The organism is Blastococcus aggregatus (assembly GCF_900221005.1).
Taxonomy (GTDB): Bacteria; Actinomycetota; Actinomycetes; order Mycobacteriales; family Geodermatophilaceae; genus Blastococcus; species Blastococcus aggregatus.
Genome location: NZ_OBQI01000008.1, coordinates 56,250 through 113,470, shown reverse-complemented (window position 1 = coordinate 113,470; position 57,221 = coordinate 56,250). Strand labels below are relative to the sequence as shown.

The following is a 57,221-nucleotide window of genomic DNA, read 5'->3' as shown; positions in this document are numbered from 1 at the left end:
CCTCGGCGGGCTCGTCGCCGGTGCGCTGGCCGCGGGCGTGCTCCTGCTGGTCCGGCGCCGCCCGCAGTTCCAGGTGGCCGGCGTGGGGCTGCTCGCGGTGGTCCTGCTCGTCGTCGCCCTGACCGTGCCGACGCTGACGGTGCTGAACCTCTAGCCCGTCGGGTCCAGCTCGTGCAGCCGGCGCGCCACCTCCCGTGGATCGGCGCCGAGATCCCGCCGGCCGAGGACGACGAGCACGCCGTCGTCGTCCCGGTCCGAGGCGGTGTCGAGCTCCAGCGTGACCGTCCGCATCCCGAGCCGCCGGGTCTCGCGGACGCTCACCTGCAGCTGCGGCCACGGCAGGTGCAGCCGCCCCGGGAGCCGGCGCACGTCGACGCCGTCGGGCCCGGCCGTGAGGCGCGGGCGCAGCAGCAGGTCGCGCGCGGCCTGGCCCAGGGACAGCGCGGCGCCCACGCCCAGCAGCAGCCGGCCGGGGGCGTCGTCGACGAGCAGTGCCCCCGCTGCGAGCAGCGCTCCGAGCACCGCCACGGCCGCGGTTTCGTTCATCCGGGTGGTCCAGGTCACGGGGGGACCTTGTCAGGTGTCGGCCAGGTCATACGATGGCAGTCAGGGCGGACCGTTCGGGCGCGCCCGGAAACGTCGACGAGGAGTAACTCCATGCGGGATGCCGTCATCTGTGCCGCCGTACGCACGCCGGTCGGCAAGCGAGGCGGAGGGCTGTCGGGCGTGCACGCCGTCGACCTCTCCGCGCACGTGCTCGAGTCCCTCGTCGAGCGTTCGGGCATCGACCCGGCCGTCGTCGAGGACGTCATCTGGGGCTGCGTGAGCCAGGTCGGCGAGCAGACCTTCAACATCGCGCGCAGCGCCGCGCTGGCCGCCGGCTGGCCCGAGGCCGTCCCCGGCACCACCGTCGACCGCCAGTGCGGCTCGTCGCAGCAGGCCGTCGCGTTCGCGGCCGCCACCGTCATCAGCGGCCAGGCCGACGTCGTCGTCGCCGGTGGCGTCGAGATGATGAGCCGGGTGCCCATGGGCTCGGCCAGCAACCCGGCCTCCGGCGCCGGCCGCCCGATGGGCCCGAAGTTCATGGAGCGCTACGCCGGCCAGACGATCAACCAGGGCGTCGGCGCCGAGATGATCGCCGAGCGCTGGGGCTTCTCCCGCACCCAGCTCGACGAGTTCGCCCTCTCCTCGCACGAGAAGGCCGCGAAGGCCCAGGCCGACGGCGCCTTCGAGGAGGAGATCGCCCCCGTCACCACCGCGGAGGGCGTGATCAGCCTGGACGAGGGCATCCGCCCCGGCGGCACGCTTGAGAAGCTCGGCTCCCTGAAGACCCCCTTCAAGGAGAACGGCGTCATCAGCGCCGGCAACGCCAGCCAGATCTCCGACGGCTCGGCCGCCCTGCTGATCACCACCAGCGAGAAGGCCCGCGAGCTCGGCCTCACCCCGCTGGTGCGCATCCACACCACCGTCATGGCGGGCGACGACCCGATCATCATGCTGACCGCGCCGATCCCGGCCACCAAGAAGGTCCTGGACCGCTCGGGTCTGTCGATCGACGACATCGGCGTGTTCGAGGTCAACGAGGCGTTCGCGCCCGTGCCGATGGCCTGGGCCGTCGAGACCGGCGCCGACACCAGCCGGCTCAACCCGATGGGCGGGGCGATCGCCCTGGGTCACCCGCTGGGTGGCTCCGGTGCCCGCCTGATGACGACGCTCATCCACCGGATGCGCAACACCGGCAGCCGCTACGGCCTGCAGACGATGTGCGAGGGCGGCGGCATGGCCAACGCCACCATCCTGGAGCTCATCGACGCCTGATCCACACGCCGCGGTCCCCAGGGCCGCCGACGACAGCCCCCGACACCGAACCGGTGCCGGGGGCTGTCGTCGTCCGGGGGTCCGAGAGGGCGCCGTTCGAGGTGTCGCCGCAGGTCAGAGCGGGTATGCCCGGCGTGCGACGACCGTCCCGCACCGGCGGACAAGTCGACTCGTCCACAGCTGCATGCACAGCTGGGGACAGACTCACAGTCGTGTAGTTACGCGCATGGACGATCCGTCACACCCGTCCCAGCCCGCCCATCTGCGCAGGTCAGCGCGGTACGGGCCGGTCCCGTCCCTCCACATCCGGTGGACAACCCTGGGGGTGGGGCGCCATGTCGACCTGTGGACGACGGTGATCGGCTGTGCACAGACCCCGGGAACGACGCAGGCCCCCGTCCCGGTGGGGACGAGGGCCTGCGCGCGGCGTGGGGGAAGGTCAGCGCCAGCGCATCGACATGACCAGACCGGCCACCATCGCGCCGAAGCCGATCGCGAAGTTCCACGAGTTCAGCGACACCATGAACGGGATCTCGTCGCCGGCGACGTAGTACACGACGATCCAGAGCAGGCCGACCAGCAGCAGCCCGATCATGAGCGCCACGTACCAGCGGGGGCTGGGCTGCGCCAGGCGTGCCTGCGCCGCCGAGCGGGACTGGAGCACACCCTCGGGTGGGGTGTAGACGGACTTCTTGCGCACCTTCGACTTGGGCACGTACCTGCTCCCTCCGGGTGGCCGGGTGCGTCCTCACCGGCCGTGACGGAACCCAGCCTAAGCTGTGGACGGAGCACGACGACGCCGCCACGGTGGCGGAACCCCCACGGATGACCGTCGTCGTCCGCCGGAGCGACGCAGGAGGTGCCCGTGGCCCGTCTGTCGGCCTGGGGGGCGCTGGTGCCCGTCGTCGCCCTCGCGGCGGGCCTGCTGTTCGCCACCTCGGGCAGCACCGCCCAGGGGACCGACCTGCGGGCCGGTGAGGTCACCGAGCTCTCCGCGCTGATCCGTGAGCGCGAGGACGCCATCGCGGGCCAGGAGCGGCGCCTGGCGGAGCTGGAGGGCCGCTCCGAGCAGCTCACCGAGCAGGCAGCGGCCCGGGACGGCGCCGTCGCCGACGCACGGGCCGCGGGCGAGGCCGGCGTCCCGGCCGCCGGGCTGGCGGCCGTCAGCGGCGCCGGGATGGTGGTCACGCTCGACGACGCCCCCAGGCGCCCCGACGGCAGCCTGCCGGTGGGTGCCCGGCCGGACGACCTCGTCATCCACCAGTCCGACGTCCAGGCCGTCGTGAACGCCATGTGGGCCGCGGGCGCCACCGGGGTCGCGGTGATGGACCAGCGGCTGATCGCCACCAGCGCCGTCCGGTGCGTGGGCAACACCCTGCTGCTGCAGGGGCGCACCTACTCGCCGCCGTTCGTCATCTCCGCCGTCGTGGACACCGCGGCGGTGCGCGAGCAGCTGGCCGCCTCTCCGCAGATCGCCGTCTTCCGGCAGGTCGTGGACGCCTTCGGGCTGACCTACGAGGTGCGCGACCGGACCCAGGTCGAGGTGCCCGCCTACGATGGCCCCCTGGCGCTGCAGTACGCCGCCGCGGGCTGAACGTCAGCGCCCGACCGACCACACCGGGGGAGCCGTGCCCGCCGAGAGCCGCACCACCGGGACCGCCGACCGGCCGGTCCTCGTCGTCGACAACTTCGACAGCTTCGTCTACAACCTGGTCCAGTACCTGGGCCAGCTGGGCGTGCGCTGCATCGTGCGGCGCAACGACGCCGTCACCGTCGACGAGCTCGCCGACCTCGACGTCGCCGGTGTCCTGCTCTCCCCCGGCCCCGGCACCCCGGCGGACGCCGGCGTCACGGTGCCGATGGTGCACGCCGCGGCCGCGCAGGGGGTGCCCGTGCTCGGGGTCTGCCTCGGCCACCAGGCGATCGCGGAGGCGTTCGGCGGGCACGTGGTGCGCGCTCCCGAGCTGCTGCACGGCAAGACGAGCCAGGTGGTGCACGACGGCGTCGGCGTGCTGGCCGGCCTGCCCTCGCCCTTCACCGCCACCCGGTACCACTCGCTCGCCGTCGACGCCGCCACGGTGCCCGGCGAGCTGGAGGTCACCGGGCACACGCCGTCGGGCATCGTCATGGCGCTGCGGCACCGCGAGCTGCCGATCGAGGGCGTCCAGTTCCACCCGGAGTCGGTCCTCACCGAGGGCGGGCACCGGATGCTGGCCACCTGGCTGACCACCTGCGGCCTGGCCCCCGACCCGGCGGCCCTGGAGGCGGCCTCGGCGGCCGCCGAGCGGCTGAACGTCGCCACCGCCTGACCGCTCCGGTCCACCCCGCGACGATCAGGTGACCTGATCATCGAGCGTCCTCCCTCACCGTGGGACGTGAGGGAGGAAGCAGCACGATCAGGGTCCCTGATCCCAGCGGGGTCCACGAACGACGAAGGGCTCCTCCCGGATCGGGAGGAGCCCTTCGTCATGCGGTGCTCAGTTGCCGGTGCCCGTCCCGGTGCCGGTCGCAGGTGCGGTGGGCGGGGCCTCGGCGCCGGCGATCAGCAGGATGATCGTCGTGTCCGAAGGCACCGTGGTGCCCGGCGGCGGCTCGGTCGTCAGGACCTGCCCGGCGCCGACCGAGCCGTCGTTCTCGACCGTCTCCCGCACGAAGCTGGTGAACCCGACGGCCCGCAGGTTGGCCTCGGCCGCCGACGGCGACTGACCCGCGACGTTGAGGACGACGATGTCGCCGCGGCCACCGGAGACCTGCAGGACGATCCGGGTGTCGGCGGTCGCCGCGCTGCCCCCGCCGGGGTTGGTGGCGACGACGGTTCCGGGCGGCTGCGGGGAAGCGACCTGCTCGGTGCTGATCTGGGCCTCGCTGAACCCGGCGTCGGTCAGCGCCTTGCGGGCGTCGACCTCGCTCCGGTTGAGCACGTCGGGCAGCCGCACGCTCCCGGTGGAGATGCCGAGGGTGAGCGTGCCGTCGGGAGAGATCGGCTGGCCCTCCGCGGGGCTCACCGCCGCCACCAGGCCCGCCTTCTCCAGCGACTCCTCGTCCTCGAGCTCGATCGTGCCGTCGAAGCCGGCCCGCTCGAGGGCGGCGCGGGCACGCTGCTCGTCCAGACCGACGATGTTGGGCACCAGCACGGTGTCGGGCGCGGTGCCGACGATCAGGTCGACCTCGCTGCCCTCGTCGACCTGCGCGCCGCTGGCCGGGGTGCTGTCCAGCACCAGGCCGACCTGGGCCTCATCGGTGACCACGCGGGGGGTGCGGGTCCCGGCCTCGAGGCCGACCGCGGTGAGCGCGGCGACCGCGTCGGCCTCGGGCAGGTTCTGCAGCGGGGGCACCTGCACCTGGGCGACGGTGGGCTCGGTCGGCTCGTCGCCGCCCATCGAGAGCGCGGCGGCGATGGCGCCGCCGAGGAGCAGCACGGCCAGCACGGAGACGACGGCGATGATGATCCGACGCTTCTTGCGCCTGGCCTGCTCGTCCTCGTCGTCCCACTCGTCGTAGCCGCCGTAGGCGGGCGCGGCGCCGATGATCGCGGTCTTCTCGGCGTCGCCCATGACCGGCGTCGCCTCGACCCGCTGCCCGGCGAGCGCCCGGAGCAGGTCGTTGCGCATGTCCGCGGCCGACTGGTACCGGTTGGCCGGGTTCTTGCTCATGGCCTTGAGGACGATGGCGTCCAGCTCGGCCGGGATCTCCGGGTTGATCGACGACGGCAGCCGCGGGTCCTCGCGCACGTGCTGGTAGGCCACGGCCACGGGGGAGTCGCCGGTGAACGGCGGCGCGCCGGTGACCAGCTCGTAGAGCATGCAGCCGAGGGAGTAGACGTCGGAGCGGGCGTCGACGCTCTCGCCTCGGGCCTGCTCGGGGGAGAGGTACTGGGCGGTCCCTATGACGGCGGCGGTGGAGGTCATCGTCGCCGCGGAGTCCGACACCGCCCGGGCGATGCCGAAGTCCATCACCTTGACGGTGCCCTGCGGCGTGATCATCACGTTCCCGGGCTTCACGTCCCGGTGCACGATGCCGTTGCGGTGGCTGAAGTCCAGGGCGCCGCAGATGTCGGCGGCCAGCGTCATCGCGCGCTCGGCGGGCAGGTGGCCCTCGCGTCGGATGACGTCGCGCAGCGTCTCGCCCTCGACGTACTCCATGACGATGTACGGGGTCGCCCCGAGCGCGGTGCGGTCCTCGCCGGTGTCGTACACCGCGACGATGGCCGGGTGGTTGAGCGAGGCCGAGGCCTGCGCCTCGCGGCGGAAGCGCACCTGGAAGGACGGGTCGCGGGCCAGGTCGTTGCGCAGCACCTTGACCGCCACCTCGCGGCCCAGCCGGAGATCGCGGCCGTGGTGGACCTCGGCCATCCCGCCGCGGCCGAGCACCTCGCCGATCTCGTAGCGCTCGCCGAGCACCTGCGGCGTGGTCATCGGAGGTCCTCTCGAACGGGAGCGTGCGTCGTCCGGGCACGGACCGCGGCACGCGGGCAGCGGCCGGGGCGCACTGCGGGCAGGATGCCGACGGCGAGCCTAGCGGCGCCGCGGCGCGTTGCCGGGGAACCGGGAGGGGTCAGCCGGGTCACCTGACCACTTCCGCAGCAGCGGCCTCAGGAGGGTTCGCAGCCCCGCCCGGGGCAGGCGCACCCGTCCCGCCGCCGTCACCCGGGGGGACCGTGTCGCTGGGCTCGGCCGGCTGGCCCGACAGCGTCGGCGTCGACGGGGCCGAGCTCGTGTTCGGCGCAGACGTGCTGGAGGCGGGCGGCGACGTCGTCGGAGGCCGGCTCGTCGTCGGGGCCACGGTCGGCTCCGGTTCGGGCTCGGGCTCCGGCTCGGGGGCCGGCGCCTCGGTCTCGGGCTCGTCCTCGACCGTCCAGCCGTCCTCGGCGACGGTGAGGCGGACGACGGTGGTCGCCGGGTCCACGGTGGTGCCGGACGGGACGATCGCCGCGACGGCGTTCTCGTCGAAGTTCCGGCCCAGGTCGGCGAGCAGCGCGTCGCTGGCCGGCTCCTGCACCACCTCGAGGCCCAGGTCCTCGAGCTCTTCGGCCACCTCGTCGGCGTCCCGGCCGACGTAGGCGTTGGCCGCCTTCAGCGCGATGCCCGACGCGGGCGCGCTGGAGCCGGTCGCGGTGCCGGTCGGGCCGGCGGTGCGGTCGCCGTCGTCCCCGTCGCCGCGGGTCAGCAGCAGCGCGGCACCCCCACCGGCCAGGAGCAGCACGAGCAGCGCGGCGACCAGCCACGCCCAGCGGAAACGCCCGCGGGCGGGGGCCGGCTCGTCGTCGACGCCCCAGTCGTCGTCGTCCGGCCCGTGCAGGGGCGGCATGGGCGGCACGGGGCCGGTCGAGGGGGTCAGCGCGCGGGTGCCGGTCAGCGCCCCGGGCTGCGCGGCGAGGACGGTGGTGCGGCCGTCGGCGAGGCCGGGGTCGACGATCTGGGTCGGCGTCGTCGGCGGGCCGACCGGGACGGGCGTCCCGCCGGCGGCCACGCGCCGGATCGCGGCGGCGAACGCGCCGCCGTCGGGGAAGCGGTCGGCCGGGTCCTTGGCCAGGGCGCGCTCCACGAGCAGCCGCACCGCGGGCGGGACCGAGGCGGGCAGCGGCGGCGGCGGCCGGTTGATGTGCGCGAGCGCGATCGCCACCTGCGAGGTGCCGTCGAAGGGCCGGCCGCCGGTCAGGCACTCGTAGGCGACGACGCCGAGCGAGTAGACGTCGGAGGCGGCGTTGACCTCCAGCCCCTGGGCCTGCTCGGGGGAGAGGTACTGCGCGGTGCCCACCACCATGCCGGTGCGGGTGAGCGGGGTGGCGTCGCGCGCCTGGGCGATGCCGAAGTCGGTGAGCTTCACGACGCCGTCGGGCCGCACCATGAGGTTGCCCGGCTTGATGTCGCGGTGGACCACGCCGGCGCGGTGCGCGGCCGACAGGCCCTCGGCGGACTGCTCGAGCACGTGCAGCGTCCAGTCGACCGGCAGTTTGCCCTCGTCGTGCAGGATCTGCACCAGCGGCTGCCCCTCGACGAACTCCATGACGAGGAACGCCAGCTTCTTGGTGCCCGAGTCGTCCTGGATCTCGCCGTAGTCGTAGACCGAGGCGATGTTGGGGTGCGACAGCGCCGCGGTGTGCCGGGCCTCGTTGCGGAAGCGGGCCAGGAAGCTCGGGTCGTCGGTGTACTCGCTCTTGAGCACCTTCGCCGCGACGACGCGGTCGAGCACCCGGTCGCGGGCCTTCCAGACCTCGCCCATGCCGCCGACGGCGATCGGGGCGGTGATCTCGTAGCGGCCGGCGAGCAAGCTCCCGGTGGCCAGGGTCATCGGCCCTCCTGCGCGTCGAGGTAGGCCTGGATCACCTGGCGGGCGATCGGCGCGGACGTGTCCCCACCCGTTCCCCCACCGTTGCGCACGAACACCGCGACGGCGATCTGAGGGTCGTCGGCGGGGGCGAACCCGATGAACCAGTTGTGGTCGGGGCCCTCGTTCTCCGCCGTGCCGGTCTTGCCGGCCACCTGGATCCCGCGGATGCCGGCGGCGCGCCCCGAGCCGTTGGTCACGACGCTGGTCATCATCTCGGTGAGCTGCTCGGCCGTCCGCGCCGAGATCGGCTGGGAGAGCTCCTCGGGGTCGGTCTCGTCGATGACCGTGAGGTCCGGGGCGAGGAGCTGGTCGACCAGGTAGGGCTTCATCAGGACGCCGTCGTTGGCGACGGCGGCGGCGATCATGGCGGCCTGCATCGGGGTCACCTGCACGTCCTGCTGACCGATCGAGGTCCTGGCCAGCTGGTCGCCGTTCTCGATCTCGCCGAGCGTGCTCGTCGCCACGTCCAGCGGGATCGCCAGGTCCTCCCGGCCGAAGCCGAAGCCCTCGGCCATGTCGCGGATCGCGTCCTCGCCGAGGTCGATGCCCAGCTGGGCGAAGGCGGTGTTGCAGGAGATGGTGAGCGCCTGGATGAGGGGCTGCTGACCGCTGGGGTCGCACGCCGAGCCGTTGAAGTTCTTGAGCGTCCCGTCGGACTGCGGCAGGTCGAACACCTGGGGCGCCGGTACGACGGTCTCCGGGGTGTAACCGTTCTCCAGCGCCGCCGCCGAGACGATGACCTTGAAGATCGAGCCCGGCGCGTAGCGCTGGCTGATCGCCTGGTTGCTGCGCGGGTCCGGGTCGGCCGCCTCGAGCTGCGCCGCCGCTTCCCGGACCGCGTCCAGGTCGTGGCTCGCCAGCAGGTTCGGGTCGTAGGTCGGCGTGCTGGCCAGGCCCAGGATCGCGCCGGTGGAGGGATCCAGTGCCACCACGGCGCCGACCTGGCCCTCGAGGCCGGCCATCGCGGCCTGCTGCACGGCCGGGTCGAGGGTGAGGACGACGTCGCCCCCGGAAGGGTCCCGGCCGGTGAACAGGTCGGAGATCCGCCGCACGAAGAGCCGGTCGTCGGTGCCGGCGAGCAGCGGGTTCTCCGCGCGCTCGATGCCCGTGGCGCCGTAGATGACGGAGTAGAAGCCGGTGACCGCCGCGTACAGCCCGCCCTGCGGGTACTGGCGCAGGTACTTCAGCCGGTCGTCCGTCGGGGTGGACAGCGCGATCGGCTCGCCGGCCACCACGATCGCGCCGCGCTCCCGCGAGTACTCGTCGGCGAGGACACGGGTGTTGCGGCCGTCCTCGCGCAGCTCCTCGGAGCGCACCACCTGGATGTAGTTGATGTTGACGATCAGCAGCGTGAACAGCACCAGCACGCTGATCGCCACGCGGCGCAGCGGGGCGTTCACGGCTGCACCACCTCGGTGGGCGCATCGGTGAGCCGCTGCGGCGCCACGTGCGGCGTGGCCGGGCGGCGGGCGGCGTCGCTGATCCGCACCAGGAGCGCCACCAGGCCGAAGTTGGCCACCAGCGAGGAGCCACCGTAGGCGAGGAACGGCGTCGTCAGTCCGGTCAGCGGCAGCAGGCCGGTGACCCCGCCGAGGACGACGAACAGCTGCCAGGCGACGGCGAACGAGAGGCCGGCGGCGAGCAGCTTGCCGAAGGGGTCCCGCACGATGAGCGAGGTGCGCAGGCCGCGCTCGACCAGGACCAGGTAGACCATGATCACCGCGGCCAGGCCGAACAGGCCCAGCTCCTCGCCGATCGCTGCGGCGATGAAGTCGCTCTTGGCGATCGGCACCTCGTCGGGGCGGCCACCGCCCAGGCCGGCGCCGAACAGCCCGCCGGTGCCCAGGCCGAACAGCGACTGCGCCACCTGGTAGCCGGAGCCGTCGTAGTAGGCGAAGGGGTCCAGCCAGGTGTCCACGCGGGCCTGGACGTGACCGAAGGCCTGGTAGGCGATGGTCGCGCCGCCGGCGAACAGCAGCAGGCCGATGACCAGCCAGCTGGACCGCTCGGTCGCGACGTAGAGCATCACCACGAAGATGCCGAACAGCAGCAGCGAGCTGCCCAGGTCCCGCTCGAAGACGAGGACCAGGATCGAGACGAGCCACACCACGAGGACCGGGCCGAGGTCGCGGCCGCGGGGCAGCTCCAGCCCCATCACCTTGCGGCTGGCCAGGGCCAGCACGTCGCGCTTGTCCACCAGGTAGGCGGCGAAGAAGACGACCAGGCAGATCTTGGCGAACTCGCCGGGCTGGATGGAGAACCCGGCCACGCGGATCCAGATCTTGGCGCCGTTCACCTCGGAGATCGAGGCGGGCAGGATCGCCGGGAGGGTCAGCAGCACCAGGCCCAAGAGCATCAGGATGTAGGCGTAGCGCGAGAGCAGCCGGTGGTCGCGCACGACCAGCAGCACCGCCACGAACAGGAGCAGCCCGATCGTGGCCCACAGCAGCTGCACAGGGGCGTCGGCGCCCGAGTCGGGGTCGGCGATGTCCAGCCGGTGGATCATCACCAGCCCCAGGCCGGTGAGGACGGCGACGCAGGGCAGCAGCAGCGGGTCGGCGTAGGGCGCGAACTTCCGGACGACGAGGTGCGCGCCGGTCCACAGCGCGGTGAACCAGATGCCGAACGTGGCCAGCTCGGGGCGCAGCGAGCCGGTGACGGTCAGGTCGACGATGCACTGCGCGGCCAGCGTGATCGCCACGGCGAAGGCCAGCAGCAGGGCCTCGGTGCCGCGGCGGGTGGGCACGGCGGTGCCGGGGGCGGCGGCGCGGGGGTCGGTCGTCGGGCCGGCCATCACTCGGCCTCCCGGCAGTCCACCCCCGGCCGGGACGACGGCGTCGTCGCGGCCGACGAGCCGGCGTCGGGGGAGCTCTCCGGGGTGGTGGACCCGGCGCCCGGCACGGCCGGGGCGGGCACGGTCTCGGGGGCGGCGGGGGGCACGGTGGGGACCGAGCCGTCCGTCGGGACGGCGCCCTCGGGCTGGGGGGCCGGGGTGGCCTCCGCCGGCTCGGCGGCCTCGGCCTCCTCCTCGGCGGTGCGGCAGGGCGGCAGCCGCTGGTCGCGGAGTGCCGCCACGATGCGGTCGGCGTCGGCCGCGTCGTCGGCGGTGATGCCGCCCTGCACCCGGTTCCGGGCGGCCGGCGTCAGGTGGGTGACCGGCAGCTCGGCGTCCTGGTCCACGCGGTACAGGTCCAGGCCGAGCAGCGAGACGTCCAGCCCGCGGAAGACCGCCACCTGCTCGGTGCCCTGCTGCTCGTCGACCCCGACGAACCAGTGCTGCAGCGCCCACACGTAGGTACCGATCGCCCCGGCCACGAGCACGACCAGGAGGATCCCCGCCCCGAGGAGAAGTCGCAGCGGGCGGCGGCGGGCGGAGGGGCCACCGCCCGTCGGCGGTGCGGGCGGAGGCGAGGGCGGCGGCGCGGGATCGGCCAGGGCGGCCCGGCCGGCCGCGGAGGTGCCGTCGACCTGGCGCTGCCCGATGTAGTCGCCCGCGGCGCCGTCGACCACCGGCTCCATGAGCACGCCGCGGCCGTCGTCCTCGACGACGTCGGCGACGATCACCGTGATGTTGTCGGGGCCGCCGCTGCGCAGCGCCAGCTCGATCAGCCGGTCCGCGGTGGTCTGCGGGTCGGGGTCGGTCATCGCGTCGGCGAGGGTCTCCTCGCTGACGACGCCGGACAGCCCGTCGGAGCACAGCAGGTAGCGGTCGCCGGCGCGGGCCTCGCGCATGGAGAGGTCGGGCTCGACCTCCTGGCCGTTGAGCGCCCGCAGCAGCAGCGAGCGCTGGGGGTGGCTGTTGGCCTCCTCGGCGGTGATCCGGCCGTCGTCGATCAGCGTCTGCACGAACGTGTCGTCGTGCGTGATCTGGGTGAACTCGCCGTCGCGGAGCAGGTAGGCGCGGGAGTCGCCGACGTGGCACAGCGCGAGCCGGCCACCGGCGAACAGGATCGCCGTCAGCGTCGTCCCCATGCCCTCGAGCTGCGGGGAGTCGCGGATGACCTCGCGCAGGTGCTCGCTGCCGTCGAACACGCCCTGGCGGAGGGCCTGCAGCATGTCGCCCGAGGGGGTGTCGTCGTCCAGGTGCTGCAGGGCGGCGATGACCACCTTGCTGGCGACGTCGCCGGCCGCGTGACCGCCCATGCCGTCGGCGACCGCGAGCAGTCGCGGACCGGCGTAGACCGAGTCCTGGTTGTTGCCGCGGATCAGTCCGCGGTCCGAACGCGCCGCATAGCGCAGGACGAGACTCATGAGCGCAGCTCCAGGGCCGTCTGGCCGATACGGATCGGCTGACCGGGGTTGATCAGCAGCGGACCCTGGACGCGCTGCTGATCGAGGTACGTGCCGTTGGTGGAGCCTAGGTCCTCGACGTACCACTGGCCGCCGCGGTTGGTCAGCCGGGCGTGACGGGAGCTGGCGAAGTCGTCGGTCAGGACGAGCGTCGAGTCGTCCGCCCGGCCGACGAGGATCGGCTGCTCCCCGAGGGTGATCTTGGTGCCGGTCAGCGGGCCGGCGGTGACGACCAGGGTCCGGGGGCCCTTGCTGCCGCGCTTCTTGCTGGGTGCGGCGGCCCGGGGCGGGACCGACGCGACGCGACCGACGCGGCCGCCGAACAGGTCGGCCCGCACGACGCGGAACGCGGCGAAGATGAACAGCCACAGCAGCAGGAGGAAGCCGAAGCGGAATCCCTGCAGCACGATCTCTGCCATCAGCCGGTCACCTCGCTCACCATCAGCGAGGTCGTGCCCGGTACCGCCCGGCTCATGCGTGCTCCCGGCGTCCCCGTCACGCGCCGTCCCGCCGGTACACCAGCACCGAGTGGCCGATCCGGATGACGTCGCCGTCGGAGAGCGGCTGGCGGCTGACCCGCCGGCCGTTCACCAGGGTTCCGTTGGTCGAGCCGAGGTCCTCGACGGTGGCGACGCCGCCGTCCAGGACGACGTCGACGTGCTTGCGGCTGACGCCGGTGTCGGGGAGCCGGATGTCGGCCTCGGTGCCGCGCCCGATCACGTTGCGCCCGGTGGACAGCTCGTGGCGGGTGCCCGGGCCGTCGACGACCAGGGCGTGCGTGACGGTCGCGCGGCTGCCCGGGCGGGCGGAGGACGGCGAGACCCGGCCGGTGTCGCCGACGTGCCCGCGCAGCGGGGGCAGGGGCGGCAGCGGGGGATGGCCGGGGAGCGGGGGGACGCCGGCGGGGGCGAGATCGCCGCGGGCGCTCGGCGCGTCCGGGTCGGCGACCTCCGAGGAGACCTCGAAGACGCCGGTCGGGAGGTCGCTGTCCAGCTCGAGGTGCACGCGGACGGCGTCGAAGATCGAGTAGCCCTCGTCGTCGATGTGCTCGGAGACCATGTCGGCGAGCTCGCCGGCGAGCTGGTCGGACCACTGGCCCAGGTGCTCGTAGTCGGTGTCGCCCAGGCGCACCACGTACACGTTGGGCGCGAGGATGCGGCCCTCGCCGACGACCGAGCGCTGCTCGTCGGCCTCGCGCTGCAGGGCCTTGGCGATCTCGGCCGGGTGCACCTTGCCCTTGAACAGGCGGGCGAACGCGAGACCGACCATGCCCTCGAGTCGTCGCTCGAAGCGCTGCAGCACACCCACAGTCGCTCCCTCGCGCTCGGCCGGACGTTCTCGTGGACGCCGTGATCGTAGCCGGGCGGCGCAGCCCGGACCGGCCAACGCGCGTCGCCCGACACGTTTGTGACGGCAGGGTGGGAACGACGGCCCCCCTGCCGGGGTTGCGCGCGGCAGGGCTGCTAATGTCGTCGCTCGCCAGGGCAAGTGGCGGAATGGCAGACGCGCACGGTTCAGGTCCGTGTGTCCGAAAGGACGTGGGGGTTCAACTCCCCCCTTGCCCACCAGCGACGAAGGCCGGATCCCGACGGGGTCCGGCCTTCGTCGTTCCGGCGCCTACCGGCGCTTACCGGCGAGCTCGGCGAACCAGGTGACGGCGGTGGGGTCGTCGACCGCGCCCAGGTTGCAGGCCTTCTCCACGGGGATGCCCTGGAAGATCCGCTTGATCGGCACCTCGAGCTTCTTGCCGGTCGTGGTGTGCGGGATCGCCGGCACCTCGATCACCTCGTCGGGCACGTGCCGGGGCGAGGCCTGGGTCCGCACGGCCGAGCGGATGCGGTCGACCAGCGCCTCGTCCAGGACGGCGCCCTCGGCGAGCCGCACGAACAGCGGCAGCCAGTAGCCGCCGTCGGGCTGCTCGATGCCGAGCACCAGCGCCTCGGCGACCTCCGGTAGCGCCTCGACGGCCTGGTAGATGTCGGAGCTGCCCATGCGCACCCCGTGCCGGTTGAGCGTGGAGTCCGACCGGCCGGAGATGACGCAGGTGCCGCGGCTGGTGACGGTCAGCCAGTCGCCGTGCCGCCACACGCCGGGATAGGTGTCGAAGTAGGCGTCGTGGTACCGCGAGCCGTCCTCGTCGCCCCAGATCCGCAGCGGCATCGACGGCATCGGCGCGAGGATGACCAGCTCGCCGACCTCGTCGACCACGGGGCGGCCCGCGTCGTCCCAGGATTCGACGTGGCAGCCGAGCGCGCGTCCGGACATCTCGCCGAGGTGGACCGGCAGCCAGGGGGATCCGCCCACCAGCGTCGCGGCGAAGTCGGTGCCCCCGCTGAACACCCGCAGCACGAAGTCGGGCCCCAGCTCGTCGTAGACCCAGCGGAACGAGCTCGCGGGCAGCGGGGAGCCGGTGACCCCCAGGCTGCGCAGCGCGGTGAGGTCGTGGTCGCGCCCGGGGTGCAGGCCGGCCTTCTCGCACGCCTGCAGGTAGCCGGGACTGACGCCGAGGCTGGTGAGCCGGTGCTCCTCGGCCAGCTGCCACAGCCGGTCGACCGAGGGGTACATCGGGTTGCCGTCGTACAGCACGGCGGTGCTGCCGGTGAGCAGGCCGCTGACCATGCTGTTCCACATGATCCAGGTGGTCGAGGTGTAGGACATGCCGCGGTCGCCGGGCTGCGGGTCGTTCTGCAGCCCGCTCTGCGCCAGCGCCATGACCAGGATCCCGCCGTGGCCGTGCACCAGGCCCTTGGGCAACCCGGTCGTCCCGGAGGAGTAGACGACCCACAGCGGGTGGTCGAAGGGCAGCTGGACCGGTGCGGCCTCGCCGGGCTCGGCGAGCAGCTCCGACCACGGGGTCTGTCCGTCGGCGGGCTCGGTGCCGAGCACCGGCACCTGGACGACGGCGCGCAGCGACGGCAGCGCGGAGGCGAGGTCGGCGACGAGTTCGCGGCGGTCGTGCTCCCGTCCGCCGAAGCGGTAGCCGTCGACGGCGATCAGCAGCACCGGCTCGAGCTGGGCGAACCGGTCGACCGCGCTCTGCAGGCCGATCTCCGGGCCGCACGCCGACCACACCGCGCCGACGCTGGCCGCGGCGAGGAAGGCCACGACCGCCTGCGGGATGTTGGGGAGGTAGCCGACGACCCGCTCGCCCGGCTGGACGCCCATCCGGCGCAGGGCGGTCGCCACGGCGCCGACCTGCTCGGTCAGCTCCGCCCAGGTGACCTCGGAGACCGTGCCGTCCTCGGACACCGAGACCAGCGCGGTCTCCGCACCGCGGCCCTCGCCGCGCCGCAGGACGTGCTCGGCGTAGTTCAGCCGTGCGCCGGGGAACCAGACCGCCCCCGGCATGCTGCGGTCGGCCAGCACCGCGTCGTACGCCGTCCCGGGCGCGATGTCGAAGAAGTCCCACACCTCGGCCCAGTACTCCTCGAGGTGCTCGACCGACCAGCGCCACAGCGACTCGTAGTCCGCGAACCGCACGCCGTGCTTCGCCTCGATCCGGCGCGCGAAGGCGGTGAGCTTGGAGCTCTCCTGCCGCTCCGCGGACGGGGCCCACAGCACCTGGCCGGGCTCGCCGAACTCGTTGTCACCGGTCACGCGTGCCTCCTGCGATGGCGGGGAGCGGGGGTGGGCCGGCCGCGCCGGTCCGCTCCTCGCAGCATGGCACGGGCGGTTCCTGCGCCCCGGGGGACGTCAGCGCCCGGGCAGCGCCTGCGGCCCGGGGCCGTCGTCGTCCTCGTCGTCGTCGCCGAACGACTGGATGAACAGGACGACGCCCCACGGGCCGAGCACCCAGATCGGCCAGAAGTAGAGGAACTCCCAGCTGGCCAGCGAGGTGATCGCCCAGATGCTGATCACGATCGCCGCGGTGGTCGCCCACGAGCGCCACGCCCAGGCGTCGGCCTTGCCCCAGTCGCCGCCCCACCGGGCGGGCCGGTCCTCGCGTCGGGCGGGTGCGCCGCTGCTGCGCACGGCGGGCGTCACGCCGCCGGGCAGGTCGGTGGTCAGCTCGGCGAGCTCGCCGTACGTCTTGGCGGCGTAGGCGCGGGTCAGCCGCTCCTCGTACTCGGCGACGGTGAGGCGGCCCGCGGCCATGTGCTCGCCGAGCACGGAGGCGACGGCGGAGCGGTCCGCGTCGGCGGCGCGCAGGTGCGGTTCGGGCATCGAGCACTCCCAGGTGGCGGTGGGCTCCAGTATCGGCCCGCGGCCGCGCGTCGTCGTCCACCCATCGGTGGGTTCCACGTGGAACCGGCGGCTCAGCCGGCCGGAGGCACGACCGCGTTCGTGAGGTGCCGGCCGATGACCATCCGCTGGATCTGGTTGGTGCCCTCGAAGATCTGCATGACCTTCGCCTCGCGCATGTAGCGCTCGGCCGGGTGGTCGCGGGTGTAGCCGGCCCCGCCCAGCACCTGGACGGCGTCGGTCGTCACCTTCATCGCGGCGTCCGTGGCGATCAGCTTCGCGATGCTGGCCTGGCGCGAGTAGGGCTTGCCGGCGTCCTTGCGGCGGGCGGCGACCAGGTAGGTGGCCCGCGCGGACTCCACGGCGGCGGCCATGTCGGCCAGCAGGAAGGACACGCCCTGGTGCTGGGCGATCGGCCGGCCGAAGGCCTCCCGCTCGACCGCGTAGCCGACGGCGAGATCGAGCGCGGACTGCGCCAGCCCGACGGCGACGGCGCTGATGCCCAGCCGGCCGGAGTCCAGCGCCGCGAGCGCGATGCCCATGCCGCGGCCGCGCTCGCCCACGAGCCGGTCGGCGGTCACGGGGACGTCGTCGAGGCGGATGGCCGCGGTCGTGGAGCCGGTCAGCCCCATCTTCTGCTCCGGAGGGGCGGCGCTGAAGCCGGGCAGGTCCGGGGTCAGGTGGAAGCAGGAGATGCCCTTCTCGCCGTCGTCCGGCGTGCGCAGGAACGTCGAGTAGAAGTCGGCCTGCCCGCCGTGGGTGACCCAGGCCTTCTCGCCCGTGGCCAGCCAGCCGTCCCCGTCGGCACGGGCGCTGGCCCGCAGCGCCGCGGCGTCGGAGCCGGCGTGCGCCTCCGACAGGCAGTAGGCGCCCAGCAGGTGCCCGCCCACCATGACCGGCAGCAGGTCGCGGCGCTGCGCCTCGGTGCCGAACCGGTCGATCGGGAAGCAGGAGAGCGTGTGCACGCTGACGCCCAGCGCCACGCTGGCCCACCGGGCGGCGAGCTCTTCGACGACCTGCAGGTAGACCTCGTAGGGCTGGCCCCCGCCGCCGACGTCCTCGCCGAACGGCAGGCCCATGAGGCCGGCGTCGCCCAGCAGCCGGAACACCTCGCGGGGGAACCGCTCCTCGCGCTCGAACGCGGCCGCCTTCGGGGCCAGTTCGGCGTCGGCGATGTCGCGGGTGAGGGCGAGCAGGTCCTCGGCCTCGCGGGTGGGCAGCTCGCGGTCGACGGGCACGGTTCTCCTCCAGGACGGCGTGCCCGGACGGTACCCGCGGGACCGGCCCGGGCTGCTGGGAAGGATGGGCGGGTGCGCATCGAGGAGCGGGCCTGGGACGACGCCGTCGTCCAGCGCCTCGCCGACGACCAGCAGGAAGAGATCCGCGACCTCTACGGCGCGGAGACCGAGCCCGGACGTCCACCGTCGGCAGCCGACATCTCGGTCGTGCTGGTCGCCCTGGCGGACGACGGCACGCCGCTGGGCTGCGGCGCCCTGCGCGCCCTGGGCGACGGCGTGGCCGAGGTCAAGCGGATGTACGTCGTCCCGGCCGCGCGCCGGCGTGGAATCAGCCGCCTGGTGCTGACCGGCCTGGAGGATGCCGCGCGCAGCCGTGGCTGGACGACACTCCGCCTGGAGACCGGGCCGCTGCAGACCGCGGCGGTGGCGCTGTACGAGTCCGGCGGGTACCGCCCGATCACGGCCTTCGGCGGCTACGCCGGCGATCCGCGGGCCACCCACTCGCTGTTCTTCGAGCGCACCCTCCCCTGACGAGTCAGGGGAGCAGGACCTCGATGCGGGCCGGGCCGCGCAGGATGCGGTTGGGCTTGTAGGTCAGCTCGCCCAGCCGGGCGCCGGCGAGCCGCCGGGCCAGCGCCTGGAGCGCCACCCGGCCCTCGAGCCGGGCCAGCGGCGCCCCGAGGCAGTAGTGGTGGCCGATGCCGAACGCGAGGTGAGCGCTGGTCCGCGTCGGGTCCATCCGCAGCGGGTCGGGGTGCTGCTCCGGATCCCGCCCGGCAGCGGCGACCAGGAGCACGACCCGGCCGCCGGCGCGGACGACGCCGCCGGGCACCGGCAGGTCCTCGCGGGCGATGCGGGCGGTCATCTGCACCGGCGGGTCGAGCCGGAGCACCTCCTCGACGAACCCGGTGGCGCAGGCGTCGTCCGCGGCGACCTGCGCGCGCAGCTCGTCGTCCCGGAGCAGCGCGAGCGTGCCGTTCGCGATCAGGTTCACCGTCGTCTCGTGCCCGGCGACCAGCAGCAGCTGGGCGGTGTTGAGCAGCTCGTCGGTGGTGAGCCGGTCGCCCTCGTGCTCGATCTGCACCAGCGCGCTGAGCAGGTCGTCCCGCGGGTCGGCCCGGCGCTCGGCGCACAGCGCGGTGAAGTACGCGCGGAACTCGTCGCTGGCGTGCCGCCGCTGCCGCGCGACCTCGGGGTCCTCGGTCAGCGGCCCGTCGTCGAGGCTCTTGGCCAGCACGTCCGACCAGCCGGAGAACCGCACGTGGTCGGCCTCGGGGACGCCGAGCATCCGGCTGATCACGGTGACCGGCAGCGGATAGGCCAGCGCGCTGACCACCTCCAGCCGGCCATCGGCGGTCGCGGCGGCGAGCAGGTCCTCGGCGAGCTGCTCCACGAACGGCGTCAGCTCGGCGACGGTCCGCGGCGTGAACGCCTTGCTGACCAGCCGGCGCAGCCGGGTGTGGTCCGGCGGGTCGAGGAAGAGGAAGCTGCGCTGCCGTTCCTGGCGGGCGAGCTCCTCGGGCGGCAGCGTGGCGGCGATCTCCCGCCACGAGGTGGAGTTGTTCCGGTCCACGCTGACCAGGGGTGAGCGCAGGACGGCGTCGCAGTGGTCGTGCGCGGTCAGCAGCGCGAAGGAGCCGTCGGGAGCGATCAGCGGCCCGCGGTCGAGCAGCGACTGCCACACCGGATAGGGGTCGGCGACGTCGATGCTGCGGACCAGGTCCTCGAGGTCGGTCACCGGAACATCAATCCCTCGAACTCTCCGGACGAGCGCCAGCCGTCCAGGTAGGTGAAGTAGGCGGCCGCGCCGGCCGGGTAGCCGACGTTGAGCTTCGCCCGCGGGCCGGCGTCCTGGCCCTCGTTGTTGTAGTAGCCCGGGGTGCAGTCCGGCCCGCCCATGCGCGTGCCCGGGTGGGTGAGCAGCAGGTCGACCCAGGCCTGCTCGGCCTCGGCGCCGACCTCGACCTCGCACGAGCCCGTGTCCAGCGCGTGCCGGATCACCGCGGCGATCGTGCGCCCCGACTCGGTGAGGTTGTGCGGCACGTTGCTGATCAGGTTGGCGCCCTGGGTGGGCTGGACCAGGAACATGTTCGGGAAGCCGTGCACGTACGTGCCGTGCAGCGTGCGCATGCCGTCGGCCCAGCGCTCGGACAGCCGGACGCCGTCCCGCCCGGTCACGTCGTAGCCGGCCCGCCGGGTGTAGTCGGTGCCGACCTCGAAGCCCGAGGCGTAGATGATGCAGTCGACGTCGAAGGCCTGCCCGTTGGCGACGACGGCGGTCTCGGTGATCCGCTCGACGCCCTTGCCGTCGGTGTGCACGAGGTGCGTGCGCGGCCGGTTGTAGGCGTCCAGGTACTCGTCGTGGAAGCAGGGCCGCTTGCACAGCTGCCGGTACCAGGCCTTGAGCCCCTCGGCGGTCGCCGGATCGGCCACCACGGCGTCGACCCGCGCGCGGATCTCCTCCATCTTCTCGACGTCGGCGTCGTCGAAGGCCGCCTGGATCCGCTCCGGCGTCAGCTCGTCGGCGGGCAGCGCCCTGATGCTGGCCTGCATCCGGCGGGCCAGGTCGGTCCAGCCGTCCATGACGAGGTCCTCGCCGGTGCCGGCGCCGGTCTGCGTGGCGGTGAAGTTCTCCAGCCAGCGCTGCTGCCAGCCGGGGGTGGCGATGGAGGCGAACCACTCCGGGTCCAGCGGCCCGTTGCCGCGGACGTCCACCGACGACGGCGTGCGCTGGAAGACGTAGAGCTCCGCGCACGCGCCGGCGAGGTGCGGTACGGCCTGGACGGAGGTGGCGCCGGTGCCGATCAGGGCCACCTTCTTGTCGGCCAGCCCGTCCAGCGGCGCGCCGTAGGGGTCGCCGCCGGTGTAGTCGTAGTCCCACCGGCTGGTGTGGAAGCTGTGCCCGCGGAACGAGGTGATCCCCGGGATGCCGGGCAGCTTGGGCACGTGCAGCGGACCGGTGCCCATGGCGAGGAACTGTGCGGTGAACTCGTCGCCCCGGTCGGTGCGGACGATCCAGCGGGACGCCGCGGCGTCCCACTCGAGGTCGGTCACCTCGGTGTGGAACAGCGCGTCGTCGTAGAGGCCGAAGTGCTTCCCGATGCGCTGGCAGTGCTCGAGGATCTCCGGCGCGTGCGCGTACTTCTCGGTCGGCATGTGGCCGGTCTCCTCGAGGAGCGGCATGTAGATCAGCGAGGCCGTGTCGCACTGGGCGCCGGGGTAGCGGTTCCAGTACCAGGTGCCGCCGAAGTCGCCGCCCTTCTCCACGATGCGGACTCCCGTGACGCCGGCCTCGGTGAGCCGCGCGCCGGTGACCAGGCCGGCGAAGCCGCCGCCGATGAAGGCGACGGTGACGTGGTCGGTCTTCGGCGCGCGCTCGACCCGCGGGGTGTACGGGTCGGCGAGGTAGCCGGCCAGTTCGCCGGTGAGGCGCAGGTACTGGTCGTTGCCGTCGGCGCGCAGGCGCTTGTCGCGCTCCTCGAGGTACTTGCGGCGGACCGCATCGGTGTCGATCGGCGTTCCGTCCGGGCGCACCGGCCCGCGTGTGGAGGTCATCCCGCGTTCCCCTCGTCCGACTGTGCCGCGCGCCACAGTCCCGATGACACTCTCATGGCGCAGGGTTGCCGTCACCAACCACTCGTGGCGCACGCCGTGGATGTGGTGAGCTGGCCGCATGCCCGACATCTGGCCGACCGGACCGCGCGAGGTGCAGCTGACGGCGGGGGAGGCCTCCCTCGCCGTCGACCTGCGGGGCGGCGCGCTGCGCCGGCTCGCCGTGGGCGGCTGGGAGGTGCTCGACGGCTACCCCGCCGGCGGCACCCTCCCCGGCCGCCGTGGCGGGGTGCTGCTGCCCTGGCCCAACCGGATCCGCGACGGCCGGTGGACCTGGGAGGGCGAGGAGCTCCAGCTCGACGTGGTCTCGCCCGCCGCGCCCGTCGCCCAGCACGGCCTGGTCACCTGGCAGCCGTGGACGGCGCTGGCGGTCACGGACGACACCGCCACCGTGGGGACGACGGTCCTGCCACGACCGGGCTACCCCTTCCGGCTGGCCGCCGCCGCCGATCTCGTGCTGACGCCCGAGCGCCTCACCGTCACCCTGCGGGTCCGCAACGACGGCGACCGCCGCGCGCCCTTCGGCGCCGGCTTCCACCCCTACTTCTCGGTCGGTGCGACCGAGGACGGCGGCATCGCCGACGCCGAGCTCGACCTCCCCGGGCGCACCGAGCTGCTGATCGACGGCGGGCTGCCGACGGGCGAGCGGCGCCCCTTCGACGGCGCCGTCGGCCGGATCGGGAACCGCGCGTTCGACACCCCGCTCACCGACCTCGACCGGGACGCCGACGGCTGGGCCCGGGCCCGGCTGCGCGGCGCGGCAGGGGAGCTGGAGCTCGCGGTCGACGAGGCCTGGCCGTGGCTGCTGGTCTACAGCGGCGACACCCTCCCGGTGGGGCAGCGGCGGCGCAGCCTCGCGCTGGAGCCGATGAGCTGCCCGGCGAACGCGCTGGCCGACGGCGTCGACGTCGTCGTCCTGGAGCCGGGGGAGAGCTGGTCCGGCACCTGGGCGCTCACCTGGACCCCGGCGGGCTGAGATGCGCGTGCTGGAGCTGTGGCGCTACCCGGTCAAGTCGCTGCAGGGCGAGCTGCTGACCGAGGCCCACGTCGGGCCGCTGGGCATCCCGCGCGACCGCGGCTGGGCGCTGTTCGACCGGGACACCGGGCTGGGGCTCACCGCCCGGCGGGCGCCGGAGCTGCTCTTCGGGGCCGCACGGGTGACGCCGGACGGCGGGGTGGAGGTCGTGCTGCCCGACGGCACCGTCACCGCGGACGACGCCGTGCTCTCGGACTGGCTCGGCCAGCGGGTCGAGCTGCGCGCCGCGACCGAGAACGACGGCAGCGCGCCGACCTACGAGGACCCCGGCGACGAGCAGCCGGACGGCCCGATCGAGTGGCAGCAGTGGCAGGGCGCGACCGGTCCCTTCCACGACAGCCCGCGGATCCGGCTGTCGCTGGTCTCCACCGGCACCCTGGGGAACTGGGACCGGCGCCGGTTCCGCGCCAACGTGCTGCTGGACGGCGCGGGGGAGGACGACCTGCGCGGGCAGGAGCTGGCGCTCGGGGAGGTGGAGCTGCGCGTCGGCGCCCCGATCGCCCGGTGCGTGATGACCACGCGCCCGCAGCCCGGCGGCATCGACCGCGACACCTCCGTGCTCAAGACGATCCACCGCGAGCGGGACGGGATGCTCGCCGTCCGCGCCGCCGTCACCCGGCCGGGACGGGTCCGGGTCGGCGACGTGCTGGAGCCGGCGGCAGACTGAGCGGCATGCGCACCGTCGACCTGCGGCCCGGAGAGGACACCATCCGGCTGGGCCAGCTGCTCAAGCTGGTCGACGCCGTGCCCACCGGCGCCCAGGTGAAGGACGTCCTGGCCACCACCGACATCCGGGTCAACGGCGAGGCCGAGGACCGCCGGGGCCGGCAGCTGCACTCCGGTGACGTCGTCTCCATCGAGGGCTTCGGGGACGTCCGCGTCCGCTGAGGTTCCACGTGGAACGCCTGGTTCTGCCAGGCTGACCGCATGGTCCGCGCCCCGCTCCGCGTCCCCCGCTGGCCGGCCGCGGCTCCGGCGGGCCCGGACTTCGCGGCGATCCGCGCCGAGTTCGACGTCCCGGAGGAGTTCCCCGCCGCGGTGCTCGCGGCGGCGGAGCAGCGGGCGGCGCAGCCGCGGCTGCCCGAGCTGGACGCGACCGACCTCCCGCTGGTCACGCTCGACCCGGTCGGCAGCCGGGATCTGGACCAGGCCGTCCACCTCGCCCGGCTGGGTGGCGGCTACCGGGTCACGTACGCCATCGCCGACGTCGGCGCGGTGGTCGCTCTCGGCGGGCCGCTGGACGGCGAGGCCGGCCGTCGCGGCCAGACCCTCTACAGCCCCGACCGCCGGACGCCGCTGCACCCGCCGGTGCTCAGCGAGGGCGCGGCCAGCCTGCTGCCCGGCGAGCTCCGCGCGGCCGCGCTCTGGACCATCGACCTGGACGCCGACGGTGAGCCGCTGCGCGTGGACCTGCGCCGGGCCCGGGTCCGCAGCCGTGCGCAGCTGGACTACCCCGCGGTGCAGGTCCAGGCCGATGCCGGCACCCTGCCCGAACCGCTCGCCCTCCTCCCGGTGATCGGCCGGCTGCTCCAGCGCCGGGCCGCCGAGCGCGGAGCCATCGAGCTCGGCACACCGGACCAGTCGGTCGAGGCGACACCCGACGGCGGCTGGACGCTCGTGCTCCGCGGCGACCTGCCGGTCGAGGGCTGGAACGCCCAGATCTCGCTGCTCACCGGACGGTGCGCCGCCACGCTGATGCTGGACGGAGGCCGCGGCCTGCTCCGCACCCTCCCGCCGCCCCGCCCCTCGGACGTCGACAGCCTGCGGGTGCTCGCGCCCGCGCTCGGCGTCGACTGGCCGGAGGGGGCCGCCCCCGGAGCCGTGATCTCCGGGCTGGACCCCGCCCGCCCCGGGCACGCCGCCTTCCTCGAGGAGGCGGTCACCCTGTTGCGGGGTGCTGCGTACACCGCCTTCGACGGCGTGCCGCCCGAGCAGCCCGGGCACGGCGGGGTGGGCGCCCCGTACGCGCACGTGACCGCCCCGCTGCGGCGGCTGGTCGACCGGTTCGGCACCGAGGTCTGCCTGGCGCTCGCGGCCGGGACCGAACCTGATCCCGTGCTGCGCGCCGCGCTGCCCGAGCTCCCGGCGCTCATGGCGGCCTCGGACCGGCGCACCCGCGACGTCGAGCGGGCCGTGGTCGACGCGACCGAGGCGTGGCTGCTGCACGGCCGGGAGGGCCAGACGTTCTCCGCCGTCGTCGTGGAAGCCGAGGACGGCCGCGGCACGGTGGTGCTGGACGACCTGGCGATCCGTGGCCGTTGCACCGGCGAGGGCCTGCGCCCCGGCACCCGCATCCGGGCCCGGCTGGAGCAGGCCGACGTCGTCGGCCGGACCGTGCGCTTCACCCTGGCCGGTCCGGCATGAGCCGGACGCCGTACCTCGCCGACCGCCTGCAGGGCTTCGGGACGACGGTCTTCGCCGAGATGAGCGCCCTCGCGGTGGCCACCGGCTCGATCAACCTGGGTCAGGGCTTCCCGGACTACCCCGGCCCCCCGGAGGTGCTCGAGGTGGCCCGGCAGGCCATCGGCACCGCCGCGGACCAGTACCCGCCGGGCCCTGGCATCCCGGAGCTGCGGGCGGCGATCGCCGAGCACCAGGTGCGCTTCTCCGGCCTGACCTACGACCCCGACACCGAGGTGCTGGTCACCGCCGGGGCCACCGAGGCGCTCGCGGCCGCCATGCTCGCGCTGGTCGAGCCCGGCGACGAGGTGGTGCTGCTCGAGCCGATCTACGACAGCTACTCCGCGGCGGTCGCGATGGCCGGCGGCGTGGTCCGCCCGGTGCCGCTCACCCCGCCCGGGCCCGAGGGCGGCCGCTGGACCTTCGACCCGGCCGACGTGCGGGCGGCGATCACCCCGCGCACCCGGTTGCTGCTGCTCAACACACCGCACAACCCCACCGGCACCGTGCTGTCCGCCGAGGAACTGGCGTTCCTGGCCGGGGTGGCGGTCGAGCACGACCTGCTGGTCCTCACCGACGAGGTCTACGAGCACCTGGTCTTCGACGGCGCGCGGCACGTCTCGCCGGCCACGCTCCCGGGCATGCGCGAACGCACCCTCGTGGTGAGCAGCGCCGGCAAGACGTTCAACGTGACCGGCTGGAAGGTCGGCTGGATCTGCGGGCCCGCGCCGCTGGTCTCCGCCGTCCGCACCGCGAAGCAGTTCCTCACCTACGTCAACGCCGGGCCGTTCCAGCCCGCCGTCGCGGCCGGCCTCCGGCTGCCGGACGCGTACGTCGCGGGGGTGGCGCGCGACCTGCAGTACCGGCGCGACGTGCTGGTGCAGGGCCTCCGGGACGCCGGCCTGCCGGTGGTCGGCCCCGAGGCGACGTACTTCGCGACCGTCGACGTCCGGCCGGTGCAGCCCGACGGCGACGGCCTGGCCTTCTGCCGGGCGCTGCCCGCGCGCGCCGGGGTCGTCGCCGTCCCGAGCGGGGTGTTCTACACGCCGGAGCACGCGCACCTGGGCCGGCACCTGGTCCGGTTCGCGTTCTGCAAGGGCGACGACGTGCTCGGCGAGGCCGTCCGGCGGCTGGCCGCCATGGACGGGGAACCGGCATGAAGGGCAGAAATGGCCATTTCTGCCCCGGGTGGAAGGGGACGGCGTGAGGATCGCGGCGGTGCAGCACGACATCGTGTGGGAGGACCGGGCGGCGAACTTCGCCCGGCTGGCCCCGCAGGTGGCACGGGCGGCCGACGCCGGCGCGGAGCTGGTGCTGCTCTCCGAGACCTTCTCCACGGGCTTCTCGATGACGCCGGGCATCGGCGAGCCCGAGGGCGGGCCGTCCGCGCAGTTCCTGGCCGAGCAGGCCGCGGCGCACGGCGTCTGGGTCGGCGGCAGCTGCCCGGAGATCGCCGCCGACGGCCCGCTCCCCTACAACTCCTTCGTCCTGGCCGGCCCCGACGGCACGGTGCACCGCTACCGCAAGCTGCACCCGTTCACCCACGGCGGCGAGCACGAGCGCTTCCGGGCCGGCGACGGGCCGGTGACCGTGACCATCGGGGACCTGAGGATCACGCCGTTCGTCTGCTACGACCTGCGCTTCGCCGACGTGTTCTGGCAGGCCGCGAGGGACACCGACGTCTACCTGGTCACCGCCAACTGGCCGGCGGCCCGGCGGCTGCACTGGACGGCGCTGCTCCAGGCCCGCGCCATCGAGAACCAGGCCTACGTCGTCGGCTGCAACCGGGTGGGCGTGGCCGGCGACGGCACCGAGCACGCCGGCGACAGCCGGATCGTGCACCCGACGGGGGAGCTGCTCGCCACCGCGGCCGGCGTGGAGACCCTCGTGCTCGCCGACGTGGACGCCGCCGAGGTGGCGGCCACCCGCGACCGGTTCCGGTTCCTGGCCGACCGGCGGGAACACACCGCCACACCCCCGGCGCTGCCCCGGTCGTGAGCACGAGCGTCGACGGCGCCAGCCGGTCCCGGACCGGTCACCTGGGCGGCCAGCTGTCCGGTTCGGTGCGGCGGCTGATCTCCTCCGGCCTGGCCGGCGCCGCGCTCCTGGTCGGCGCCACGGTCCTGGCCCTGGTCTGGGCGAACTCCCCGTGGGGCGGGTCCTACGACCGGCTGTGGGACACCGGGTTCGCCGTCCGCCTGGGCGACCGCGGGATCGAGCAGGACCTGCGGCACTGGGTGAACGACGGCCTGATGGTGTTCTTCTTCTTCCTCATCGGCATGGAGGTGCGCCGGGAGCTGTCGATGGGGGAGCTGGCCCAGCGCAGCCGGGTGACCGTGCCGGCGCTGGCGGCCCTCGGCGGGCTCGCCCTGCCGGCGCTGGTCTATTACGCCATCAACGCCGGTGGTCCGGGCGCGCACGGCTGGGGCATCCCGATCGCCACGGACACGGCGTTCGTGCTGGGCGCGCTCGCCGTCTTCGGCCGGCACTTCCCGATCCAGCTGCGGGTCTTCCTGCTGTCGCTGTCGGTCGTCGACGACATCGGCGCGCTGACGGTGATCGCGGTCTTCTACACCGACGACCTGGACCTGGGCGCGCTCGGCGTGGCCGGGCTGTGCGTCCTGGTGTTCGTCGGGCTGTCGAAGCTCCAGGTCTGGCGCGGTCCGGCCTACTTCGCCGTGGGCGTCGTCATGTGGGTGGCGATGTACGAGTCCGGGGTGCACGCCACCATCGGCGGCGTCGTCCTCGGCCTGCTGGTCAGCGCCTATCCGCCGCGACGGGACGAGGTGGAGCGGGCCGGCGTGCTCACCCGCGCCTTCCGGCAGTCCCCCGACCCGGGCATCGCGCGGCAGGCCAAGTTGTCGGTCGAGCGTGCGGTCTCGCCCAACGAGCGGATCGGCGCGGTCCTGGTCCCGTGGAGCACCTACCTCGTCGTGCCGGTCTTCGCGCTGGCCAACGCCGGGGTCCGGGTCGACGGCGAGCTGCTGGAGCGCGCGCTGGGCTCGCCGGTGACCCTCGGCGTGTTCGCCGGACTGGTCGTCGGCAAGCTGTTCGGCGTCGGGCTCGCCGCCACGATCGCGGTGAAGCTGCGGCTGGGCCCGCTGCCGCGCGGGGTGACGCTGGGCGCCGTCTGGGGCGGCGCCGCCCTGACCGGCCTGGGGTTCACCGTCTCGCTCTTCGTCACCGACCTCGCTTTCGACGACGAGGCGCTGCGCGAGGAGGCGACCATCGGCATCCTCGCCGCCGCGGTGGTCTCCACGCTGCTCGGCGCCCTGGTCTTCCGGATGCTGGGCCGCCGGTCGGCATCCGACGGGCCCGCGCGCCCGGTGCTGCTGGACCCGCCGGTCGATCCCGCCGTGGACCACGTCCGCGGCCCGCTCGACGCTCCGCTGGCCCTCGTCGAGTACGGCGACGTGGAGTGCCCGTTCTGCGGGCGGGCCACCGGGGTGGTCGGCGAGCTGCGCCGGCGCTTCGGCGACGAGCTGCGCTACGTGTTCCGCCACCTCCCGCTCGTGGACGTGCACCCGCATGCCGAGCTGGCGGCGGAGGCTGCCGAGGCCGCGGGCGCCCAGGGCGCGTTCTGGGCCATGCACGACCGGTTGTTCGCCCACCAGGACCGGCTGGGCGCCGCCGACCTGCTCGAGCACGCCGCCGCCCTCGGGCTGGACCTGGAGCGGTTCGCCCGGGAGCTGGGCGAGGCGACCCACGCCGCCCACGTGCGCGACGACGTCGCGAGCGCGGAGGCCAGCGGCGTCCGCGGCACCCCCACCTTCTTCGTCAACGGCGTCCGGCACGACGGCCCGACCACCACCGACGCGCTCGCCGCGGCGCTGCTGGCGTCCGATCCGCGGGGCACCCCGGGGGAGCGGCCGGCCGCGCCGCCGCCGCCCGCCGCGGGACCGCCGCCGATCTCGCCGCGCGTGCGCATGGACGCCGTGGCCGAGGTGGCGGTGCTGGACGGCGCCGCGGAGACGCCGGACGTGGACGGGTCCTCGCCGCGGCTGACCGACCGGCAGCTCGCGGTGCTGGCCCGCTTCGGCCGGCGCCGCCCGACCACCACCGGTGACGTGCTGGTCCGCGGGGGCAGCGCGGAGTGGGACTTCGTCGTCGTGCTGTCCGGCACGGTCGCGGTCGTCGAGGACGGCGAGGGCGCGGACGACGGGCCCCGGGTGGTCTCCGTGGTGGGCCCGAACCGCTTCCTCGGCGGGCTGAACCTGCTCGCCGGGCAGCCCGCCGTCCGCTCCGTGGTGGGGGCGGCGCCGGGCGAGGTGCTCACCCTCTCCGTGGACCGGCTGCGCGCGGTGATGGCCGGGGACCGCGAGCTGGCCCAGCTCATCACCCGCGCCCTGCTCATCCGCCGGGCCATGCTCATCGGCCGGGCGACCGGCATCCGGGTGCTCGGCGACCGGCGGTGGCCGGCCAGCGAGCGGTTGCGCGACCTCCTGGCCCACCAGGACATCGGGCACACCTGGCTGGACCCGGCCGAGGATCCGGCAGCACGGACGATGCTCGAGGAGCTCGAGCCGCCCGACGGCGTACCGGTCGTCCTGGCTCCGGACGGCCGGGTGCTGGTCGACCCGAGTGGCGACGAGCTGCTGCGCCTGACGGCCGGCACGTGGACCGGCGGGCGGGTGGGCTGACGGTCAGCCCTGCCGCGGGGTCCGGTCCTGGTCGACGACGACCTGCTCGCGCTGCAGCGTCTCGGTGACCGGCTCGTGCCCGTCGACCGTCTCCGTCCGGAGCCGCACCCGCTCGACGGGCACCACCTCCACGGTCACGACCGGCCGCTCGGCGTGCAGCACGATCTCGTCCGGCAGGCCGGGCGCCGACGGGGACCCGCCGCCCAGCGGATCTCCCTCGACGACCAGCTCCCCGGCGTCCCCGGCGTCCCCCAGGGGCAGCTCCTCGATGCGGATCTCCTCCCGGCGGATCGGGACGGTCACCTGCACCTCCTCGGTGACCACGTACTTCACGATGCGGACGCGCCGCGCCGGGAATCGCGCGGTGCCCACCCGGAGCTGCTCCTCGCTGCGGACCATGCTGCCGTCGTCACCGCTCGCGCCGGGCTCGTCCGCGCTCCGCTCGTCCACGCTCCGCTCGACCGGGCCGGGCTCGACCGGGGCCTCCGCCGCCGCACCCGCCACGCCGGAGGGCCGCTCCAGGGGGTCGCCCGCCGGGCTCACGTCCCGTGCGTAGTGCCGGCGCAGCGCGTCCTCGTCCTCCGGGGTGAGGTGCTCGCCGCCCATCCGGGGGGCGTGTGACACCGCCTGCGCGGGCACCGTGAGCTGCAGCCGGCCGTCGACGAACGTCGCGTCCTCGGCGGGCGCGATGGCCCGCCGCCTGCCCAGCAGGCCGCTGGAGAGCGACACCCACGTCGTCGCGCCGGTGCGGTCGTCGTTGTAGAACGTCTCCACGGTGCCGACCGACTCGCCGTCGCTCCCGTAGGCGGTGCTGCCGATCGCTGCCGACACGTCTCGTTCGCTGACCATGGGCCGACCTCTCCGAGTGCGCGGGGACCTCGGCTCGGCCGCCCTGCTCCCTGGGCGTGCCCAGCACGCTCGCTTCGTGAACATGGCGCCGGCACCCGGGCAGTGGCTCGCGGCCCGCCGTACGGTGCCCTGATGGCCGCCGACCACCTCGAGATCGAGACGAAGTTCGACGTCCCGCCGTCCTACGTCCAGCCGGAGCTCGCCGGGGTGGACGGGGTGGCGTCGGTGGACGACCCGGTCGAGCACCGGCTCGAGGCGCAGTACTTCGACGCCCCCGACCTGCGGCTGGCCCGGGCGCGGATCACCCTGCGCAGGCGCACCGGCGGCGCGGACGACGGCTGGCACGTCAAGCTGCCCGCAGCGGGGGACGCCCGCCGCGAGCTGCACCTGCCCCTGGGCCGGGCCGTCCGTCGGCCGCCCCGGGCGGTTCTCGCACCGGTGGCGGGCGTGCTCCGCGGCGCGGACCCGGTGGCGGTGGCCCAGCTGCGCACCCGTCGGGTCGTCACCGTGCTCCGGGACGCCGACGGCCGCCCGCTGGCCGAGGTCGCCGACGACACCGTGAGCGCCACCCGGCTCACCGGGCCGGACGGACCGGCGGAGGTGCGCAGCTGGCGGGAGGTCGAGGTCGAGCTGCTCGACGGCGATCGCGCGCTCCTGCCGCGTGTGGGGGAACGCCTGGTCGCCGCCGGCGCCGAGCGCACCGACCGCGCCTCCAAGCTGGCGCGAGCCCTGGGGCTGGAACCGGCCGGACCGGCGCGCGCCGCTCCCGACCGGCGGAGGTCGGCGGGCCGGAAGAAGCGCCGGGATCCCGGGCCGTCCGCCGGGGAGGTGGTGCTGGACGTCCTCGGCGAGGAGTCCTCCGCGCTGCAGCTCGCCGACGTCGGGCTGCGCATCGGCGCCGACGACGGCCTGCGCCGGATGCGGATCGCCTGCCGTCGGCTGCGCGGCCTGCTCGCGGCCTTCGGGCCGGTCCTGGACCGCGAGGCGACCGAGCCGCTGCGGGCGGAGCTGTCCTGGCTGGCCGGCCGGCTGTCCGAGGCGAGGGACGACGAGGTCGGGTACGCCGGACTGCGCGCGGCCGTGGCCGAGCTGCCCGTCGAGCTGGTCCTCGGCCCGGTCGTGGCCCGCCTGCAGTCGGGCGAGGTGGCGGCCCGGGAGCGCGGGCGAGCCCGCGCCGCGGCTCTCGTGGCCGAGCGGCGGCACCTGGCGCTGCTCGACGCAGTGCACGACCTGCTGGCCCGGCCTCCGCTGACCGCGCGGGCCGCGAAGCCGGCCACGCCGGTGCTGGCCGCCGTCCTGAGCCGCGAGGCCCGGCGGGTGCGGCGCGCGGGGTCGGCCGTCGAGTCGCTCGCCGGGGCGGAGCGGACCGAGGCGCTGCACGCGGTGCGGCGGGTGGCCCGACGGACGCGGTACACCGCGGAGGTGCTGGCGCCCGTCCTCGCCGACCCGGCGGTGGACGTGGCGAAGGCGGCGAAGCGGACGCAGCGGCTGCTCGGCGCCCTGCAGGACGTCGTGGTGGTCGGCGGGCACGCCCGCCGGCTCGCGGTGGATGCGCACGCCGCCGGCGAGCCCGGGTTCACCTACGGCCTGCTGCTGGGCCGCGCCGAGGCACGCGCCCAGGATGCCGAGCGCTCCTTCACCGAGCGCTGGCCGGACCTGAGGGAGCGGCTGGGCGGCTGACGGTCAGCCGCCGAGGGCGCGGAACGCCTCGTCGATCAGCTCGTCCAGCTTGCGCCGGCCCTTGCTGTCGGCCCAGGTGAGCAGCGCGGCGGTGTAGGCGGCGAGGTAGGCGCCGGCCTGGACGACGTCGGCGTGGGCGGGAGCGGCGCCCGTGACCCCCGGGAGGCTGTCCAGGAACATCCCCGCCGTCGTCCGCTCGAACTCGGCCGCGCGGATCCGCAGCGCGGGGGTGTCGGCGATGATCCGCCAGCGGGCGGCCATCTCCTCGTGCTCGTCGGGCGGCATGGCGGCGATGAACCTGGGGACGGCCCGGCGGAGGCGCTCGGCCATCGTCAGCTCGGCCGGCTGGCCGGCGATCAGCGCCGAGATCTGCTCCGGCGTCGGCAGCGCCATGATCAGGTGTTCCTTGCTCGGGAAGTGCGCGTAGAAGGTCGGCACCGAGACCTTCGCCCGGGCGGCGATCTGGCCGACGCTCACCTGCTCGAAGCCGAAGTCCTGGAACAGGGCCAGCGCGCACGTGAAGATCCTCCGGTGCGTCGCCTCCCACCTGGCCTTTCGCCAGTCGCCCGTCTCCGTCACGCAGAGATGGTGCGCGAGGAACCGGGTTTCGGCCAGCCAGCGCACCGGCCCCCTCCCCGACCTGCGTAGGTTCGCAACCGTGCACACGGCGACCGGTGTCCGCGAGGTGCCCGAACCGCGGGCCGAGGTGTGGCGGGCGCTGGCCGTGCTCCGGCCCTACTGCCCCGTCTGCGACGTCTCCTACGTGGTGACCGGCGCCGGGCGGCGGACCTCGTTCGTCGCGGTCCCCGGCCGGCTGGACGGCGAACCGCCGGAGGGTGCGCCGCGCGGACGGATCCTCGAGTGGGCGCCGGGCCGCACGGTGGTCACCGAGCTCGAGCTGACGCCCGAGACCTGGACGACGCGGATCGAGCTCGCCGACACCGCCGCCGGCGGCACGCGGGTGACCATGACCCTCACGCACGAGCCGCGGCGCGCGGGCCGGCTGGCCCGCCGGGTGCTCGCCCGCGCGGGGCGGTCGATGGTCGAACGCACGGTGGAGGCCGAACTGGACAAGGTCCCGGCGCACGTCGCGGCGGTCGCCGACATCTCCTGACGATCACGATCGGGCGAACCGTGCATCAGTGATCGTTCCCGGGGTATCCGCTCCTCCGTGCACCGGCGCCCTGGCCTGGCGACGTGTCAGAACCCCCGGGCACCGGTCGAACGAAGGAGACAACGCTGTGTTGATTGACATTCTTGGTCTGCTAGTGGTCGGCCTGATTATCGGAGCGCTGGCTCGGCTCATCAAGCCCGGTGAGCAGAAGCTGAGCATTCTGGCCACCCTGCTGCTTGGTGTGGTCGGCGCCTTCATCGGTGGCGCGATCGGCGGCCTCTTCAACGACGAGACCGGCATCTTCGAGCTCAACGTCGTCGGCTTCATCATCGCCGTCGTCGCGGCCGTGCTGCTGGTGGGCGTCGCAGAGGCGCTGTCCCGCAACCGCGCCGTCCGCTGATCCAGGTCCTGTCACAGGACCCCTGACCACGAGGAGACAGCAGTGATCGGATTTCTCGTCGCCGGACTCATCATCGGCGCCCTGGCCCGGCTTCTCGTGCCGGGCAAGCAGAACCTCGGGATCCTGGCGACCCTCGCCCTAGGCCTGGTCGGTTCGCTGATCGGTGGCCTCATCGCCCAGTTCTTCGGGACCGGGGACATCTGGGAGCTGAACGTGATCGGCTTCGTCCTCGCCGTCATCGCCGCCGTGCTGCTGATCGGCGTCGCCGAGGGCATCTCCGGCCGGTCGAAGCGCGGCGCCGTCCGCTGACACCGCACCCGGGGGACGCGGTCGGGCTCAGAGCTCGACGGCGTCCCCCGGGGCCAGCCGGCTGAACGGCGTGGGCGTGCCCGGCCCCCGTTCACCCAGCAACCCGGTCACGATCCCCAGACCGATGTCGTTGAGCAGCCCGTCGTGGACGGCGAACGCCTGGTCGGCGTGGACCGCGCGCACGTAGTCGATCAGGTCGGCCGTGCGGGACCAGGGCGCGTGCATCGGCACCAGCAGCGTCGCGACCGGCTCGTCCGGCACGGTCAGCGCGTCGCCGGGATGGAAGACCTGACCGTCCACCAGGAACCCGATGTTGGCGATCCGCGGGATCTCGGGGTGGATCTCCGCGTGCAGCTCGCCGTGCACCTGGACCTCGAAGCCGGCCACCGTGACGGCGTCGCCGTGGCCGACCACGTGCACCCGCCCGCCCGGCCCGTCGAGCTGGGCGGCCACGGACGTGTTCGTCCAGATCTCCAGCGCTGGATCGGCGTCCAGCGCGGCCCGGAGCCGGTCGGGGACGAAGTGGTCCGGGTGCTCGTGGGTCACGAGCACGGCCGTGGCCCCGTCCAGCGCGCCCGCGTCGGTGAAGGCCCCCGGATCGATCACCAGCCGGCGGTCGCCGTCACCGAGGACGACGCAGGCGTGGCCGTGCTTGGTCAGCTCCATGACCGCATCCTGCACCGGCGGCGGCGCGCCCGCGTGGGGAGCCGCCTCCTCCGTCGGGGTGACAGGAGGACGCCGGACCGTCACCCCGGGCCGCGCGGCTGCCGACGTCGTCCCCATGATGCTGCAGACCACCGTGCACGCCGCGGCGCAGAGCCGCGCCCACGGCACGACCGCCGCGCTCTGGCACGCGGTCGAGCTGCACCGCCCCGTGGCCGAGATCGACGGTGCCTGCGAGCTCGCCCTGTGCGGCTCGCTGGCCCGCGTGGACCCGGAGCAGACGTGGCCCCGGACGGGTGCCGACGTCTGCCCGGCCTGCGCCGCGCTGTCCCGCTGACCGCACCGCGGCCGGTGGCGGCCGGCGCCCGCCGTCAGCCGCCCTGGGCGATCTCGAGCCGCAGCCGGGCCAGCAGGTCCGAGCGGTTGCTCGCGCCCAGCCGCTGCCGCATCCGCGACACGTGGTGCTCGACGGTCTTGGCCGAGATGAACAGCCGGCCGCCGATCTCGCGGTAGGTCTGCCCGGCGACCACGAGGCGGGCCACCTCCTGCTCGCGCTCGCTGAGCCGGCAGGGAGCGGTCGGGCCCGGCCCAGCGGCGACCGGGGACGCCGGCGACACCGCCGCGTCGAGGTCGTGCGCCTCCGCCAGCGCCCGTGCGCAGGACAGCAGTGCCGTGCGCGCCCGCGGGTCCACGGTGCGGGCCGCCGCCTGCCCGGCCAGCCGGGACCCGTCCCACGTCAGCCCCACCGCCGCCAGGTCCTGCGCGGTCGCCTCCACGGCCCCGGCGTCGATGTCCCCGGTGAGCACCTGCAGCCAGCACCGTCCCGCCCGGGCCAGGTTCGCCGCGTAGGGGCTCGTCCGGGCGGCCGCCACCAGCGCGGCGGCGTGCGGCCGCAACGCGGAGGGGTCGTCGAGCAGGATCGCCGCCTGGGCCCCGCTCCAGTGCAGCGGGGTGGCCCACAGCTCGGGTGACCCCAGCCGGGCCAGCAGCGCCTGGGCGGCGGCGACGTCCGGCGCGATCCGGTCGCTCTCGCCCAGCCGGGCGCCGGCGATCATGAGCTCACCGAGCGGCAGCAGGCTGAACAGCTCGATCGGGTACCGCAGCAGCGCCTCGCGCGCCCGGGCCCACGCCGCCGCCAGCCCCGGGGCGTCCCCGCTGCGCCGGGCCAACCCGACGTCGAGGGCCTGGAGGTACAGGTCGTCGCGGGGTTCCAGCCGGTGCTCGGGGTCCTGCGCGCGGAGCAGGTGCTCGCGGGCACGGTTGAGCCGGCCCCGCAGCATCGCCGCCCACGCGAGCAGCAGCAAGTGCCGGGCACGGCTGGGCGCCCCGCCGGTGTCTGCGGCGACCGCCCGCTCCAGCACGGACTCGGCCACCCCCAGCTCGCCGCAGTGCAGGGCGACCAGGGCGGCGAGCGCCGACGGCGTCTCGTGCAGCAGCGCGGTGCGGCCGACCGGCTCCAGCAGGGCGGCGGCCCGGGACAGCGTGGACAGGGCCGCGGTGATGTCGGCACCGGCGTGCTCCCCGGCTCGCAGCGACTGCAGCACGCCGCGGGCCATCAGCTCCTCGCAGCCGGCCAGCAGGGTCGGGATCTCCGCGGCCTCCCGGGGCGCCTCGAGCGCGGCCTGCGCCTCGGCCGCCGAGCCGCCGCTGAGCAGGGCGAGCGCCACGGCCCCGGTCCGCTGCGGTCCGGCGAGCCGGTACAGCGCGGCGCTGTGGGCCGACAGCCCGCGGTGGGCCAGCACGGTGGCCGCGACGGCCGCGGCCCGGGCACGGTCCGGGGAGGTGTTGTCGCAGAGCACGGTGTCGGCCCACTGCAGGGCGGCGTCGAAGTCCCCGGACTGGGCGGCGGCCTGGGACCGGCGGGCCGCGACCGCGGTGGCCGGCGCACCGCAGGCGACCGCGGCGTCCAGCAGCTCGCGGGCCGCAGCGGGGTCGGAGCGCAGCGCGACGTCGGCCTGTCGCTCCAGCAGCCGGGCGGCGCCGGCGTCACGGACCCCGTCGGCCGCCAGTCGCCGGGCCAGGACGGTGGGCTGGTCGCCCCGCTCCACCAGGAGGCCGAGCAGGCGGCGGCGGAGGTCGCGGACGAGCTCGGGCGGTGCGGTCTCGCCGAGCACCCTCGCCGCGAGGGGGACGACGGCGCCGCTGCCGAGCAGCAGCCCGCTGGACCGCGCCTCCCCCAGCAGCTCCCCGACCCGGGTCGGAACGACGGCCAGGAGCTCGGCGAGCACCTCGGTCTCCAGCGGTGCTCCGGTGGCCACGGCGAGCATCAGTGCCCGGGTGCCCTCGCCGAGCCCACCGAGGGCGGCCCGGACGGCGTCGAGCACCTGCTCGGGAACCGGCAGCCGGCCCTCGGGCGGAATTCCGACCCGGGGGTGCGCCAGGGACCGGAGCAGCGGCACGACCAGCGAGGGCAGCCCACCGGTCGAGGAGACGACGCCGTCGAGGAGATCCGGCGGGAGGGGGCCGCCGAGGAGCTCCCGCGCCCAGCCCTGCACCGTTGCGCGGTCGGCGTGACCGAGGACGACGAACCGGCGGTCGCCGCCGAGCGCCTGCACCAGGGCCGTCAGCGCGGGCGGCCGGGGCCAGGGACGGCAGGCCACGGCCACCCGGCAGCTCCCGTCCGCCACCAGGTGGCGGACCCGGTCGAGCGTGGCCGCCGGCAGCCACTGGCCGTCGTCCACGACCACGGCGAACTGCCCGGCGGCCACGTTCGGCGTGGGGTCGGCGACCGCGTCCAGCACCGCGAGGCCGGCGGCGCGGTAGCCGTCGGCCACCTCGGCCAGCAGCGCCGTCTTCCCCGTCCCCCCGGGCCCCTCGACGACGACGTGGCCGTGGGTCCCGGCGGCCGGAGGGCGCCCGGCGTCCGCCTCCCGTCCGGCGACCACGGCGCGCAGGTCGGCGATCACGGGGCCGCGGGGGGCTCGGTCGACGCGGGCGGCTCCACGACCGCGGTGGCCTCCGCGACGGGAGACGGCTCCGGCTCCGGTGCGGGCTCCGGATCCGGCGGCGGGGGTGGCGCCTGGGTCGTCGGCGGCGCCTCGATCGTCGGCGGTGCCTCGGTGGTCGGGGGCGCCTCGGTCGTGGGGGGCGCCTGGGTCGTCGGCGGCGCCTGCGTGGTCGGCGGCGCCTGCGTGGCCGGGGGCGCCTCGGTCGTCGGCGGGGCCGCCGTGGTCGGCGCCGGAGCCGGTGCCGCGCTGGTCGGCGCGGGCGGCGCGGTGCCGGCGGGCGGCGTCCCCGCCGCCGGTGCGGCCGCCGGAGCCGGTGCCGCGCCGGTCGGCGCCGCAGCCGTCGTCGACCCGGCGGCGGGAGCGGAGGAGCCCGCCGCGGCCGGCGAGCGGGGCGCCGGGGACCCGGTCGTCCCGCCGCCACCCGCTGGGCGGCCGAGCGTGCCGCTGCCGCCGGGCGGGTCACCGACGAGCCCGTCGAGCGGTTGTCGCGGCGGCCGGCGGCCGGCTGCAGGTCACCCCGGTTCCCCCCGTCCGGGCGGCTCCCGGAGCCCGCCCGCGGCGTGCCGGCAGCCCCGGGGGAGGTGCCGGTGACCGCCTCCGCCCCGGCCACGGGGGTGCCCGGTTCGGACGTGGCGCCGGACAGCAGCGCGGTCGGCAGCGTCGGGATGATCAGCACCAGCCCGAGCAGCAGCCCGGCGACCACCAGGAAGCGCCCCGTCGTCCGCACCGGGGAACGACCGACCGGCCGGCGACCCGGGGAACCGCGGCGTGGCGCGGTCGGCGGGCGGCCGACGGGCGCCGGCCGATCGGCACGACGAGGGGTCCGTGGCGCGACGACGTGGTCCGGGGTGTCCGTGCCCGCCGGTGAGGTGGTCTCCTCCGGCCGGGCCAGGTCGGCGGCGAGCCGAGCCGCTCCCCGGGCTGCGGTCAGCTCCGGGTCCGCGTCGACGACGAGCGGGCGCCCCAGCCGTGCCGACAGGTGCTCACCCACCAGCGGCACCCGCGCGGAGCCGCCGACGAGCACGACGGCGTCGAGATCAGCGCTGGTCAGGCCGGCGCCGGTGACCGTGGCGTCGAGGACGTCCACCGATCGAGCGACGCCGTCGGCGATGAGCTCGTCCAGTTCCTCCCGCGTGATCCGCAGCCCGTCCGCGGATGCGTCGGCCCCGGCCGGGAGGGCCAGCCGGGTCGTGGTGTCCTCCGACAGCGACTCCTTCGCGGTGACCATCGCTGCGCGCAGCTGCCGGGCGTGTCCACGGTCGAGCGGGGTCTCGGGAGCCAGCGCCGGCAGGACGTGGGCGAGCAGCGCGTCGTCGATGTCCTCGCCACCCCAGCGGGCGGGGTCCGGCGGCGAGCCGACGTGCTCGACCTCGCCGCCGTGGACGGCCCGGACCACGGCGGTGTCCAGGGTGGCGGCTCCCAGGTCGTACACGGCGACGGTGGCCGCGTCGGGCAGCCGGCCGGCCGCGAGGTGGTCGTAGGTCGCGGCCACGGCACCCGACACCACGGAGGTGGCCGGCCCGAGGGCGGCCGCGAGCAGCTCGGTGCGGTACGTCCCCCAGGACGGGGGGACGGCGACGACCGTCCACGCCGGGGCTCCGCCCTGCTGCGCCTCCGCCGCCGCCCGGGCGGCCGCGACCAGCTCCGCGGCGACCTCGACCGCGGGCCGCCCCGCGCCGTCCTCGTAGAGCGGCGTGGCGGCTCCCACGCACGCCATCACCCGGGCGGAGCGCCCGCCGGGCAGCGGTACCGGGACGGCGGCCCCGTCCCTCGTGCCGGGCCAGGCCACCGCCGTGACGGAGGCGGCGCCGATGTCGACGCCCAGCCCGTATCCGTGCTCCTGCATGGGTCCCCCTGCGTGCCGGCAGCCGGTCCGTGCCTGAAACGGGTCGGCTTCGGCCGGAAGCTAGCGGCCGGATCGCGCTCCTGGGGACCTCGTGCGCGCCCGGGTTCCGCAACTGCGCAACTGGGGGGCCAGACCCCGGGTGTCCCTAACGATCGGTGACCGCGGATCCCCCAACGTCGGGTCACAGACACAGGGCCGGTTCCCGATGGGCCCACCGGCCGATCGGTCGTTGACTGGCCCCGCCAGCCGGCCGACGGCGGACGGCTCGAACCTCGGGAGATCTCTCATGACCACAGTGGCGAGCACCCTGCTCGACTTCATCCTCGGGCTGTTCCGCGACGAGGAGGCCGCGAAGGCGTTCGAAGCCGACCCGGAGGCCGCGCTGGCGAGCGCCGGCTTCCCCGACGTGGACCCGGCCACGGTCCACGCCCTCATGCCCGTGATGGCCGACTCCTCGCCGGCCGCCTACGGCCGGTACGGCGGCGGGCGCGACCGGGACGACGACGACAAGGGCTACGGCGGGCACCACGGCGGGCACCACGGCGGCAAGCACGACGACGACGACGACAAGGACCACGGCGGGCACCACGGCGGCCACCACGGCGGCCACAAGCCGGTGAAGGACGAGGACTGCGACCGGGACGACGGCCACTGGCACAAGGTGTGGCACGACGAGCACAAGGACGACTGCGACGACGACGACGACAAGGGCCACGGCGGCCACGACCGCGACCACGGCGGCTACAAGGACCACGGCGGGCACAAGGGCCACGACTACGCCGGGCACGGCCAGGACGCCGCGGTCATCCACAACGTCCGGTACGTCGAGAACAACTACTCGCACACCGACATCGACGTGGACATCGAGAACGCGATCTGGGCGGCTCCGGGATCCACGGCCGTCCTCGTCGACGGTGACGTCGAGGGCGACCTCAACATCGGCAACGAGGACAACGACACCACCAACATCAACAGCGGCAACACGGTGAACAGCGGCAACGTCATCGGCAACGAGGACAACGACGTCGCCGTCATCGGCAACGACTTCAGCCAGGACAACGACGGCAACGTCATCGGCAACGACTTCAGCCACAACGAGGACAACGACACCACGACGAACAACATCAACAACGGCAACATCGGCAGCAACGTCGCCACCGGCGGCAGCACGGTCGAGGACAACGACCTGTCGGTCGAGGTGGACGACATCACGCTGGTCAACGACAGCTTCAACGGCAACACGGTGGCCGGTGACGACGTGGACCAGTCGACGGACGTCAAGATCGAGGAGTCGTTCAACGGCAACAACATCGCCGGTGACGACGTCATCGCGCCGGAGATCGAGGAGTCGTTCAACGGCAACAACGTCGCCGGTGACGACGTGATCGAGGAATCGATCGTGGGCAGCAACTTCGCCGGCGACGACGTCAACGAGGACTCGCTCGTGATCGAGGAGAGCCTCAACGGCAACAACGTGGCCGGGGACGACGTCACCGAGGTCGAGGACTCGCTCGTCGTCAACGAGTCCCTCAACGGCAACGACGTCGCCGTCGCCGGTGACGACGTGGAGGACGTCGACCAGTCGAGCGACTTCCTGTCCGACAACGAGATCCTGTCGGACAACGAGCTGCTCTCCGACAACGCGCTGGCCCTGCCGGTCGCCTGACCCACACCTCGCCCGACCCCGGTCCCGGCTCTGCCGGGGCCGGGGTCGGTGCCCTGTTCCGACCGCGGCCCCGGTGGTAGACCGGGGGAGGACCTCCCGAGGAGGGCACATGGCCGTGCCGCAGACCGAGCTGATCCAGCGCGCCGCCGCGCTGGCCGCCGAGTGCGGGCGACCGGACCTGGAGCGCCGGCTGGCCGAGGTCCGGCGGCGGGTGCAGCGCCGGACCGTGCGGGTGCTCGTCGTGGGCGAGCCGAAGAAGGGCAAGAGTTCGCTGCTCAACGGCCTGGTGGGGGCACCGGTGTGCGCGGTGGGCGACGACGTCACGACCGTGGTGCCCACGGTGGTCGCGGGTGGCCCCGAGCCACGGGCGGTGCTGGTCCACCCCCCGCGCCCCGACGCGCCGGCGGGCGAGGCCGGCGCCGGCGAGCGGGAGCGCGTGCCGCTGTCCTCCCTGGCGTCCCGCCCCCCGGACCTCGACGTCGACGCCCGCCCGCTGCGCATCGAGGTCACGCTGCCGCGGCGGATCCTCGACGGCGGGCTGGAGCTGGTCGACACACCCGGACTCGGCGGGGTCGGCGCGGTCGCCTCGCTCACCGCCCTGGACCTGGTGCCCGGCGCCGACGCGGTGCTCGTGGTCACCGACGCGACGCAGGAGTTCACCGCGCCGGAGATGGCGTTCCTGGAGCAGGCCGCGGCGCTGTGCCCGAACGTCCTCTGCGCGGTGACCAAGACCGACGTCGCCCCGGAGTGGCGCCGGATAGTCGAGCTCGACCGGCGGCACCTGGCCGACCGGGGCATCGAGGCGCCGCTGTTCCCCGTCGCCTCCCCGCTCGCACTGCTGGCCGCGCAGCACCGGGACGCCGACCTGCAGGAGGAGTCCGGCCTCGGCGCGCTCGGCCGCCACCTCCGGGAGCAGGTCGTGGCTCGCGCGGAGGTCCTCGCCCAGCGCTCGCTCGCGCACGACGTCGCCACGGTCGCCCAGCACCTGCGGCTGGCCACGCGCACCGAGCTCGCCGGGCTGGAGGACCCCGCCGCCCAGGAGGCGCTGGTCCAGGAGCTGGAGGAGGCCCGCACCTCGGTCGATCAGCTGCGCCGGCGGTCCTCCCGCTGGCAGCAGATCCTGGCCGACGGCGTGACCGACCTGATGGCCGACATCGACTACGACCTGCGCGACCGGTCCCGCGTCGTCACCCGGGAGGCCGAGGAGGCCATCGACGCCGACGATCCGGGCGTGCTCTGGCCGGAGTTCAGCCGGTGGCTGGAGCAGCGCATCGAGATCGCCGTGGCGGACAGCTTCGTGTGGGCCCAGCAGCGCTCGCAGTACCTGGCCGACCAGGTGGTGGAGCAGTTCGCCCGGGACGGCGGCGCGGCGTTGCCGGAGCTGACCATCGGCGAGGCGACCGACGTGCTCGCGACCGTCGTCGCGCTGCCGGAGATCGACGACGGCTACCTGCAGCTGCGCGAGCGGTTCCTCATCGGCATCCGCGGCTCCTACACCGGCGTCCTCATGACCGGGCTGGCGACCAGCCTGGCCGGGATGGCGCTGATCAACCCCATCTCCCTGGCGGCCGGCGTCCTGCTGGGCCGGAAGGCCTTCAACGAGGACAAGGCACAGCGGCTCCAGCGCCGGCAGGCGGAGGCCAAGTCGGTGGTGCGGCGGCACCTGGACGAGGTCGTCTTCCAGGTGAGCAAGCACCTCAAGGACCGCCTGCGCGTCGTCCAGCGGACCCTGCGGGACCTGCTCGGCGAGACGGTGGAGGAGATGACGCAGTCCCTGAACGACGCCGTCCGCGCCGCGCAGCGCTCGACCAAGGAGGCGGCCGGCGAGCGGACGGCCCGGCTGCGGACCCTGCGCCTGCGGCTGGAGCGCATCGACGGCCTCGTCGCCGAGGTGGCGCGCGGGGTCGCCGCACCGGCGCTCGCCCCGGCCGGGAGAACCGCGCCGTGACGCCGGACGTGCGCGCACTGGTCGACGCCGCGCTCGAGCTGCACCGCGACCACCCCGAGATCACCGCGCGGCTGTCCGAGCACCGCGCCCGGCTGGAGGAGCCGGTGCGGATCGCCCTCGTCGGCCGGGTGAAGGCGGGCAAGTCCACCCTGCTCAACGCCCTCGTCGGCGCCCGGGTCGCCCCCACCGACGCGGGGGAGTGCACCCGGCTGGTCACGGTGTACCGGCACGGGCGGGTGCCCCGCGTGGCGGCCCGCACCGGCCGGGGGGAACGGGACCTCCCCGTCCGCCGGGTGGACGGCGGGCTGCTGCTCGACCTCGCGGGTGTCGACGCCGACGACGTCGACCACCTGCGGGTGGACTGGCCGACGGCCGGGCTGGCCGCGGCCACGCTCGTCGACACCCCGGGCATCGCCTCCCTGTCGGCCGACCTCAGCGCCCGCACCCGCGCGTTCCTGGAGCCGCCCGACGGGCTGCCCGGCGCCGATGCCGTGCTGTTCCTCACCCGGCAGCTGCAGGCCGGGGACGTCGACGTGCTCCGCGACTTCCAGGCCCGCGCCGGGTCCCGCACCACGACGATCACCGTCCTGTCCCGCGCCGACGAGATCGGGGCGGGCGGCCTCGACGCCCTGCTGCAGGCCGGTCAGGTGGCCGAGCGGATGGCGGCGGACCCCGCGGTGACCGAGGTCAGCCCGACCGTGCTCCCCGTCGCCGGTCTGCTGGGCCTGGCCGGCCGGACCCTGCGGCACGGCGACTTCGTCGCCCTCCGCAGCCTGGCCCGCACGGCGCCCGCCGAGCTCCAGCCGTTCCTGCTGACGGCGGACCGGTTCTGCCGCCCGGAGATCCCCGGGGAGGTGGCGCCCGGGCTCCGGCGCACGCTCGTCGAGCGGTTCGGGCTCTTCGGCGTCCGGCTCTCCGTCGCCCTCGTGCGTGCCGGGATCGACGGCGCGCAGGAGCTGGCCGACGAGCTGGTCCGCCGCAGCGGCCTCGAGGAGCTGCACCGGCGGATCGCCGTCGAGTTCACCGCGCGCGGGGCGCACCTGCAGGAGGCGTCGGCGCTGGCGGCCGTGGAGTGGGCGCTGCGGTCGACGCCGGCCGACGGCGACGAGCGGCTCCGGTACGAGGCGGAACGGCTGCGGCTGACCGTGCGGGACGTCGTGGGGCCGGCCGCGCTGCGCTCCGACGGCGCCCTCGGGGACGTGCCGGCGGGGGTGCGGGCCGAGGCGGCGCGGCTGCTGGGTGCCGGTGGCGGCTCGGTGGCCGCCCGTCTCGGGCTCCCGGAGGACACCCCGCCGGAGGCGCTGCACACCGCGGCACTGGCCGCGCTCGACCGCTGGCAGGCGCACGGGGACGATCCCCTGGCGGCTCGGGCGGTCCGGGACGCCGCCGGCGCGGTGGTCCGGTCCGTGGAGGCGGTGCTCGCCGAGCTGGACGAGGCGTCCTCAGCCGGCGCCGGGCCGCAGCCAGCGGCCGGTTGACCGCCAGCACAGCGCCACCACGGCGACGACGACCAGCCCCGCCATCACGACGAACGCGATCCGGTCGAGGTCGGAGCCGCCGGAGACGACGCTCTGCGCGACGTCGGCGGCCACCACGGTGAGCACCCCGGTGACGAGCAGCACCCAGCGGGCCCACGGCCGGCGGCGGAGCAGGACGACGGTCCAGAGGACGAGGGCCAGGCCCAGCCCGGCGACGGAGGCGAGCACCAGCGTGGTCGTCGCCGTCACCCCGTCGCTGATCGCGTCGGGCGCCAGGCCCGGGTCGGCCTCGGTCGCCTCGGCGGTGAGCTTCTCCCGGAGGGCGTCGCCGTCGGCGAGCGCGGCGAGCACTCCGGCACCCCCGGCGACGGCCGCCAGCAGCGCCGCCGCAGCCGTGAGGCGGACCGACCACGGCCGGGCCGGAGCGGTCGAGCGCTCCGGCGGTGGCAGCCGGGAGGTCACCTGGGGCCGGGGCGGTGGGCCGGGCTCCGCCGACGGGAGGCGGGCCGGGACGCGTGGCCGGAGGCCCGCCGGTGGACGCACGGGAACTGCAGGCGGCTCGTTCCCCGCTTCTGCCACGGTCCCCCCGTCGCCGGTCCTGACCTGACCTGACCTGAGCGCAGCGTGGCAGCGGCTCGCCCCGAGGGCACCCCCGCCCGGCCGCCCGGCCCGTGTCGCTCGCAGGCGGCCCGGGGTCGCCTCCGGTCAGTGACCGGTGAACACCGGCGGACGCTTGGCGAGGAAGGCCTCGACGGCCTCCCGGTGGTCGGCGGTCCGCCCGGCGACCGCCTGCAAACGGGCCTCGAGCGCCAGCGTCTCCTCGAGCGAGTCCGTCGCCGCCGTCGCCAGCACCGTCTTCACGGCGCGGTAGGCCACCGTCGGTCCGGCCGCCAGGCGCGCGGCCAGGGCGAACGCCTCCGCGTGCACCTGCTCCGGGGGGACGACGCGGTGCACCAGGCCCCACTGGGCGGCGGTCTCGGCGAGGAACGGGTCGGGCAGCAGCAGCAGCTCGGTGGCCCGTGCTCCGCCGACGCAGTGCACCAGCCGCGAGGCGACCGCCGAGTCGCTGGACAGGCCGACGCCGGTGAACGCGGTGGTGAACTTGGCGCCCGCCGCGGCGACCCGCAGGTCGCCGGTGAGCGCGACGCCCAGACCGGCGCCCGCGCAGGCGCCGTTGATGCCGACGACGAGCGGCACCGGCAGTCGGGACAGCGCGAGGATCAGCGGGTTGTACTCCTCGACGAGGACCGGCATCGGCGCGTCCAGGTCCTCCGGCAGCTCCGTCGCGCCCGGCTCCCTCGCCGGGGTCCGGCGGACCGAGGCGTCGGTCAGGTCCTGCCCGACGCAGAAGGCCCGGCCGGTGCCGGTGAGCAGCACCGCCCGCACCGAGGGGTCACCGGCGATGTCCTGCACGGCGGCCAGCAGCTCGCGGCGCGAGGCGGAGGTGAGCCCGCGCTGCAGCATGGTGAGCGTGGCGACTCCGGCGGAGTCCTCCCTGGTCACGGTCTCGGGCATCGTCGTCCGCCTTCTCGCGCAGTGGTCGGGCAGCCGGGCGCCCCCTCGACGCCCACCCTGCCACGCCGGGTCACCGGCGAGGGAGGACGCGGAGGACGCTGATCCTCGGGGCCTCCGGTCACCTCCCGGCTACGCGGAGCAGTGGGCACGCCGGGCGCGCCGGGGGAGTCGCCGGGGTCACTCGGGCGCTGGCCAGGAAGGACGCGGTCCGCGGGCGATCATGGGTGCGACTCCTGCATGTGTAGACCGGAACCGGTCTGGACACCGTCGGGGTCGGGAGGCCTGCCCGGATCCGGGCGCCTCCCCGCACCAGCCGGCGAAGCGTGGACAGGAGTGGCCCCCGTGGTCGAACCAGGACGACGGTGCCTGGGCGACCGCTACGAGCTCCAGCAGATGATCGCCGCCGGCGGCATGGGCCAGGTCTGGCGCGGGCTGGACACCGCCCTGCACCGCTCGGTCGCGGTGAAGGTCCTGCGCAGCGAGTACACCGGCGACCCGAGCTTCCTGGCCCGCTTCCGGGCAGAGGCCCAGCACGCGGCCTCGCTGAGCCACCCGAACGTGGCCGCGGTCTTCGACTACGGCGAGGAGACCGCCCAGGACGGGACCGGCGAGACGCTGGCCTACCTGGTCATGGAGCTGGTCGAGGGCGAGCCCCTCTCGGCGCTGATCGCCCGCGAGGGTGCGCTGGGCACCGACCGGACGCTGCGGCTGCTCCAGCAGACCGCCTTCGCCCTGGCCGAGGCGCACCGCGCCGGCCTGGTGCACCGCGACGTGAAGCCCGGCAACATCCTCGTCCAACCCGACGGCAGCGTGAAGATCACCGACTTCGGCATCGCCTGGTCGGCCCGCAGCGTCGCCCTGACCCGCACCGGCCAGGTCATCGGGACCCCGCAGTACCTCTCGCCGGAGCAGGCCGAGGGCCGGCTGGCCTCGCCGGCGAGCGATGTCTACGCGCTCGGGCTGATCGGCTACGAGTGCCTCACCGGGCACCCCGCCTTCGACGGCGACAACGCGGTCACCATCGCGCTCAAGCAGGTCCAGCAGGAGCCCGAGCCGCTGCCCGGCGGGCTGCCGCCCGGCGTCCGCACGCTGATCAGCCGCGCCCTGGTGAAGGACCCGGCCGCGCGCATCGCCGACGGCGCCGCCTTCGGCGCCGTCCTGGACGACGTCCTGGCCGGCCGCGAGCTCGCCGAGGTGCCGGCGCCGCCCACCCAGGACGTCGCCGCGCTGCCTCCGCCGCCGCGGGACCCCACCACCTCGGACACCGGCGCCTCCGTGCTCAGCCCGCCGGCGCCCCGCCGCGGCCGGCGGGTGGCGCTGGCGCTGCTCCCGCTGGTCGCCCTGCTCGCCGGCGCCGGCATCGCCGCCGGAGTGCTGCAGGGGCTGTCCGACGGGCCGCCTCCCGCCACTGCCCAGGCCGCCGAGCAGCGCGACAGCGGCAGCCTGCGGCTCGCGGCCGCCGACCACGTCGGCCGGCCGGTCAGCGAGGTCGCCCAGGAGCTGACCGCGCTCGGGCTCGTCGTCGAGCTCAAGACGGAGGTCACCGCGGACCAGCCCCGCGACCGGGTCACCGGCATCTCGCCCACGGGCCGGCAGCTGCGCGCCGGCGACGTCGTCGTCGTCCGCTACGCGGTCCCCCCGTCCCGCCCCGGCGGGTCCGGCGGGAGCAGCCGCCCGACCGCGGCTCCGGTGACCGAGGTCGCTCCCGACCAGGGCGCCCCGGCGGAGGTCGAGGCGGTGGTCGAGCCCGAGGCACCCGCGCCGACGCTGCAGGCCGGCGTGCCGGGGACGCCGACCGCCACGCGGCCCCAGACGACGCCGCCCGTGACGCCGACGACGACGCCGTCCTCGACCCCGCCGTCCTCGACCCCGCCGTCCTCGACGCCGCCGACGACGACCTCGTCGGCCCCGGCGACGACCTCGCCGGCGACGGTGGCGACCACTCCGTAGGGGGACCGCGGTCGCGGGACCGGCTCGAGCCGGGTACGACAGGGGGACGACGGAACGTGAGGTGAGGTCGGTGGCGGAGCCGGGACTGCGGGTGCTCGGCGGCCGCTACGAGCTGGGCGCGCTGCTGGCGACCGGCGGCCAGGGCCAGGTGTGGCGGGCCCGGGACACGGTGCTGTCGCGGGCCGTCGCGGTGAAGGTGCTGCGCAGCGAGTTCACCGGCGACCCGACCTTCCTCGCCCGGTTCCGCGCCGAGGCGCAGCACGCCGCGCTGGTCGCGCACCGGCACATCGCCGCCCTCTACGACTACGGGGAGCTCGACGACGCCGTCACCGGGGAGCGGCTCGCCTTCCTGGTCATGGAGCTGGTGGAGGGGGAGTCCCTGGCCGAGCTGCTCGTCCGCCAGCCGCGGCTGGGCGTCCCCCGCACCCTCGCCGTCCTCCGGCAGGCCGCCGACGCGCTCGCGGCGGCGCACGCCGCCGGGCTGGTGCACCGGGACGTCAAGCCGGGCAACGTCCTGGTGGCACCGGACGGCACGGTGAAGATCACCGACTTCGGCATCGCGGTCTCGGCCTCGAGCGTGCCGCTGACGAAGACCGGGCAGGTCGTCGGCACGGCCCACTACCTCTCCCCGGAGCAGGCCGCCGGGAGCCGGGCGGGCGTGGCCAGCGACGTCTACGCCCTGGGCCTGATCGGCTACGAGTGCCTGGCCGGCCGCCGCGCGTTCGACGGCGAGAGCTCGGTGCAGATCGCGCTGAGCCAGTTGCGGGACGCCCCCGACCCGCTGCCCGAGGACGTCCCCGAGCAGGTCCGCGCGCTGATCGAGCACGCCATGGTCAAGGACCCCGGGCAGCGGCTGCCGGACGGCGCCGCCTTCCGGGACGCCATCGACGACGTGCTCGCCGGCCGCCGGTTGCCGGCTCCGCCGGTGCCGGACACCAGCCCGTTGCCGCTCGAGGGCCACTCGTCGGGCGCCCGCCGGCGCACTCGCGTCCTCGCCCCGCTGGCCGCGCTGCTGGTCGGCGCCGGCGTGGGCATCGCGGCGCTGCAGCTGGCCGGCGACGCCGCGGTCCCGCCCGCGGCCGCGGCGTCGGAGGCCCCGGGCACCGTTCTCCTCGCCGCGGCCGACCACCTGGGCCGCCCGGTCGCGGAGGTCGAGGCGGACCTGGGCCGGCTCGGGTTGCGCGTGCAGCGGACCGCCGACCCGGTCGCGGCGGGCACTGCGGGGACGGTCGCCCGCATCTCCCCGACCGGTGCCGTCCCGCGGGGCGCCCTGATCACGCTCGCCGTCGCCGTCGGCGAGCCGGAGCCCGCTCCCGGCGACGGTGCCGTCGTCACGGATGTGGGCGCGGGGAGCCCGGCACCCGGGAGCTCCCTGCCCTCGCCTTCACCCGCGCCGGCACCCGTGTCGTCCCCGGAGCCGCTGCCCGTGCCGCCGTCGGGCGGTTCCGGGACGGCGCCCGGCGGACCCGCGGGGAACGCCGGGACGCCGGCCGTCGGCAACGGGCAGGGGGCGGGGACGCCCACCGGGCCCGGGAACAACAACGGGAACGGCAAGGGGAACGGCGGGCGCGGCAACGGCTGACCGCGCCCGTCCGGTCAGCGGGTGCGGGCCGGGCCGGTCCACAGCGCGGCGCCGAGGCAGCCCAGCGCCGCGGTGAGCAGGAAGCCGCGGTCGCTGGCGACGACGGGCAGCACCACCAGCAGCCAGAAGACCGCGAGCCCCACCAGGCCGCCCGCGGCGATCCGCCAGGTGGTCGCCGGGCTCGGCCGCCGACCCCCGGGGAGCAGCCCGGCGGCACCGGCCAGCCCCAGGGCCGCGCAGACGGTCGCGAACGCCGACCACAGCGGGATGTCGGACCAGAACGACTCCCCGCCGAACCGCAGGCCCAGCCCGAGCTCGAGCAGCCCCAGGGCGACGGCGACCAGCCCGAGCGTCCGCAGCGCCGTCCGGTCGCGGCTCACCGACGCCGCGGGCTCCGGCTCTCCGGCGATCGGCCCGGGCTCGTCGACGGCCGGCCCGGCCTCCTCGCCGAACGGCACCGGACCGGTCTCCAGCGAGGACGGCCAGGCCGAGGTCGCGGGTGGCGGCGTCGTCGCGGGCGCGGCCGCGGCAGGCGGCGGGGGCGGGGGGAGGTGCGTGGGCGGGCCCGGGACGAAGCCGACCGGGCCGGTCGGCTGGACGGTGTGCACCGGAGCGGGGGCGCTGGCTCCCGGGTGGGGCGGCAGCGGCTGGGCGGTCGCAGCCGGTGTCGCCACCGGGATCTCCTGCGTGGTCGGCTGCGCCCGGACCGTGGGCTCGGCGGGCGGCTGAGGGTCGGTCGGCGAACTCACGGGTCCTCCTCGCTCTCGTCGGTCGGCCGGGTGGGCCGGTCGTCCCCGCACCGTATCCGGGCGCCCGGGGGCGGGGGCCCGGGCGCACCGGTGAGCGCCGTCCTAGGGTCGGGCCGGTGAGCATCCGCGCCGGCATCGTCGTCACCGGGACCGAAGTCCTCACCGGCCGCGTCGCCGACGCCAACGGGCCGTGGCTGGCCGAGCGGTTGCGCGAGCTGGGCGTCGACGTCGGGCACGTCGTGGTCGTCGGCGACCGTCCCGACGACCTCCGCGACGCGCTGGCCTTCCTGGCCGGCACCGGCGTCCCGCTCGTGGTCACCACCGGCGGGCTCGGCCCCACGGCCGACGACCTGACCGCCGAGGTGGTCGGGGCGTTCCAGGGGCGCCCGTCCGCGGTGGACGCGGAGCTGGAGCGGCGGATCGCCGCCGTCGTGGAGCGGCTCATGGCGATGCGCGGGTGGCGGGCCGACGCCGGTTCCACGGCGGCCGGGGTCCGGAAGCAGGCCCGGGTGCCCGCGGGCGCCGCGGTGCTCGAGCCGGTCGGCACGGCGCCGGGCCTGGTCGTGCCCCCGGCCGACGGCCGGAGCGGGCCGGTCGTGGTGGTGCTGCCCGGCCCGCCCGGTGAGCTGCGGGGCATGTGGTCCGCGGCGCTCGCCGCCGGCCCGGTCGCGGCCCTGCTCACCGACGTCCCCGAGCTGCGCCAGGAGACGGTGCGCATGTGGGGGACGCTCGAGGCGCAGCTGGCCGCCACCCTGCGCGACGCGGAGGACCGGCTGGGCGGCCTGGAGATCACCACGTGCATGCGCGAGGGCGAGCTGGAGATCGTCACCCGGTTCGGCCCGGACGCGCAGCCGGCCTACGACGGGCTGCTGGACGCGCTCACCGAGCGGCACGGCGACACGATCTTCTCCACCGGACCGGATCTGGACGCCGTCGTGGCCGGCGCGCTGACCGGCCGGGGGCTCACCGTCGCGACCGCGGAGTCGTGCACCGGCGGTCTGCTCGCCGGCCGGCTGAGCGCCCGCGCCGGATCGTCGGCGTTCCTCCTGGGCGGCGTGGCCGCCTACGCGAACAGCGCCAAGGAGGCCCTGCTCGACGTCCCGGAAGCCGTGATCGCCGAGCACGGCGCCGTGAGCGCCGAGGTGGCCGCGGCGCTGGCCGACGGTGCGCGAGCGCGCTTCGGCGCCGACGTCGGCGTCGGGATCACCGGCGTCGCCGGGCCCGGTGGTGGGACAGCCGACAAGCCGGTCGGCACCGTGCACCTGTGCGTCGTCGGCCCCGACGCGCGCCTGTCGCGGGCCCTGCGGCTGCGCGGATCCCGGACGGCGGTGCGGGACCGATCCGTCACGATGGCGATGCACCTGCTCCGCGAGCTGCTGCTCGGCGGCCCGCCCGCCTGAGCGGGCGGACGGTCAGCCCGGCAGGGCGCTCGGGCCCTCCGGCGCGGCCGCCTTGCTCAGCGGTGCGCCGTCGAGCCGGGCGTGGATGATCAGGCGTTGCTGCGCCGAGTACTTCGGGTGGCAGGTGGTCAGCGTCAGGTACGCGCCGGACGCCTCGCCGGTGGCCGGTCCACCCGGCGTCGGCGAGATGACTGCGACCTGCGAGGGGCGCACGATCTCCCGGCCCGGGATGCCGGTGGGGTCGGCGTCGAAGTCGCCCGAGGCCGGGTCGCCGAGGACGCGGTAGACGAACCAGGAGTCGTCGGTCTCGACGACGATCGGGTCTCCGGGGCGCATCCGGTCCAGGTCGAGGAAGGGCGAGCCCCGGCCCACCCGGTGGCCGGCGACGGCGAAGTTGCCCTGCTGGCCGGGCATCGCGGTGCCCACGTAGTGGCCCGGTCCCTGCTCCAGCTGGACCTCCGAGGCGCCCTCGACGACGACCCGGGAGTAGCCCTCGCCGAGGCGGGGGATGTGCAGGATGGCGAAGGGCTCGCCGAGGCCGGCCTCGACGACCCCGGGGGTGTACGCGGGCGGGGGCGGCTCCGTGCCGGGAGGCGCCTGGACGACGGGCGCGTCGGCGGGAGGGGGCTGGACGGTCGGCGAGTCGGCCCACTGGTCCTGGATCTGCTCGGCGAGCTGGTCCTGGGCGCGGGCGGCGAGCAGGTCGGTGATCCAGAGCTGGTAGACGACGAAGAGCAGGGCGACCAGGCCCAGGGTGATCAGCGTCTGGCTGACGCCCCGGCCGACCGTGCGCAGCAGGTCCCCGCCGCCGCGACGCGTGGGGCGCGAGGGTTCCGGTGCTGTCGTCCCAGGCGTGTCGCGCTCCGCTGTCCCGTGCACTCTGGTCCCCTGTCGCGTGTCGGTGGGCTCCGGCGCGGGTAGTACCCGCCGGAAGTCGATGGGTGGAAGACGGGTGAACGAGGTGGGACGCCGCCTGCCGGCGGCAACCGGCAGGCGACGTCCCAGGGTGGTGTCCGGCCCGCCGCTCCGAGATGGGTCGGAGCGGCGGGCCGGCGCCTGTCAGGCCGCCTGCGCCTCGGTGCGACGACGGGTGGCGAAGGCCAGGCCCGTGCCGGCGGTGAGGGCCAGCAGGCCCACCGTCAGCGGGACCGACACGTCAGCGCCGGTGGAGGCCAGCTGCGACGTGGGCTGAGCACTGCTCATGGCCTTGACGGGAGCCGCCTTGACCGGAGCCGGGGTGTACAGCGCCGGCTTGGCGACGACCGGAGCGGCCTTGTACTCCGGGCAGTCCGTGTCGCTCTTCTGCGCGACCGGAGCCGCCGGGGCCGGGGCCGGGGCCGGAGCCGGGGCCGGAGCGGCGGGCAGCTTGCAGACCCACTCAGCAGCGTTGCCGGCGGCTGCGTTGTTCGAGCAGGTCACCGTTCCGCCGTTGGCCTCGGCGATGATGTTGATGATGACGTTGATGTTCTGGTTGCAGATCACGTCACCCTTCACCGACGAGCAGTAGAGCGTGTTGCCGTTGCCGGCCACCACGTCGATCACGGGGCTGCCGCCGCCGGCGTCGACGTCACCGGTCTTGGCGGTGTTGTCGACGTCGTTCTCGGCCTTGACGCCCTGGACGTTGGTGCTGTCCGCGTCATCGTGCTTGCCGCTGCCACCGGCGGTCACCGAGTCGATGTCGCCCTTGGCGTTCGCCTCGTTGGTGGCACCGTTCCCGGCCGTGGCGTTGTTGCTGTCGTGCACCGCGCCGCCGTTGGCCTCGACGGCGATGTTCACCTCGGTGTCGACGTCCTGGTGGCCCTTGACGTCGCCCGCGAAGCTGCCGGCCTCGGTGGTGTTGCCGTTACCGGCCAGCACGCCGACGGACGGGTTGCCGCCGCTGGCGTCGACGTCGCCGCTCTTGGCGGTGTTGTCGACGTCGTTCTCGGCCTTGACGCCCTGGACGTTGGTGCTGTCCGCGTCGCCACCGTGACCGTGACCGGAGCCGCCGGCGGTGGTGGAGTCGATGCTGCCCGACGCGTTCGCCGAGTTGCTCGCGCCGTTGCCGGCCGCGGCGTTGTTGCTGCCGCTGACGGTCCCGCCGTTCGCCTCGACCGCGATGTTGACGACGGTCGTGACGTTCTGCGACGCCGAGACGTCGCCCATCACGCTGCCGGCCTCGACGGTGTTCTCGTTGCCGGCGACGACGCCGACCGACGGGCTGCCGCCGCCGGCGTCGACGTCACCGGTCTTGGCGGTGTTGTCGACGTCGTTGCTCGCCGCGACGCCCTGGAGGTTGGTGCTGGTCGCGTCCCCGGACTGACCAGCCGTGGTGGAGGTGATGTCCCCCGCGGCATTCGCGTCTGTCGACGCTCCTGCCACTGCCTCGCCGAGGAAGAAGATTCCCCCGGCCATACCGGCAATGGCGAGGCCATTGCGCACAGATCGTCTCATCGTTTCCGTTCCTTCGATGGGTGGGTGGGTGATGCGGGTGGTGGTGCGGTGCACCGCGGGCCACGGAGCCATGGATGGGCACGCGGCTGGTTCGGTCGTGCGAGTGGTGGAACAGAGCGGGGCGGCCGCGATGGGTCGTGATGCGCCCCCCGTGGCACACCGGGAACCGAGGGGCGGCCGCGCAGGCGGCCGGCCTCAGTCGGGCGAGGAACCGGTGTCGGCGACCGGGCCGCCGATGGAGCCCTCGAGAGGGGCGCTGAGTCCGGCGCTGAGGGCCAGGACCAGGTCCACGGGTGTGGCCGGGAGCACGGCGGAGCCGGTGGAGCCGCTGCCGACGGAGCTGCCCTGGCCACCGCTCTGGAGCCCGCACCCGCCGGCCGCGCCGGACATCGCCGGGGCGGCGGGAGCGGGGGCAGGAGCCGGGAGGGGCGCCACCGGAGCGCTCGGCGCCTCCGGCTGCGGGGCGGTGTCGACGGGTAGCGGCGCGACCGCCGCGGCGACCGGCGCGGGGGCGGCGGCCGCCGGGGCGGACCGGGCCGGTGCGGCTGTGGTGCGGGAGGGCGTCGCCTCGGTGGTCGCCTCGGTGGTCGCAGCGCTGGGCTGCGGCGTCTCGGCCGCCACCGTGGCCGGGGCGGCCATCGGTGCCGGAGCGGCGGCTGCGACCGGCGCGGGGGCCGGGGCTGCGACCGGCGCGGTGCCGGCCGTCGCCTCTGCCGCCCCCGGGCTCGCGCTCGCGGTCTCCGTCGTCGTCTCGACCGACACCGTGGTGCCCTCGGTCGTGGTGGTGGTCGTGGTGGTCGTGGTCGTGGTCGTCACGGTGCCGGGCTGCGCGGCGTCGTCGGGCGGCGTGGTCGATTCCTCGACCGTGCTCACGCTGGTCACCGACACCGCCGTGACCTGCGGCGACTCGCCCTGCGTGGGCTCGGCCGGCTCTGCGGTGGGAGCGGTGCCGGGCTCGGGGCTCACCGGATCGGGTGCCGGGGTGGTCTGCTCCACGGGGGCGGTCGGGACCGGTTCGTCCGCGCCCGCGACGTCGGCGGCCAGTGCGAGGCCGGCGTACACGCCCGCGCTCAGGACGCCGGTGAGGAGGAGGCGACGTGCCCAGGACCGACCGACGGCAGGCAGTGCCCGCCCGTCGTCGACTCCCAGGGAACCCGTCACGCGGCGGACGCTAGGAACCCGTCCGTCTCGGTCGCTAGAAGTCCGAACGCGCCGGTTTCGATGGTCGGAGTGTCCTGGCTCACATCCAAACGGGTGAATGCGGAGAGTGATGGCGGGTGTCGCCTTGACTCCAGTGCGTGAGTAGGTGATCACACCCCGCGTCCGACGCCGAGCCGGTGAACCCGGTGGTCGTACGGTGCGGACCATGACCGCGACCCACGAGGTGACCAACCAGGTCCCACCGTTGACCGGCTACGACCCGATCGCGGGGGACGCCGCGCTGGCGGAGGCGTGCGTCCGGCACGCCGATCGCGCGACGCTGGACTCGCTTGCCGGGCTGGGGCGGCTCGCCGGCGGCGAGCAGGCCCAGGAGTGGGGCAGGTCGGCGAACGAGAACCCGCCCCGGCTCCGGACCCACGACCGCTACGGGCACCGGATCGACGAGGTGGAGTTCCACCCGGCCTGGCACGAGCTGATGCGGACCGCGGTCGAGAACGGCCTCGCCGGCGCGCCGTGGCGGGCGGCCGACGCAGGTGATGCGCACGCCCACGTCCGGCGTGCCGTGGGGTACCTGGGCTGGACGCAGGTCGAGATGGGCCACGGCTGCCCCACGACCATGACCTACGCCGTCGTTCCGGCGTTGCGCCGGGCACCGGAGCTGGCGGCCCGCTTCGAACCGGGGCTCACCGCGACGGCCTACCAGTTCGGGCTGACCGAGCCGTCGGGCAAACGCGGTCTGATCGCCGGCATGGGCATGACCGAGAAGCAGGGCGGCTCGGACGTCCGGTCGAACACCACCCGCGCCGTCGCCCAGCAGGACGGGAGCCACCGGCTGACCGGCCACAAGTGGTTCACCTCGGCGCCGATGAGCGACCTGTTCCTGGTGCTTGCCCAGCTCGACGAGGGGGTCTCCTGCTTCCTCGTCCCGCGCGTGCTGCCGGACGGCACCCGCAACGTGTTCCACGTGCAACGTCTCAAGGACAAGCTCGGCGACCGGTCGAACGCCTCCAGCGAGGTGGAGTTCGACGGGACGACGGGATGGCTGGTGGGCGACCCGGGCCGAGGTGTCCCGGCCATCATCGAGATGGTCAACATGACCCGGCTGGACTGCGTCCTCGGCTCGGCCGCCACCGTCCGCGCCGCGCTGACGCAGGCGATCCACCACGCCCGGCACCGATCGGCTTTCGGGGCCCCCCTGGTCGACCAGCCGCTCATGCAGAACGTGCTCGCCGACCTCGCCGTGGAGAGCGAGGCCGCGACGGCCCTCGGCATCCGCCTGGCCGCCGCGGTGGACGCCGGGGAGTCCGCGTTCCTGCGGCTGGCGGGTGCGGCCGCGAAGTTCTGGGTCTGCAAGCGGACGCCCGGCGTCGTCGCCGAGGCGATGGAGGTGCTCGGCGGCAACGGCTACGTCGAGGAGTCCGGTCTGCCCCGGCTCTACCGGCAGTCCCCGCTGAACTCGATCTGGGAGGGATCGGGCAACGTCATCGCGCTGGACGTGCTCCGAGCCATGGGGCGGTCCTCGGAGTCGCTGGCTGCGGTGACCGAGGAGATCGACCTCGCCCGCGGCGTCGATCCCCGGTTCGACGACGCGGTGAAGCGCCTGTCCGCCGAGCTCGGCGATCCGGACCGGCTGCCGCTGCGGGCCCGCCGCATCGCCGGTCTCCTGGCGCTGTGCCTGCAGGGCTCGCTGCTCCTGCGGCACGCCCCGGCGCCGGTCGCCGACGCCTTCTGCGCCTCCCGCCTGGGCGGCGACTGGGGAGCCGTGCTGGGCACCCTGCCCGCGACCACGGACGTCGCCGCGCTGGTCAGCCGCGCGGCGGTCGGAACACCCGGCGGAGACGCCGGGAGCGGTTAGGCTCAGGCGTCGGGTCGGTGCTTTCCGGCCACGACCGGGACGGATCCGTGCCGTCATCTCCGCGAACGCGGACCATCGAGAGCCAGCGGACGGAGTGCGGGGAGCGTGGCTTCAGACGACGGGTCCCGG

At 75.1% G+C, this 57,221-nt stretch carries 50 protein-coding genes, 1 tRNA gene and 1 pseudogene (2 of these 52 cut by a window edge); 27 read left to right on the top strand and 25 right to left on the bottom strand.

Going from position 1 to position 57,221, the window contains the following annotated elements:
- On the top strand, positions 1–154 hold the 3' end of the coding sequence (locus tag CRP29_RS21760) for a rhomboid family intramembrane serine protease (protein WP_097197160.1). Its footprint begins 608 nt before the window's first position; 154 of the gene's 762 nt are visible here — the last part of the coding sequence; the start codon falls outside the window, past its left edge; it ends in the stop codon at positions 152–154.
- Here CRP29_RS21760 and CRP29_RS21755 read toward each other — a convergent pair.
- Positions 151–564 carry a PH domain-containing protein gene (locus CRP29_RS21755; RefSeq protein WP_245853179.1) on the bottom strand — a complete coding sequence of 138 codons (414 nt, stop codon included), beginning with the start codon at positions 562–564 and terminating at the stop codon, positions 151–153. The genes CRP29_RS21760 and CRP29_RS21755 overlap by 4 nt on opposite strands.
- Positions 565–657: 93 nt before the next feature.
- Here CRP29_RS21755 and CRP29_RS21750 point away from each other — a divergent pair, with 93 nt between their 5' ends.
- The gene (locus CRP29_RS21750; protein ID WP_097197159.1) at positions 658–1,818 is read left to right on the top strand and encodes a thiolase family protein; all 1,161 of its coding nucleotides are present in this window, start codon (positions 658–660) and stop codon (positions 1,816–1,818) included.
- Positions 1,819–2,257: 439 nt separating this feature from the next.
- Here the strand turns inward: CRP29_RS21750 and crgA are convergent, their stop codons facing one another.
- Positions 2,258–2,533, bottom strand: coding sequence for a cell division protein CrgA (gene crgA / locus CRP29_RS21745; RefSeq protein ID WP_097197158.1), 276 nt, complete (start codon positions 2,531–2,533; stop codon positions 2,258–2,260).
- A gap of 150 nt (positions 2,534–2,683) precedes the next feature.
- Here crgA and CRP29_RS21740 point away from each other — a divergent pair, with 150 nt between their 5' ends.
- Positions 2,684–3,412: a DUF881 domain-containing protein gene (locus tag CRP29_RS21740; protein WP_245853178.1), complete on the top strand. Its 729-nt coding sequence runs from the start codon at positions 2,684–2,686 to the stop codon at positions 3,410–3,412.
- A gap of 34 nt (positions 3,413–3,446) precedes the next feature.
- Positions 3,447–4,127, top strand: coding sequence for an aminodeoxychorismate/anthranilate synthase component II (locus CRP29_RS21735; RefSeq protein ID WP_097197156.1), 681 nt, complete (start codon positions 3,447–3,449; stop codon positions 4,125–4,127).
- A 168-nt stretch (positions 4,128–4,295) separates the two neighbouring features.
- Here CRP29_RS21735 and pknB read toward each other — a convergent pair whose 3' ends face one another.
- The 7 genes from pknB to CRP29_RS21700 form a co-directional block, all read right to left on the bottom strand.
- Positions 4,296–6,233, bottom strand: coding sequence for a Stk1 family PASTA domain-containing Ser/Thr kinase (pknB, locus tag CRP29_RS21730; protein ID WP_097197155.1), 1,938 nt, complete (start codon positions 6,231–6,233; stop codon positions 4,296–4,298).
- Positions 6,234–6,381: 148 nt separating this feature from the next.
- Positions 6,382–8,109, bottom strand: coding sequence for a serine/threonine-protein kinase (locus CRP29_RS21725; RefSeq protein WP_097197154.1), 1,728 nt, complete (start codon positions 8,107–8,109; stop codon positions 6,382–6,384).
- Positions 8,106–9,548, bottom strand: coding sequence for a peptidoglycan D,D-transpeptidase FtsI family protein (locus CRP29_RS21720; protein WP_097197153.1), 1,443 nt, complete (start codon positions 9,546–9,548; stop codon positions 8,106–8,108). The genes CRP29_RS21725 and CRP29_RS21720 overlap by 4 nt, the downstream gene beginning before the upstream one ends.
- Complete coding sequence (locus CRP29_RS21715) at positions 9,545–10,942, bottom strand: FtsW/RodA/SpoVE family cell cycle protein (RefSeq protein ID WP_097197152.1); 1,398 nt, start codon at positions 10,940–10,942, stop codon at positions 9,545–9,547. Before CRP29_RS21715 ends, CRP29_RS21720 begins: the two co-directional genes overlap by 4 nt.
- Positions 10,942–12,399 carry a PP2C family serine/threonine-protein phosphatase gene (locus CRP29_RS21710; RefSeq protein WP_097197151.1) on the bottom strand — a complete coding sequence of 486 codons (1,458 nt, stop codon included), beginning with the start codon at positions 12,397–12,399 and terminating at the stop codon, positions 10,942–10,944. The genes CRP29_RS21715 and CRP29_RS21710 overlap by 1 nt, the downstream gene beginning before the upstream one ends.
- Positions 12,396–12,857 (bottom strand): FHA domain-containing protein FhaB/FipA, encoded by a 462-nt coding sequence (locus tag CRP29_RS21705; RefSeq protein WP_097197150.1) that lies wholly within the window; start codon positions 12,855–12,857, stop codon positions 12,396–12,398. Before CRP29_RS21705 ends, CRP29_RS21710 begins: the two co-directional genes overlap by 4 nt.
- Before the next feature lie 76 nt (positions 12,858–12,933).
- Positions 12,934–13,746 carry an FHA domain-containing protein gene (locus CRP29_RS21700; RefSeq protein WP_097197149.1) on the bottom strand — a complete coding sequence of 271 codons (813 nt, stop codon included), beginning with the start codon at positions 13,744–13,746 and terminating at the stop codon, positions 12,934–12,936.
- A 174-nt stretch (positions 13,747–13,920) separates the two neighbouring features.
- Between CRP29_RS21700 and CRP29_RS21695 the strand changes: the two genes are divergently transcribed.
- A tRNA-Leu gene (locus CRP29_RS21695) sits at positions 13,921–14,006 on the top strand.
- A gap of 49 nt (positions 14,007–14,055) precedes the next feature.
- On the opposite strand, the gene CRP29_RS21690 is transcribed toward CRP29_RS21695, so the two are convergent.
- The 3 genes from CRP29_RS21690 to CRP29_RS21680 form a co-directional block, all read right to left on the bottom strand.
- Positions 14,056–16,035: an acetoacetate--CoA ligase gene (locus CRP29_RS21690; RefSeq protein WP_097197148.1), complete on the bottom strand. Its 1,980-nt coding sequence runs from the start codon at positions 16,033–16,035 to the stop codon at positions 14,056–14,058.
- A 96-nt stretch (positions 16,036–16,131) separates the two neighbouring features.
- Positions 16,132–16,602 (bottom strand): DUF1707 SHOCT-like domain-containing protein, encoded by a 471-nt coding sequence (locus CRP29_RS21685; protein ID WP_097197147.1) that lies wholly within the window; start codon positions 16,600–16,602, stop codon positions 16,132–16,134.
- Positions 16,603–16,694: 92 nt separating this feature from the next.
- A complete protein-coding gene (locus CRP29_RS21680) occupies positions 16,695–17,858 on the bottom strand; it encodes an acyl-CoA dehydrogenase family protein (RefSeq protein WP_097197146.1) in 1,164 nt (387 codons plus the stop codon).
- A gap of 72 nt (positions 17,859–17,930) precedes the next feature.
- On the opposite strand from CRP29_RS21680, the gene CRP29_RS21675 reads away from it, so the two are divergent.
- On the top strand, positions 17,931–18,389 hold the full coding sequence (locus CRP29_RS21675; RefSeq protein ID WP_097197145.1) for a GNAT family N-acetyltransferase: 459 nt from the start codon (positions 17,931–17,933) through the stop codon (positions 18,387–18,389).
- Between the two features lie 4 nt (positions 18,390–18,393).
- Here CRP29_RS21675 and CRP29_RS21670 read toward each other — a convergent pair whose 3' ends face one another.
- Together CRP29_RS21670 and CRP29_RS21665 are read right to left on the bottom strand one after the other, a co-directional pair.
- Complete coding sequence (locus CRP29_RS21670) at positions 18,394–19,596, bottom strand: cytochrome P450 (RefSeq protein ID WP_217991709.1); 1,203 nt, start codon at positions 19,594–19,596, stop codon at positions 18,394–18,396.
- Entirely contained in the window at positions 19,593–21,413 is a 1,821-nt protein-coding gene (locus CRP29_RS21665; protein ID WP_097197144.1) for a flavin-containing monooxygenase, read from the bottom strand. The genes CRP29_RS21670 and CRP29_RS21665 overlap by 4 nt, the downstream gene beginning before the upstream one ends.
- Positions 21,414–21,531: 118 nt before the next feature.
- Between CRP29_RS21665 and CRP29_RS21660 the strand changes: the two genes are divergently transcribed.
- The 7 genes from CRP29_RS21660 to nhaA are packed head-to-tail and all read left to right on the top strand — an operon-like array spanning position 21,532 to position 29,546.
- Entirely contained in the window at positions 21,532–22,446 is a 915-nt protein-coding gene (locus tag CRP29_RS21660; protein ID WP_097197143.1) for an aldose epimerase family protein, read from the top strand.
- 1 nt (position 22,447) lies between these two features.
- The gene (locus CRP29_RS21655) at positions 22,448–23,173 is read left to right on the top strand and encodes an MOSC domain-containing protein (RefSeq protein ID WP_097197142.1); all 726 of its coding nucleotides are present in this window, start codon (positions 22,448–22,450) and stop codon (positions 23,171–23,173) included.
- 5 nt (positions 23,174–23,178) lie between these two features.
- Positions 23,179–23,394, top strand: a complete 216-nt coding sequence (locus CRP29_RS21650) for an RNA-binding S4 domain-containing protein (protein ID WP_097197141.1) — start codon at positions 23,179–23,181, stop codon at positions 23,392–23,394.
- Between the two features lie 39 nt (positions 23,395–23,433).
- On the top strand, positions 23,434–24,870 hold the full coding sequence (locus CRP29_RS21645) for an RNB domain-containing ribonuclease (RefSeq protein ID WP_097197140.1): 1,437 nt from the start codon (positions 23,434–23,436) through the stop codon (positions 24,868–24,870).
- Positions 24,867–26,066, top strand: a complete 1,200-nt coding sequence (locus tag CRP29_RS21640) for a pyridoxal phosphate-dependent aminotransferase (RefSeq protein ID WP_097197139.1) — start codon at positions 24,867–24,869, stop codon at positions 26,064–26,066. Before CRP29_RS21645 ends, CRP29_RS21640 begins: the two co-directional genes overlap by 4 nt.
- Before the next feature lie 58 nt (positions 26,067–26,124).
- Complete coding sequence (locus tag CRP29_RS21635; protein WP_245853177.1) at positions 26,125–26,904, top strand: nitrilase-related carbon-nitrogen hydrolase; 780 nt, start codon at positions 26,125–26,127, stop codon at positions 26,902–26,904.
- The gene (gene nhaA / locus CRP29_RS21630; protein WP_097197137.1) at positions 26,901–29,546 is read left to right on the top strand and encodes a Na+/H+ antiporter NhaA; all 2,646 of its coding nucleotides are present in this window, start codon (positions 26,901–26,903) and stop codon (positions 29,544–29,546) included. The genes CRP29_RS21635 and nhaA overlap by 4 nt, the downstream gene beginning before the upstream one ends.
- A 3-nt stretch (positions 29,547–29,549) precedes the next feature.
- On the opposite strand, the gene CRP29_RS21625 is transcribed toward nhaA, so the two are convergent.
- Positions 29,550–30,395, bottom strand: coding sequence for a DUF2382 domain-containing protein (locus tag CRP29_RS21625; RefSeq protein WP_097197136.1), 846 nt, complete (start codon positions 30,393–30,395; stop codon positions 29,550–29,552).
- Positions 30,396–30,527: 132 nt separating this feature from the next.
- On the opposite strand from CRP29_RS21625, the gene CRP29_RS21620 reads away from it, so the two are divergent.
- Complete coding sequence (locus CRP29_RS21620) at positions 30,528–32,075, top strand: CYTH and CHAD domain-containing protein (protein WP_097197135.1); 1,548 nt, start codon at positions 30,528–30,530, stop codon at positions 32,073–32,075.
- A gap of 3 nt (positions 32,076–32,078) precedes the next feature.
- Here the strand turns inward: CRP29_RS21620 and CRP29_RS21615 are convergent, their stop codons facing one another.
- Positions 32,079–32,654 (bottom strand): TetR/AcrR family transcriptional regulator, encoded by a 576-nt coding sequence (locus CRP29_RS21615; protein ID WP_176523085.1) that lies wholly within the window; start codon positions 32,652–32,654, stop codon positions 32,079–32,081.
- A 79-nt stretch (positions 32,655–32,733) separates the two neighbouring features.
- On the opposite strand from CRP29_RS21615, the gene CRP29_RS21610 reads away from it, so the two are divergent.
- The 3 genes from CRP29_RS21610 (at position 32,734) to CRP29_RS21600 (ending at position 33,898) form a co-directional block, all read left to right on the top strand.
- A complete protein-coding gene (locus CRP29_RS21610; protein WP_097197133.1) occupies positions 32,734–33,189 on the top strand; it encodes an SRPBCC family protein in 456 nt (151 codons plus the stop codon).
- A 127-nt stretch (positions 33,190–33,316) separates the two neighbouring features.
- The gene (locus tag CRP29_RS21605) at positions 33,317–33,589 is read left to right on the top strand and encodes a GlsB/YeaQ/YmgE family stress response membrane protein (protein ID WP_245853176.1); all 273 of its coding nucleotides are present in this window, start codon (positions 33,317–33,319) and stop codon (positions 33,587–33,589) included.
- 42 nt (positions 33,590–33,631) lie between these two features.
- Positions 33,632–33,898: a GlsB/YeaQ/YmgE family stress response membrane protein gene (locus tag CRP29_RS21600; protein ID WP_097197132.1), complete on the top strand. Its 267-nt coding sequence runs from the start codon at positions 33,632–33,634 to the stop codon at positions 33,896–33,898.
- A gap of 27 nt (positions 33,899–33,925) precedes the next feature.
- Here the strand turns inward: CRP29_RS21600 and CRP29_RS21595 are convergent, their stop codons facing one another.
- Positions 33,926–34,564 carry an MBL fold metallo-hydrolase gene (locus CRP29_RS21595; protein ID WP_097197131.1) on the bottom strand — a complete coding sequence of 213 codons (639 nt, stop codon included), beginning with the start codon at positions 34,562–34,564 and terminating at the stop codon, positions 33,926–33,928.
- Here CRP29_RS21595 and CRP29_RS21590 point away from each other — a divergent pair.
- Positions 34,563–34,898 (top strand): hypothetical protein, encoded by a 336-nt coding sequence (locus CRP29_RS21590; RefSeq protein ID WP_245853175.1) that lies wholly within the window; start codon positions 34,563–34,565, stop codon positions 34,896–34,898. The genes CRP29_RS21595 and CRP29_RS21590 overlap by 2 nt on opposite strands.
- 34 nt (positions 34,899–34,932) lie before the next feature.
- Here the strand turns inward: CRP29_RS21590 and CRP29_RS23680 are convergent, their stop codons facing one another.
- On the bottom strand, positions 34,933–37,467 hold the full coding sequence (locus tag CRP29_RS23680) for a helix-turn-helix transcriptional regulator (protein WP_097197130.1): 2,535 nt from the start codon (positions 37,465–37,467) through the stop codon (positions 34,933–34,935).
- Positions 37,468–37,512: 45 nt separating this feature from the next.
- Here CRP29_RS23680 and CRP29_RS21580 point away from each other — a divergent pair, with 45 nt between their 5' ends.
- Positions 37,513–38,100: a PE family protein gene (locus CRP29_RS21580; RefSeq protein WP_097197129.1), complete on the top strand. Its 588-nt coding sequence runs from the start codon at positions 37,513–37,515 to the stop codon at positions 38,098–38,100.
- Between the two features lie 316 nt (positions 38,101–38,416).
- Here the strand turns inward: CRP29_RS21580 and CRP29_RS23855 are convergent.
- Positions 38,417–39,226, bottom strand: a pseudogene (locus CRP29_RS23855) (Hsp70 family protein); the annotation flags it as partial.
- A gap of 415 nt (positions 39,227–39,641) precedes the next feature.
- Between CRP29_RS23855 and CRP29_RS21570 the strand changes: the two are divergent.
- From CRP29_RS21570 to CRP29_RS21560, 3 genes are all read left to right on the top strand, one after another.
- Entirely contained in the window at positions 39,642–41,021 is a 1,380-nt protein-coding gene (locus tag CRP29_RS21570) for an IniB N-terminal domain-containing protein (RefSeq protein WP_141437194.1), read from the top strand.
- A gap of 109 nt (positions 41,022–41,130) precedes the next feature.
- Positions 41,131–42,969, top strand: a complete 1,839-nt coding sequence (locus tag CRP29_RS21565; RefSeq protein ID WP_097197127.1) for a dynamin family protein — start codon at positions 41,131–41,133, stop codon at positions 42,967–42,969.
- Entirely contained in the window at positions 42,966–44,447 is a 1,482-nt protein-coding gene (locus tag CRP29_RS21560) for a dynamin family protein (protein WP_097197126.1), read from the top strand. The genes CRP29_RS21565 and CRP29_RS21560 overlap by 4 nt, the downstream gene beginning before the upstream one ends.
- On the opposite strand, the gene CRP29_RS21555 is transcribed toward CRP29_RS21560, so the two are convergent.
- Positions 44,412–44,909, bottom strand: a complete 498-nt coding sequence (locus CRP29_RS21555; protein ID WP_097197125.1) for a hypothetical protein — start codon at positions 44,907–44,909, stop codon at positions 44,412–44,414. The two genes, CRP29_RS21560 and CRP29_RS21555, sit on opposite strands and share 36 nt — an antisense overlap.
- A gap of 243 nt (positions 44,910–45,152) precedes the next feature.
- Complete coding sequence (locus CRP29_RS21550) at positions 45,153–45,962, bottom strand: enoyl-CoA hydratase-related protein (protein WP_097197124.1); 810 nt, start codon at positions 45,960–45,962, stop codon at positions 45,153–45,155.
- Positions 45,963–46,304: 342 nt separating this feature from the next.
- On the opposite strand from CRP29_RS21550, the gene CRP29_RS21545 reads away from it, so the two are divergent.
- Together CRP29_RS21545 and CRP29_RS21540 are read left to right on the top strand one after the other, a co-directional pair.
- Positions 46,305–47,912 (top strand): protein kinase domain-containing protein, encoded by a 1,608-nt coding sequence (locus CRP29_RS21545; RefSeq protein WP_245853174.1) that lies wholly within the window; start codon positions 46,305–46,307, stop codon positions 47,910–47,912.
- 70 nt (positions 47,913–47,982) lie between these two features.
- Complete coding sequence (locus tag CRP29_RS21540; RefSeq protein ID WP_097197122.1) at positions 47,983–49,494, top strand: protein kinase domain-containing protein; 1,512 nt, start codon at positions 47,983–47,985, stop codon at positions 49,492–49,494.
- A gap of 14 nt (positions 49,495–49,508) precedes the next feature.
- On the opposite strand, the gene CRP29_RS21535 is transcribed toward CRP29_RS21540, so the two are convergent.
- Entirely contained in the window at positions 49,509–50,243 is a 735-nt protein-coding gene (locus tag CRP29_RS21535) for a hypothetical protein (RefSeq protein ID WP_097197121.1), read from the bottom strand.
- Between the two features lie 116 nt (positions 50,244–50,359).
- On the opposite strand from CRP29_RS21535, the gene CRP29_RS21530 reads away from it, so the two are divergent.
- Complete coding sequence (locus CRP29_RS21530) at positions 50,360–51,643, top strand: competence/damage-inducible protein A (RefSeq protein WP_097197120.1); 1,284 nt, start codon at positions 50,360–50,362, stop codon at positions 51,641–51,643.
- A gap of 12 nt (positions 51,644–51,655) precedes the next feature.
- On the opposite strand, the gene CRP29_RS21525 is transcribed toward CRP29_RS21530, so the two are convergent.
- The 3 genes from CRP29_RS21525 to CRP29_RS21515 form a co-directional block, all read right to left on the bottom strand.
- Positions 51,656–52,522 (bottom strand): class E sortase, encoded by an 867-nt coding sequence (locus CRP29_RS21525; protein WP_245853173.1) that lies wholly within the window; start codon positions 52,520–52,522, stop codon positions 51,656–51,658.
- A gap of 180 nt (positions 52,523–52,702) precedes the next feature.
- Positions 52,703–54,076 (bottom strand): hypothetical protein, encoded by a 1,374-nt coding sequence (locus tag CRP29_RS21520; protein ID WP_141437193.1) that lies wholly within the window; start codon positions 54,074–54,076, stop codon positions 52,703–52,705.
- 195 nt (positions 54,077–54,271) lie between these two features.
- Positions 54,272–55,237, bottom strand: a complete 966-nt coding sequence (locus CRP29_RS21515; protein ID WP_097197118.1) for a hypothetical protein — start codon at positions 55,235–55,237, stop codon at positions 54,272–54,274.
- Between the two features lie 205 nt (positions 55,238–55,442).
- Between CRP29_RS21515 and CRP29_RS21510 the strand changes: the two genes are divergently transcribed.
- Positions 55,443–57,092, top strand: coding sequence for an acyl-CoA dehydrogenase family protein (locus CRP29_RS21510; protein WP_097197117.1), 1,650 nt, complete (start codon positions 55,443–55,445; stop codon positions 57,090–57,092).
- A gap of 105 nt (positions 57,093–57,197) precedes the next feature.
- Positions 57,198–57,221, top strand: partial view of a putative bifunctional diguanylate cyclase/phosphodiesterase gene (locus tag CRP29_RS21505; protein ID WP_245853172.1) — the beginning only. 2,076 nt of this gene lie beyond the right edge of the window; the window shows 24 of its 2,100 coding nt (coding positions 1–24); it begins with the start codon at positions 57,198–57,200; the stop codon falls past the right edge of the window.

Coding starts and splice junctions, on each gene's coding strand:
- CRP29_RS21510 (WP_097197117.1), top strand. CDS start 55,443: ATGACCGCGACCCACGAGGTGACCAACCAGGTCCCACCGTTGACCGGC.
- pknB (WP_097197155.1), bottom strand. CDS start 6,233: ATGACCACGCCGCAGGTGCTCGGCGAGCGCTACGAGATCGGCGAGGTG.
- CRP29_RS21715 (WP_097197152.1), bottom strand. CDS start 10,942: ATGGCCGGCCCGACGACCGACCCCCGCGCCGCCGCCCCCGGCACCGCC.
- CRP29_RS21620 (WP_097197135.1), top strand. CDS start 30,528: ATGGCCGCCGACCACCTCGAGATCGAGACGAAGTTCGACGTCCCGCCG.
- CRP29_RS21565 (WP_097197127.1), top strand. CDS start 41,131: ATGGCCGTGCCGCAGACCGAGCTGATCCAGCGCGCCGCCGCGCTGGCC.
- CRP29_RS21640 (WP_097197139.1), top strand. CDS start 24,867: ATGAGCCGGACGCCGTACCTCGCCGACCGCCTGCAGGGCTTCGGGACG.
- CRP29_RS21685 (WP_097197147.1), bottom strand. CDS start 16,602: ATGCCCGAACCGCACCTGCGCGCCGCCGACGCGGACCGCTCCGCCGTC.
- CRP29_RS21725 (WP_097197154.1), bottom strand. CDS start 8,109: ATGACCCTGGCCACCGGGAGCTTGCTCGCCGGCCGCTACGAGATCACC.
- CRP29_RS21665 (WP_097197144.1), bottom strand. CDS start 21,413: ATGACCTCCACACGCGGGCCGGTGCGCCCGGACGGAACGCCGATCGAC.
- CRP29_RS21650 (WP_097197141.1), top strand. CDS start 23,179: ATGCGCACCGTCGACCTGCGGCCCGGAGAGGACACCATCCGGCTGGGC.
- CRP29_RS21570 (WP_141437194.1), top strand. CDS start 39,642: ATGACCACAGTGGCGAGCACCCTGCTCGACTTCATCCTCGGGCTGTTC.
- CRP29_RS21595 (WP_097197131.1), bottom strand. CDS start 34,564: ATGGAGCTGACCAAGCACGGCCACGCCTGCGTCGTCCTCGGTGACGGC.
- CRP29_RS21705 (WP_097197150.1), bottom strand. CDS start 12,857: ATGGCAGAGATCGTGCTGCAGGGATTCCGCTTCGGCTTCCTCCTGCTG.
- CRP29_RS21710 (WP_097197151.1), bottom strand. CDS start 12,399: ATGAGTCTCGTCCTGCGCTATGCGGCGCGTTCGGACCGCGGACTGATC.
- CRP29_RS21520 (WP_141437193.1), bottom strand. CDS start 54,076: ATGAGACGATCTGTGCGCAATGGCCTCGCCATTGCCGGTATGGCCGGG.
- CRP29_RS21750 (WP_097197159.1), top strand. CDS start 658: ATGCGGGATGCCGTCATCTGTGCCGCCGTACGCACGCCGGTCGGCAAG.
- CRP29_RS21645 (WP_097197140.1), top strand. CDS start 23,434: ATGGTCCGCGCCCCGCTCCGCGTCCCCCGCTGGCCGGCCGCGGCTCCG.
- CRP29_RS21625 (WP_097197136.1), bottom strand. CDS start 30,395: ATGGTCAGCGAACGAGACGTGTCGGCAGCGATCGGCAGCACCGCCTAC.
- CRP29_RS21550 (WP_097197124.1), bottom strand. CDS start 45,962: ATGCCCGAGACCGTGACCAGGGAGGACTCCGCCGGAGTCGCCACGCTC.
- CRP29_RS21655 (WP_097197142.1), top strand. CDS start 22,448: ATGCGCGTGCTGGAGCTGTGGCGCTACCCGGTCAAGTCGCTGCAGGGC.
- CRP29_RS21660 (WP_097197143.1), top strand. CDS start 21,532: ATGCCCGACATCTGGCCGACCGGACCGCGCGAGGTGCAGCTGACGGCG.
- CRP29_RS21590 (WP_245853175.1), top strand. CDS start 34,563: ATGACCGCATCCTGCACCGGCGGCGGCGCGCCCGCGTGGGGAGCCGCC.